This window comes from Amycolatopsis pithecellobii, from assembly GCF_009707865.1.
Lineage (GTDB): Bacteria > Actinomycetota > Actinomycetes > Mycobacteriales > Pseudonocardiaceae > Amycolatopsis_E > Amycolatopsis_E pithecellobii.
In genome coordinates this window covers 1-54,067 of sequence record NZ_WMBA01000053.1, presented here as the reverse complement: position 1 = coordinate 54,067, position 54,067 = coordinate 1, and the positions used below count along the sequence as shown (strand labels likewise).

At 66.8% G+C, this 54,067-nt stretch carries 68 protein-coding genes (1 of these 68 cut by a window edge); 59 read left to right on the top strand and 9 right to left on the bottom strand.

Translation table 11 applies throughout. From position 1 onward, the window contains the following. The 3 genes from nusG to rplA all read left to right on the top strand — a co-directional run. On the top strand, window positions 1–365 hold the final stretch of the coding sequence (gene nusG, locus GKO32_RS27885) for a transcription termination/antitermination protein NusG (RefSeq protein WP_312868644.1). Its footprint begins 430 nt before the window's first position; 365 of the gene's 795 nt are visible here — the last part of the coding sequence; its start codon lies off the left edge, out of view; its stop codon occupies window positions 363–365. Window positions 366–440: 75 nt separating this feature from the next. After that, window positions 441–872, top strand: a complete 432-nt coding sequence (gene rplK, locus GKO32_RS27880) for a 50S ribosomal protein L11 (RefSeq protein WP_139095431.1) — start codon at window positions 441–443, stop codon at window positions 870–872. Window positions 873–940: 68 nt separating this feature from the next. After that, window positions 941–1,660, top strand: coding sequence for a 50S ribosomal protein L1 (gene rplA, locus GKO32_RS27875; RefSeq protein WP_154759872.1), 720 nt, complete (start codon window positions 941–943; stop codon window positions 1,658–1,660). A gap of 51 nt (window positions 1,661–1,711) precedes the next feature. Here the strand turns inward: rplA and GKO32_RS27870 are convergent, their stop codons facing one another. After that, entirely contained in the window at window positions 1,712–2,497 is a 786-nt protein-coding gene (locus tag GKO32_RS27870) for a hypothetical protein (RefSeq protein WP_312868643.1), read from the bottom strand. Between the two features lie 259 nt (window positions 2,498–2,756). Between GKO32_RS27870 and rplJ the strand changes: the two genes are divergently transcribed. The 18 genes from rplJ (at window position 2,757) to GKO32_RS38185 (ending at window position 24,002) form a co-directional block, all read left to right on the top strand. Continuing rightward, entirely contained in the window at window positions 2,757–3,299 is a 543-nt protein-coding gene (gene rplJ / locus GKO32_RS27865; RefSeq protein ID WP_154759871.1) for a 50S ribosomal protein L10, read from the top strand. 42 nt (window positions 3,300–3,341) lie between these two features. Further along, complete coding sequence (gene rplL, locus GKO32_RS27860; RefSeq protein ID WP_154759870.1) at window positions 3,342–3,728, top strand: 50S ribosomal protein L7/L12; 387 nt, start codon at window positions 3,342–3,344, stop codon at window positions 3,726–3,728. A gap of 98 nt (window positions 3,729–3,826) precedes the next feature. Further along, a complete protein-coding gene (locus GKO32_RS27855) occupies window positions 3,827–4,051 on the top strand; it encodes a hypothetical protein (RefSeq protein WP_154759869.1) in 225 nt (74 codons plus the stop codon). Beyond that, window positions 4,048–4,383, top strand: coding sequence for a type II toxin-antitoxin system PemK/MazF family toxin (locus GKO32_RS27850; protein WP_208024565.1), 336 nt, complete (start codon window positions 4,048–4,050; stop codon window positions 4,381–4,383). The genes GKO32_RS27855 and GKO32_RS27850 overlap by 4 nt, the downstream gene beginning before the upstream one ends. Before the next feature lie 215 nt (window positions 4,384–4,598). Continuing rightward, window positions 4,599–5,741, top strand: a complete 1,143-nt coding sequence (locus tag GKO32_RS27845) for an ABC transporter ATP-binding protein (protein WP_154759868.1) — start codon at window positions 4,599–4,601, stop codon at window positions 5,739–5,741. Next, the gene (locus GKO32_RS27840) at window positions 5,738–6,532 is read left to right on the top strand and encodes an MlaE family ABC transporter permease (protein WP_166459757.1); all 795 of its coding nucleotides are present in this window, start codon (window positions 5,738–5,740) and stop codon (window positions 6,530–6,532) included. Before GKO32_RS27845 ends, GKO32_RS27840 begins: the two co-directional genes overlap by 4 nt. Window positions 6,533–6,534: 2 nt before the next feature. Then, complete coding sequence (locus GKO32_RS27835) at window positions 6,535–7,374, top strand: MlaE family ABC transporter permease (protein ID WP_154759867.1); 840 nt, start codon at window positions 6,535–6,537, stop codon at window positions 7,372–7,374. Then, window positions 7,371–8,705 (top strand): MCE family protein, encoded by a 1,335-nt coding sequence (locus tag GKO32_RS27830; protein WP_154759866.1) that lies wholly within the window; start codon window positions 7,371–7,373, stop codon window positions 8,703–8,705. The genes GKO32_RS27835 and GKO32_RS27830 overlap by 4 nt, the downstream gene beginning before the upstream one ends. Beyond that, a complete protein-coding gene (locus GKO32_RS27825; RefSeq protein ID WP_154759865.1) occupies window positions 8,702–9,730 on the top strand; it encodes an MCE family protein in 1,029 nt (342 codons plus the stop codon). Before GKO32_RS27830 ends, GKO32_RS27825 begins: the two co-directional genes overlap by 4 nt. After that, a complete protein-coding gene (locus GKO32_RS27820; RefSeq protein WP_154759864.1) occupies window positions 9,727–10,713 on the top strand; it encodes an MCE family protein in 987 nt (328 codons plus the stop codon). The genes GKO32_RS27825 and GKO32_RS27820 overlap by 4 nt, the downstream gene beginning before the upstream one ends. After that, window positions 10,710–11,888 (top strand): MCE family protein, encoded by a 1,179-nt coding sequence (locus tag GKO32_RS27815; protein WP_154759863.1) that lies wholly within the window; start codon window positions 10,710–10,712, stop codon window positions 11,886–11,888. Before GKO32_RS27820 ends, GKO32_RS27815 begins: the two co-directional genes overlap by 4 nt. Then, window positions 11,885–13,072 (top strand): MCE family protein, encoded by a 1,188-nt coding sequence (locus tag GKO32_RS27810; protein WP_312868641.1) that lies wholly within the window; start codon window positions 11,885–11,887, stop codon window positions 13,070–13,072. Before GKO32_RS27815 ends, GKO32_RS27810 begins: the two co-directional genes overlap by 4 nt. Beyond that, window positions 13,072–14,331 (top strand): MlaD family protein, encoded by a 1,260-nt coding sequence (locus GKO32_RS27805; protein WP_154759862.1) that lies wholly within the window; start codon window positions 13,072–13,074, stop codon window positions 14,329–14,331. The genes GKO32_RS27810 and GKO32_RS27805 overlap by 1 nt, the downstream gene beginning before the upstream one ends. A gap of 37 nt (window positions 14,332–14,368) precedes the next feature. Beyond that, window positions 14,369–14,911: an Rv1363c family protein gene (locus tag GKO32_RS27800; protein ID WP_154759861.1), complete on the top strand. Its 543-nt coding sequence runs from the start codon at window positions 14,369–14,371 to the stop codon at window positions 14,909–14,911. 19 nt (window positions 14,912–14,930) lie between these two features. After that, complete coding sequence (locus tag GKO32_RS27795; RefSeq protein WP_312868640.1) at window positions 14,931–15,752, top strand: hypothetical protein; 822 nt, start codon at window positions 14,931–14,933, stop codon at window positions 15,750–15,752. 481 nt (window positions 15,753–16,233) lie between these two features. Continuing rightward, window positions 16,234–19,734: a DNA-directed RNA polymerase subunit beta gene (rpoB, locus tag GKO32_RS27790; RefSeq protein WP_154759885.1), complete on the top strand. Its 3,501-nt coding sequence runs from the start codon at window positions 16,234–16,236 to the stop codon at window positions 19,732–19,734. A gap of 91 nt (window positions 19,735–19,825) precedes the next feature. Then, window positions 19,826–23,737 (top strand): DNA-directed RNA polymerase subunit beta', encoded by a 3,912-nt coding sequence (locus tag GKO32_RS27785; RefSeq protein WP_312868639.1) that lies wholly within the window; start codon window positions 19,826–19,828, stop codon window positions 23,735–23,737. A gap of 115 nt (window positions 23,738–23,852) precedes the next feature. Continuing rightward, the gene (locus tag GKO32_RS38185) at window positions 23,853–24,002 is read left to right on the top strand and encodes a hypothetical protein (RefSeq protein WP_166459756.1); all 150 of its coding nucleotides are present in this window, start codon (window positions 23,853–23,855) and stop codon (window positions 24,000–24,002) included. Here GKO32_RS38185 and GKO32_RS27780 read toward each other — a convergent pair whose 3' ends face one another. The 5 genes from GKO32_RS27780 to GKO32_RS27760 are packed head-to-tail and all read right to left on the bottom strand — an operon-like array spanning window position 24,003 to window position 27,480. Further along, window positions 24,003–24,743 carry a hypothetical protein gene (locus GKO32_RS27780; protein ID WP_154759860.1) on the bottom strand — a complete coding sequence of 247 codons (741 nt, stop codon included), beginning with the start codon at window positions 24,741–24,743 and terminating at the stop codon, window positions 24,003–24,005. It lies immediately after the preceding gene. Beyond that, a complete protein-coding gene (locus GKO32_RS27775) occupies window positions 24,740–25,324 on the bottom strand; it encodes a hypothetical protein (RefSeq protein ID WP_154759859.1) in 585 nt (194 codons plus the stop codon). Before GKO32_RS27775 ends, GKO32_RS27780 begins: the two co-directional genes overlap by 4 nt. A gap of 7 nt (window positions 25,325–25,331) precedes the next feature. Continuing rightward, a complete protein-coding gene (locus GKO32_RS27770) occupies window positions 25,332–26,555 on the bottom strand; it encodes a hypothetical protein (protein WP_154759858.1) in 1,224 nt (407 codons plus the stop codon). A 2-nt stretch (window positions 26,556–26,557) separates the two neighbouring features. Further along, window positions 26,558–26,926 (bottom strand): hypothetical protein, encoded by a 369-nt coding sequence (locus GKO32_RS27765; protein WP_154759857.1) that lies wholly within the window; start codon window positions 26,924–26,926, stop codon window positions 26,558–26,560. Further along, window positions 26,926–27,480, bottom strand: coding sequence for a YbaB/EbfC family nucleoid-associated protein (locus tag GKO32_RS27760; protein ID WP_312868638.1), 555 nt, complete (start codon window positions 27,478–27,480; stop codon window positions 26,926–26,928). The genes GKO32_RS27765 and GKO32_RS27760 overlap by 1 nt, the downstream gene beginning before the upstream one ends. Window positions 27,481–27,972: 492 nt before the next feature. Here GKO32_RS27760 and rpsL point away from each other — a divergent pair, with 492 nt between their 5' ends. The 38 genes from rpsL to truA all read left to right on the top strand — a co-directional run bounded on the left by rpsL (window position 27,973) and on the right by truA (window position 50,856). Next, window positions 27,973–28,347, top strand: a complete 375-nt coding sequence (rpsL, locus tag GKO32_RS27755; protein ID WP_154759856.1) for a 30S ribosomal protein S12 — start codon at window positions 27,973–27,975, stop codon at window positions 28,345–28,347. Further along, a complete protein-coding gene (rpsG, locus tag GKO32_RS27750; protein ID WP_154759855.1) occupies window positions 28,347–28,817 on the top strand; it encodes a 30S ribosomal protein S7 in 471 nt (156 codons plus the stop codon). The genes rpsL and rpsG overlap by 1 nt, the downstream gene beginning before the upstream one ends. Window positions 28,818–28,890: 73 nt before the next feature. Then, a complete protein-coding gene (gene fusA, locus GKO32_RS27745) occupies window positions 28,891–30,990 on the top strand; it encodes an elongation factor G (protein ID WP_312868636.1) in 2,100 nt (699 codons plus the stop codon). Window positions 30,991–31,115: 125 nt separating this feature from the next. Continuing rightward, a complete protein-coding gene (gene tuf / locus GKO32_RS27740; protein WP_312868635.1) occupies window positions 31,116–32,309 on the top strand; it encodes an elongation factor Tu in 1,194 nt (397 codons plus the stop codon). A 297-nt stretch (window positions 32,310–32,606) separates the two neighbouring features. Then, the gene (gene rpsJ, locus GKO32_RS27735) at window positions 32,607–32,912 is read left to right on the top strand and encodes a 30S ribosomal protein S10 (protein ID WP_003883485.1); all 306 of its coding nucleotides are present in this window, start codon (window positions 32,607–32,609) and stop codon (window positions 32,910–32,912) included. 31 nt (window positions 32,913–32,943) lie between these two features. Continuing rightward, a complete protein-coding gene (gene rplC / locus GKO32_RS27730) occupies window positions 32,944–33,600 on the top strand; it encodes a 50S ribosomal protein L3 (RefSeq protein ID WP_154759854.1) in 657 nt (218 codons plus the stop codon). After that, window positions 33,597–34,280, top strand: coding sequence for a 50S ribosomal protein L4 (gene rplD, locus GKO32_RS27725; RefSeq protein WP_154759853.1), 684 nt, complete (start codon window positions 33,597–33,599; stop codon window positions 34,278–34,280). The genes rplC and rplD overlap by 4 nt, the downstream gene beginning before the upstream one ends. Continuing rightward, window positions 34,277–34,588: a 50S ribosomal protein L23 gene (gene rplW / locus GKO32_RS27720; protein ID WP_312868634.1), complete on the top strand. Its 312-nt coding sequence runs from the start codon at window positions 34,277–34,279 to the stop codon at window positions 34,586–34,588. Before rplD ends, rplW begins: the two co-directional genes overlap by 4 nt. A gap of 16 nt (window positions 34,589–34,604) precedes the next feature. Continuing rightward, window positions 34,605–35,438, top strand: coding sequence for a 50S ribosomal protein L2 (gene rplB, locus GKO32_RS27715; RefSeq protein WP_154759852.1), 834 nt, complete (start codon window positions 34,605–34,607; stop codon window positions 35,436–35,438). A gap of 18 nt (window positions 35,439–35,456) precedes the next feature. Further along, window positions 35,457–35,738, top strand: a complete 282-nt coding sequence (gene rpsS, locus GKO32_RS27710) for a 30S ribosomal protein S19 (protein ID WP_027940998.1) — start codon at window positions 35,457–35,459, stop codon at window positions 35,736–35,738. 28 nt (window positions 35,739–35,766) lie between these two features. Continuing rightward, entirely contained in the window at window positions 35,767–36,183 is a 417-nt protein-coding gene (gene rplV / locus GKO32_RS27705) for a 50S ribosomal protein L22 (protein WP_154759851.1), read from the top strand. 2 nt (window positions 36,184–36,185) lie between these two features. After that, complete coding sequence (gene rpsC / locus GKO32_RS27700; RefSeq protein WP_312868632.1) at window positions 36,186–37,037, top strand: 30S ribosomal protein S3; 852 nt, start codon at window positions 36,186–36,188, stop codon at window positions 37,035–37,037. A gap of 3 nt (window positions 37,038–37,040) precedes the next feature. Continuing rightward, window positions 37,041–37,460 carry a 50S ribosomal protein L16 gene (gene rplP, locus GKO32_RS27695; protein WP_312868631.1) on the top strand — a complete coding sequence of 140 codons (420 nt, stop codon included), beginning with the start codon at window positions 37,041–37,043 and terminating at the stop codon, window positions 37,458–37,460. Continuing rightward, complete coding sequence (gene rpmC / locus GKO32_RS27690; protein WP_154759850.1) at window positions 37,460–37,708, top strand: 50S ribosomal protein L29; 249 nt, start codon at window positions 37,460–37,462, stop codon at window positions 37,706–37,708. The genes rplP and rpmC overlap by 1 nt, the downstream gene beginning before the upstream one ends. Beyond that, window positions 37,705–38,016 (top strand): 30S ribosomal protein S17, encoded by a 312-nt coding sequence (gene rpsQ / locus GKO32_RS27685; protein WP_154759849.1) that lies wholly within the window; start codon window positions 37,705–37,707, stop codon window positions 38,014–38,016. Before rpmC ends, rpsQ begins: the two co-directional genes overlap by 4 nt. Before the next feature lie 86 nt (window positions 38,017–38,102). Further along, the gene (gene rplN / locus GKO32_RS27680; protein WP_091505022.1) at window positions 38,103–38,471 is read left to right on the top strand and encodes a 50S ribosomal protein L14; all 369 of its coding nucleotides are present in this window, start codon (window positions 38,103–38,105) and stop codon (window positions 38,469–38,471) included. Between the two features lie 2 nt (window positions 38,472–38,473). Beyond that, a complete protein-coding gene (gene rplX, locus GKO32_RS27675; RefSeq protein ID WP_091505021.1) occupies window positions 38,474–38,788 on the top strand; it encodes a 50S ribosomal protein L24 in 315 nt (104 codons plus the stop codon). Then, window positions 38,788–39,351: a 50S ribosomal protein L5 gene (gene rplE, locus GKO32_RS27670; protein ID WP_154759848.1), complete on the top strand. Its 564-nt coding sequence runs from the start codon at window positions 38,788–38,790 to the stop codon at window positions 39,349–39,351. Before rplX ends, rplE begins: the two co-directional genes overlap by 1 nt. After that, the gene (locus GKO32_RS27665) at window positions 39,351–39,536 is read left to right on the top strand and encodes a type Z 30S ribosomal protein S14 (protein WP_091505019.1); all 186 of its coding nucleotides are present in this window, start codon (window positions 39,351–39,353) and stop codon (window positions 39,534–39,536) included. Before rplE ends, GKO32_RS27665 begins: the two co-directional genes overlap by 1 nt. 79 nt (window positions 39,537–39,615) lie before the next feature. Continuing rightward, on the top strand, window positions 39,616–40,014 hold the full coding sequence (rpsH, locus tag GKO32_RS27660; protein WP_154759847.1) for a 30S ribosomal protein S8: 399 nt from the start codon (window positions 39,616–39,618) through the stop codon (window positions 40,012–40,014). Between the two features lie 16 nt (window positions 40,015–40,030). After that, entirely contained in the window at window positions 40,031–40,570 is a 540-nt protein-coding gene (gene rplF / locus GKO32_RS27655; protein ID WP_154759846.1) for a 50S ribosomal protein L6, read from the top strand. Between the two features lie 2 nt (window positions 40,571–40,572). After that, a complete protein-coding gene (gene rplR / locus GKO32_RS27650) occupies window positions 40,573–40,974 on the top strand; it encodes a 50S ribosomal protein L18 (protein WP_154759845.1) in 402 nt (133 codons plus the stop codon). Window positions 40,975–41,005: 31 nt separating this feature from the next. Then, complete coding sequence (gene rpsE, locus GKO32_RS27645; RefSeq protein WP_154759844.1) at window positions 41,006–41,650, top strand: 30S ribosomal protein S5; 645 nt, start codon at window positions 41,006–41,008, stop codon at window positions 41,648–41,650. A 1-nt stretch (window position 41,651) separates the two neighbouring features. Next, window positions 41,652–41,837 (top strand): 50S ribosomal protein L30, encoded by a 186-nt coding sequence (rpmD, locus tag GKO32_RS27640; RefSeq protein WP_020417566.1) that lies wholly within the window; start codon window positions 41,652–41,654, stop codon window positions 41,835–41,837. Continuing rightward, complete coding sequence (rplO, locus tag GKO32_RS27635) at window positions 41,834–42,277, top strand: 50S ribosomal protein L15 (protein WP_154759843.1); 444 nt, start codon at window positions 41,834–41,836, stop codon at window positions 42,275–42,277. Before rpmD ends, rplO begins: the two co-directional genes overlap by 4 nt. A gap of 84 nt (window positions 42,278–42,361) precedes the next feature. Further along, complete coding sequence (locus GKO32_RS27630) at window positions 42,362–42,931, top strand: hypothetical protein (protein ID WP_154759842.1); 570 nt, start codon at window positions 42,362–42,364, stop codon at window positions 42,929–42,931. A 182-nt stretch (window positions 42,932–43,113) separates the two neighbouring features. Beyond that, the gene (gene secY, locus GKO32_RS27625; protein ID WP_312868647.1) at window positions 43,114–44,421 is read left to right on the top strand and encodes a preprotein translocase subunit SecY; all 1,308 of its coding nucleotides are present in this window, start codon (window positions 43,114–43,116) and stop codon (window positions 44,419–44,421) included. Next, window positions 44,418–44,972, top strand: a complete 555-nt coding sequence (locus tag GKO32_RS27620; protein ID WP_154759841.1) for an adenylate kinase — start codon at window positions 44,418–44,420, stop codon at window positions 44,970–44,972. Before secY ends, GKO32_RS27620 begins: the two co-directional genes overlap by 4 nt. Window positions 44,973–44,988: 16 nt before the next feature. Then, complete coding sequence (gene map / locus GKO32_RS27615) at window positions 44,989–45,783, top strand: type I methionyl aminopeptidase (RefSeq protein ID WP_154759878.1); 795 nt, start codon at window positions 44,989–44,991, stop codon at window positions 45,781–45,783. A gap of 202 nt (window positions 45,784–45,985) precedes the next feature. Continuing rightward, entirely contained in the window at window positions 45,986–46,207 is a 222-nt protein-coding gene (gene infA, locus GKO32_RS27610) for a translation initiation factor IF-1 (protein WP_004558881.1), read from the top strand. Window positions 46,208–46,240: 33 nt separating this feature from the next. After that, window positions 46,241–46,354, top strand: coding sequence for a 50S ribosomal protein L36 (rpmJ, locus tag GKO32_RS27605; RefSeq protein WP_004558882.1), 114 nt, complete (start codon window positions 46,241–46,243; stop codon window positions 46,352–46,354). Window positions 46,355–46,559: 205 nt separating this feature from the next. Beyond that, window positions 46,560–46,940: a 30S ribosomal protein S13 gene (gene rpsM / locus GKO32_RS27600; RefSeq protein ID WP_139095481.1), complete on the top strand. Its 381-nt coding sequence runs from the start codon at window positions 46,560–46,562 to the stop codon at window positions 46,938–46,940. Next, window positions 46,937–47,134 (top strand): hypothetical protein, encoded by a 198-nt coding sequence (locus tag GKO32_RS27595; protein WP_154759840.1) that lies wholly within the window; start codon window positions 46,937–46,939, stop codon window positions 47,132–47,134. The genes rpsM and GKO32_RS27595 overlap by 4 nt, the downstream gene beginning before the upstream one ends. A 19-nt stretch (window positions 47,135–47,153) precedes the next feature. Next, window positions 47,154–47,558 (top strand): 30S ribosomal protein S11, encoded by a 405-nt coding sequence (gene rpsK / locus GKO32_RS27590; protein WP_154759839.1) that lies wholly within the window; start codon window positions 47,154–47,156, stop codon window positions 47,556–47,558. Window positions 47,559–47,581: 23 nt separating this feature from the next. Beyond that, window positions 47,582–48,187 carry a 30S ribosomal protein S4 gene (gene rpsD, locus GKO32_RS27585; RefSeq protein WP_154759838.1) on the top strand — a complete coding sequence of 202 codons (606 nt, stop codon included), beginning with the start codon at window positions 47,582–47,584 and terminating at the stop codon, window positions 48,185–48,187. 91 nt (window positions 48,188–48,278) lie between these two features. Beyond that, a complete protein-coding gene (locus tag GKO32_RS27580; RefSeq protein ID WP_312868630.1) occupies window positions 48,279–49,340 on the top strand; it encodes a DNA-directed RNA polymerase subunit alpha in 1,062 nt (353 codons plus the stop codon). A gap of 47 nt (window positions 49,341–49,387) precedes the next feature. After that, window positions 49,388–49,960 carry a 50S ribosomal protein L17 gene (rplQ, locus tag GKO32_RS27575; RefSeq protein ID WP_154759836.1) on the top strand — a complete coding sequence of 191 codons (573 nt, stop codon included), beginning with the start codon at window positions 49,388–49,390 and terminating at the stop codon, window positions 49,958–49,960. Between the two features lie 38 nt (window positions 49,961–49,998). Then, complete coding sequence (gene truA, locus GKO32_RS27570; protein ID WP_312868628.1) at window positions 49,999–50,856, top strand: tRNA pseudouridine(38-40) synthase TruA; 858 nt, start codon at window positions 49,999–50,001, stop codon at window positions 50,854–50,856. A gap of 89 nt (window positions 50,857–50,945) precedes the next feature. Here truA and GKO32_RS27565 read toward each other — a convergent pair whose 3' ends face one another. The 3 genes from GKO32_RS27565 to eccE all read right to left on the bottom strand — a co-directional run bounded on the left by GKO32_RS27565 (window position 50,946) and on the right by eccE (window position 53,978). Further along, the gene (locus tag GKO32_RS27565) at window positions 50,946–51,845 is read right to left on the bottom strand and encodes a DUF559 domain-containing protein (protein WP_154759834.1); all 900 of its coding nucleotides are present in this window, start codon (window positions 51,843–51,845) and stop codon (window positions 50,946–50,948) included. Window positions 51,846–52,095: 250 nt separating this feature from the next. After that, a complete protein-coding gene (locus GKO32_RS27560; RefSeq protein WP_154759833.1) occupies window positions 52,096–52,818 on the bottom strand; it encodes a hypothetical protein in 723 nt (240 codons plus the stop codon). Next, the gene (eccE, locus tag GKO32_RS27555; protein WP_312868646.1) at window positions 52,815–53,978 is read right to left on the bottom strand and encodes a type VII secretion protein EccE; all 1,164 of its coding nucleotides are present in this window, start codon (window positions 53,976–53,978) and stop codon (window positions 52,815–52,817) included. The genes GKO32_RS27560 and eccE overlap by 4 nt, the downstream gene beginning before the upstream one ends. Window positions 53,979–54,067: the final 89 nt, after the last annotated feature.

Genomic DNA, 54,067 nt, shown 5'->3' with positions numbered 1-54,067 from the left:
ACGACGCGTCGTGGAGCGCGGTGCGCAACACCCCGGGTGTCACCGGGTTCGTCGGCGCCACCAACAAGCCCTCCCCGCTGACCATCGACGATGTGCTGAAGTTCCTGGCGCCGAAGGTCGAGAAGCCCGCCCCGGCGAAGGCCAAGGGCGAGGCCGCTGCCGCCGAGACCGGTCTCGGCAGCGCGCCCGTCGAGGTGGATTTCGAGGTCGGCGAGTCGGTCACCGTCATGGACGGCCCGTTCGCGACGCTGCCCGCCACGATCAGCGAAGTCAATGCCGACGGGCAGAAGCTGAAAGTCCTGGTGTCGATCTTCGGCCGGGAGACGCCGGTCGAGCTCTCGTTCAACCAGGTCTCCAAGATCTGACGGTCCGTACACTGGATCGTCGGCGTCCGCGTGCAGGCAGGCGCGCGGGGAAGCCAGTAGTGAAGAGGAACAGGAATGCCACCCAAGAAGAAGAAGCTTGCAGCGATCATCAAGCTGCAGATTCAGGCGGGTGCCGCGAACCCGGCCCCGCCGGTCGGCCCCGCGCTGGGTCAGCACGGCGTCAACATCATGGAGTTCTGCAAGGCCTACAACGCCGCCACCGAGTCGCAGCGCGGCAACGTGGTGCCGGTCGAGATCTCCGTGTACGAAGACCGGTCGTTCGACTTCAAGCTCAAGACCCCGCCGGCCGCGAAGCTGCTGCTCAAGGCCGCCGGTGTGGAGAAGGGCTCCGGTGAGCCGCACAAGACCAAGGTCGCGAAGGTGACCTGGGACCAGGTGCGCGAGATCGCCGAGACCAAGAAGAGCGACCTCAACGCCCACGACATCGACCAGGCAGCCAAGATCATCGCAGGTACGGCGCGGTCGATGGGCATCACGGTCGAATAATCCCTACCGAAACATCTGTGGGAGGGCCAAGCGCTGGCCCGGCACCACACTGATCCAAAGGACAGAGCATGACCAAGCGCAGCAAGGCCTATCGTCAGGCCGCCGAGCTGATCGACCGCGACCGGCTGTACGCCCCGCTCGACGCGGCGAAGCTCGCGAAGGAAACCTCCAAGGTCAAGATGGACGCCACCGTCGAGGTGGCGGTACGTCTCGGCGTGGACCCGCGCAAGGCCGACCAGATGGTCCGCGGCACCGTGAACCTGCCGCACGGTACGGGCAAGACCGCCCGCGTGATCGTCTTCGCCGTCGGTGACAAGGCCGCCGAGGCCGAGTCCGCCGGCGCGGACGCGGTCGGCAGCGACGAGCTGATCGAGCGTATCCAGGGTGGCTGGCTCGACTTCGACGCCGCGATCGCGACACCGGACCAGATGGCGAAGGTCGGGCGCATCGCCCGCATCCTCGGCCCGCGTGGTCTGATGCCGAACCCCAAGACCGGCACCGTGACCCCCGCGGTCGCCAAGGCCATCACCGACATCAAGGGTGGCAAGATCAACTTCCGGGTGGACAAGCAGGCCAACCTGCACCTGGTGATCGGCAAGGCTTCGTTCGACGCCGAGAAGCTCGTGGAGAACTACGCCGCCGCGCTCGACGAGATCCTGCGGGCCAAGCCGTCCGCCGCGAAGGGCCGGTACCTCAAGAAGATCACCTTCTCCACCACTATGGGCCCGGGCATCCCGGTCGACCCGGCGCGCACCCGCAACCTCCTCTCCGAGGACGCGAACGCCTGATCGTGCAACGAAAAGAGCCGGTTCCCCGAGCGGGAACCGGCTCTTTTTTGGTTATGACGTCGGGGCGGGGCAGGTCGCGGGCCCGGGGGTGTGGCCCGTGATGAGCCACTGTCCTTTGTCGACCTTCGTGACGGTGAACGTGCCGAGCGCGGGACCGCCGGTGATGGGGAAATCGCACGAGTTGATGGTGAACGTGGTGGCATTGAGGTCGTACTGCCGCGGCGAGATCGACTCGGCGTAGTCGTTGACGTTGCGCACCTGCCCTTTCAGCGTCACCACTGCCTGCCGGCAGTCGGCTGCGTTGACGTCGCGGGCGAACCGGTCCTGCACCGGGATGTCGAAGTAGCCGCAGGCCAGATCCGGCCTGTTCTGCGCGATCTGCTGGTACACCTTCCGCACCGCCTCGTACGGCTCGGTCGAAAGGATCTTGTTCGCGTGATACGTCCCGCCGCCGGTCTCCGACGCGGGCTTGGTGTCGTCCTGCGGCGGGAAGAAGTGGTCGTACAGCAGTTTGCCCGCGATCCCCAGCACCGCAAGGAAAATCAGCGCTGAAAGCACCGACGCGAGGGCCCGCTTGACGAACCGGGGCATCGGGAGCCGGGGCCGCGGCGCCTGCACCACAGCGCCCGGCGGCGGTGGCGGCACCGGAGGTCCGCCCGGCTGCGCTGATACCACCTGCCCGCTCTGTTTCTGGGCCTCGGTGAACTTCAAATAGTCCTGGAACTGCTGGAATTGCTGAAATTGACGTAACTGCTCGGGATCCAGCGACGGCTGGGCCGGCTCCGCGGCCCGTGCGCGCTCCAGTTCACCGCGGTCTTCGGACTCGTCTCCAGCCACCCGCCCATGATGGCAGGCCCCGGGAAAATCCCGCGTGACACCCGGGTACACTGAATGACGGTTCTACCGAAGACCGCTGGTTTTCCGCACACCGTGCGGAACGAAGGCCCCGCAACGCGGGCGACCCGCGCAGGAGGAACGAGGTTCGGTGTGCGTATGCGCGCACCGGTTTGACGCCCCGCGCCTGCTGCGCTGGGGCGTTTCGTCGTTTCAGGCTCCTTCACCGGCCGGCGGTCACAGCCAAGAGAGGAGGCGAGGAATGGCGAAGCCCGACAAGGTGGCAGCCGTCGCCGAGATCGCGGACCGGTTCCGCAGCAGCTCGGCCACCGTGGTCACCGAGTACACCGGTCTGACGGTGACCCAGCTCAGCCAGCTGCGCCGCGCTCTCGGCACCAGTGCCAAGTACCGGGTCGCGAAGAACACCCTCGTCAAGCGTGCCGCCGAGGACGCCGGGGTCGAGGGTCTCGAAGCGCTGTTCGTCGGTCCGACCGCCATCGCCTTCGTCGAAGGTGAGCCGGTTGACGCCGCCAAGGCGCTTCGTGACTTCGCCAAGGACAACAACGCGCTCGTGATCAAGGGCGGCTACATGGATGGCCGTTCGCTCACGGTGGACGAGATCAACCAGCTCGCCGATCTCGACAGCCGTGAGGTCCTGCTCGCCAAGGCAGCGGGCGCGTTCAAGGCGAAGCTGTCCCAGGCCGCCGCGCTGTTCCAGGCGCCGGCGTCCCAGGTGGCCCGCCTTGCCGCCGCGCTGCAGGAAAAGCAGCAGCAGGAAAGCGGCGACGCACCGGCCGAGAGCTGACCGTAATCACCCCCCGAACCTGAAAAAGAAAGGAACGCCATCATGGCGAAGCTGAGCACCGACGAACTGCTCGACGCGTTCAAGGAGCTGACCCTGCTCGAGCTCTCGGACTTCGTGAAGAAGTTCGAGGACACCTTCGACGTCACCGCCGCCGCCCCGGTCGCCGTCGCGGCCGCCGCCCCGGGTGCCGCTGCCGCCCCGGCCGAGGAGGAGAAGGACGAGTTCGACGTCATCCTCGAGGGTGCCGGCGACAAGAAGATCCAGGTCATCAAGGTTGTCCGCGAGGTCGTCTCGGGCCTGGGCCTGAAGGAAGCCAAGGACCTCGTCGAGGGTGCCCCGAAGGCGCTGCTGGAGAAGGTCGACAAGGAAGCGGCCGACGCCGCCAAGGAGAAGCTCGAAGCTGCCGGCGCGAAGGTCAGCGTCAAGTAGTTTCCACGCTTTACGGGCGGGCATCCGGTTTTCCGGGTGCCCGCCCTTTTCGTTTGCCGGGTCGGCGGAATGCGGCATTCATCGTGCATACTGGCCGAATGCAGACAAGTATGCGGGTGGATCAAGCGAATCGCGATCGGCTCGCCCGGATTGCCGAGACCGAGCTTGGCGGCGCCACGCTCGACGATGCGCTCGGTGTGCTGCTTTTCGAACACGAGTCACGACGCGCCTTGGCCAGGCTGGCCGCCGATCCGGAAATGGCGGACGACTACCTGCGGGAAAGCAGCGAACTTGCCGACGTGGACACCGAGGTCACTGAGTGATCCGGACGGCCTGGCCGTGGCAGGTGTGGTGGGTTGACTTCGACCCGCAGATCGGCCGAGAGCAGGCGGGCCGGCGGCCTGCCGTGGTCGTGGGTTCGGCGTTCGCCTGCGAGTTGCCCAACGATCTTGTGTTCGTGGTGCCTTGTACGTCAAAAGACAGAGGGCTGCCCTTCCAGCCGCGGCTCGACTCGCTCGGCAAGCCGAGCTTCGCTATGTGTGATCAGCTCAAGTCGATCAGCCGCCGGCGTTTGGTCAAGCAGCACAGTGCGCGTCTCGACAAGTCGGAGATCGAGGCGATCCGGTTTGTGCTGCGGCGGTTGATCGAGGTCTAGCGCGTACCGCGAGGCCACCGGCGAAGCCCTCCGCAAGCACCGCGTGACAAGGTGAACATTCCCCGTCTTTTTCCTTCACCTGGTTTGTGGATTGCCAAACTCGTGAGTAACCTGCACCGCGCCCTGCTCGTTGGAAAACATGACGCGGACGCGCTCACCGTGCGCAACCTGTCTAGGGTGTGTGAGCCGTCACCGTAGGAGCTCCGGGAGGTGCGATGGGTGCCGAGGTGGTCATCGAGGGTCTGACGAAGTCCTTCGGCAGACAGACCATCTGGCGGGACGTGACGCTTACCCTGCCGCCCGGTGAGGTGTCGGTCATGCTGGGGCCGTCGGGGACCGGTAAGTCCGTCTTCTTGAAGTCCATGATCGGTCTGCTCAAGCCGGACCGTGGCAAGTGCGTGATCAACGGCGTCGACATCGTCCGCTGCAGTGAGCACAAGCTGTACGAGACGCGCAAACTCTTCGGGGTCCTGTTCCAGGACGGCGCGCTGTTCGGCTCGATGAACCTGTATGACAACGTGGCTTTCCCACTGCGCGAGCACACCAAGAAGTCCGAGACCGAGATCCGCCGCATCGTGCTGGAAAAGCTGGAGATGACGGGTCTGGCCGGCGCGGACAAGAAGCTGCCCGGCGAGATTTCCGGTGGTATGCGCAAACGTGCCGGGCTCGCGCGGGCGCTGGTGCTGGACCCGGAGATCATCCTCGTCGACGAGCCGGACTCTGGTCTGGACCCAGTCCGCACCACGTACATCTCGCAGCTGTTCCTCGACGTGAACGCGCAGATCGACGCCACGTTCCTGATCGTCACCCACAACATCAACCTGGCCCGCACGGTGCCGGACAACCTCGGCATGCTGTTCCGCAAGGAGCTCGTCATGTTCGGGCCGCGCGAAGTGCTGCTCACCAGTGAGGAGCCGGTCGTCAAGCAGTTCCTCAACGGCCGGATGGACGGGCCGATCGGGATGTCCGAGGAAAAGGACTCGGCGACGATCGCGGCGGAGCGGGCGATGTTCGAGGCGGGGCATCACGCCGGTGGTGTCGAGGAGGTCGTCGGCATCCCGCCGCAGATGCAGCCCGCGCCAGGATTGCCGACGCGGCAAGGCGCGATCCGCCGCAAGGACCGCGTCATGAAGATCCTGCACAAGCTTCCGGACGCCGCGCAGGAAGGGATCATCGCGTCCCTCAGTCCAGAGGAGCAGCGGCGTTACGGCGTCTACCCGCGCACCACCACACCCACCTGGGAGCAGACCGTCGAGACGCAACCGGTGCCGAGCCATCACCAGGGTCAGCTGCCCACCGGCGAGGTGGCGCGGCTGCCCCGGTCCGGCCGGCCTGAACAGGGGCCGGGGGCACGATGAGCCAGACGGCCTCTCCAGCCAAGATCCCGGGCGCCGGGATGCTGCGGGAGACCGGGAAGCTGTTCGCCCTCGGGCTGGACATCATCCGCGGGTTCTTCCAGCGGCCGTTCCAGTTCCGGGAGTTCATCCAGCAGTCCTGGTTCATCGCGAGCGTCACGATCCTGCCCACCGCGCTCGTCGCGATCCCGTTCGGCGCCGTCATTTCGTTGCAGTTCGGATCGCTGGCCCGCCAGCTCGGCGCGCAGTCCTACACCGGCGCCGGCAGCGTGCTCGCCACCGTGCAGCAGGCGAGCCCGCTGGTCACCGCGCTGCTGGTGGCGGGCGCGGGCGGTAGCGCGATCTGCGCGGACATCGGTGCCCGCACGATCCGCGAGGAGATCGACGCGATGGAGGTGCTCGGCGTCTCCCCGGTGCAGCGGCTGATCGTGCCGAGGGTGCTCGCGTCGATGCTGGTCGCGTTGCTGCTCAACGGCATGGTCAGCGTGATCGGGGTGCTCGGCGGCTACTTCTTCAACGTGGTGTTGCAGGGCGGGACGCCTGGCGCGTATCTGGCGAGTTTCTCCGCGCTGGCACAGCTTCCGGACCTGTGGGTCGGTGAGTTCAAGGCGCTGATCTTCGGGTTCATCGCCGCCGTCGTCGCGGCCTACCGCGGGCTGCACCCCGCCGGTGGGCCGAAGGGGGTCGGTGACGCGGTCAACCAGTCGGTCGTCATCACGTTCCTGCTGCTGTTCGTCGTGAACTTCGTGATCACCCTGGTCTACCTCCAGATCGTGCCCGGAAAGTTGAGCTGATCATGGCGACGTTCGGCCAAAACGCGAAACGCATCGCGAACCGGCCCCTCGAGGTCCTCGACACCTTCGGCGACCAGATGTCCTTCTACCTCAGGGCATTGGCGTGGACGCCGCGCACGATTCGTCGCTACAGCAAGGAAGTCCTGCGGCTGCTGGCCGAGGTGAGCTTCGGTTCCGGGTCGCTCGCCGTGATCGGCGGCACGGTCGGCGTGATGGTCGGGCTGACCCTGTTCACCGGTGTGCTCGTGGGTCTGCAGGGCTATTCGGCGCTGAATTCGATCGGCACCTCGGCGTTCACCGGGTTCCTGACTGCGTTCTTCAACACCCGCGAGATCGCGCCGCTCGTGGCCGGGTTGGCGTTGTCGGCGACGGTGGGCGCGGGGTTCACCGCGCAGCTGGGCGCGATGCGGATCTCTGAGGAGATCGACGCGCTCGAGGTGATGGCGGTGCCGAGCCTGCCTTATCTGGTGACGACCCGGATCATCGCCGGCTTCGTCGCGGTCATCCCGCTCTACATCATCGGTTTGCTGTCGTCGTACCTGGCATCGCGGCTGGTGGTCGTCTACATCTACGGCCAGTCCGCCGGAACCTATGATCATTACTTCGATCTTTTCCTGCCACCACAGGATGTTTTCTATTCGTTCGTCAAGGTGCTGATCTTCAGTGTCGTGATCATCCTGACCCACTGCTACTTCGGTTACCGCGCCTCCGGCGGCCCCGCGGGGGTCGGTGTCGCGGTGGGCCGTGCGGTCCGGCTCTCCATCGTCACCGTCGCGATCATCAACTTCTTCATCGGCTTCGCCATCTGGGGCACGACGACGACGGTGAGGATCGCGGGATGAAGACGCTGCGCCGCAGGCTGCTCGGGCTGCTGCTGATCGTCGTGATGGCGGCCGGGGTGACGCTGAGCATCGCCTTGTACAACAAGGCTTTCACGAAGTACGTCGACGTGAAACTGGAAGCGGGCGACATCGGCAACCAGCTGCTGGACCAGTCCGACGTCAAGGTGCGCGGGCTCATCGTCGGTTCGGTGAAGTCGATCGCCGCGACCCGGGAGGGAGCGGAGCTGACACTCGCGCTCGACCCGGCGTCGGCGACCATGATCCCGTCGAACGTGTCCGCCCGGTTCCTGCCGAAGACATTGTTCGGCGAACGGTATGTGTCGCTGGAAATCCCGCAGCAGCCGGCCGGAACCACGCTGCGCAGCGGCGATGTGATTCCCGAGGACCGCTCACAGGCCGCGGTGCAGCTGTCGAAGGCGCTCGACGACCTGATGCCGGTGCTACAGGCCGTGCAGCCACAGAAGCTGTCCGCGACGCTGACCGCGATTTCCACGGCGCTGCAGGGCCGGGGTGACCAGCTCGGCCAGACGTTGTCGGAGCTGGGGACCTATTTGGACGGTCTGAACCCGCATCTGCCGGAGTTGCAACACAATCTCCAGTCACTGGCGAAGTTCTCCGACAACCTCAACAGGAGCGCGCCGGATCTGGTGCAGACGCTGGAAAACTTCTCGACGACCAGTAAGACCATTGTGGACCAGCAGCAGAACCTGCGGCGGCTCTACGGTGATGTGACACAGACGTCGCAGACCGTGGAATCCTTTCTGCGCGCCAACGCGAGCAACCTGATCAGCCTCAGCGACAGCGCGCGCCCGACGGCGGAGCTGCTCGCTAAGTACGCGCCCGAGTACCCGTGTTTCCTCGGTGGCATGAAAGAGCTGGTGCCGCTGCTGGATCAGGCGTTCGGCAAGGGCACGAACCAGCCGGGGCTGCACGCGACGCTCGAGGTCGTGGTCAACCGGGGCAAGTACGTGGCTGGGCGCGACGAGCCACGGTTCGACGACAAGCGTGGCCCGCGCTGCTATGACATCAAGGACTTCCCCCAGCCGTTCCCGCAGTATCCGCCGGACGGCCCGATCAAAGACGGCACCAAGCCGGGACCGGGGTCGAAAACCGCCGGCGACGGGCTGGTGCCGGCCAACAGCACGGCCACCGCGGGCGGCTACAACGGTGGCGCGTCCACCGCGGGCAACCCCGCGAACACCCCGGCCGAGCAGGACTTGCTGGCCCAGCTGGTCGGCCCGCAGGTCGGGCTGACACCCGAGCAGATGCCCGGCTGGAGCGGGCTGCTCGTCGGGCCGCTGTACCGCGGGACGGAGGTGACCGTGCAATGAGGGGACTGGCCGCACCGCTGATCAAGTTGACCATCTTCATCGTGGTCACCGTGTTGTTCACCGCGATACTCGGGATCAGTATCGCCAACATCAACACCGGGTCCACAAAGGACTACAGCGCCCGCTTCACCGACGCGACACTGGTGCTGCCCGGCGACGACGTGCGCATCGCGGGCGTCAAGGTCGGACAGGTCACCGAGGTCAAGATCGTCGACCGCAGGCAGGCGCAGATCGACTTCGAGGTCGACTCGGGCCGCACGCTGCCCGCGGACGTGACCGCGACGATCAAGTACCGGAACCTGGTGGGGCAGCGGTACATCTCGCTCGCACAGGGCGTCGGTGACGACCGGACCCAGCTCAAGCCGGGCTCGACGATCCCGCTCGAGCACACCACGCCAGCACTCGATCTCGACGAACTTTTCAACGGGTTCAAACCGCTGTTCGCGGCGCTGAACCCGGACGACGTGAACAAGCTGTCCTACGAGATAATCCAGGTGCTGCAAGGAGAAGGTGGCACGATTGACAGCCTGCTCGCGCATACCGCGACGCTGACCACCACGATCGCGCAGAAGGATCAGGTGATCGGCCAGGTCATCGACAATCTCAATAGCGTGCTCGACACGGTCAACGCACACACCCCGCAGCTGAACACGCTCATCGTCAACCTGCAGCAGCTGGTGAGCGGACTCGCGCGGGACCGCAAACCCATCGGCGACGCGATCGACGCGCTCGGTGGGCTCGCCGACTCCACGGCCGGTTTGCTCGACAAGGCACGGGATCCGCTCAAGAACGACATCGCCGCACTCGGGGTGCTGAGCGACAACCTCAACGACAACCAGGCACTGGTGGAGCATTTCATCCAGTACCTGCCGCAGAAGGTGACCAAGTTGACGAGCACCGCCGACTACGGCTCCTGGTTCAACTTCTTCCTTTGCCAGACACACGGGACGGTCGCGCTGCCACCCGTGGTCCCGGCCATCGAGATCCCGTTGCAGCCGTCGACCCAGCCGCGGTGCCAGTCATGAAAAGCTTCCAGTCGCGCAATCCCGTGCCCATCGCGGTCGTCGGCCTCGTGTTGATGGTGCTGGGCCTTGTCGTCGCGCTCAACGCCGACAACCTGCCGATCATCGGCGCCGGCACGACGTACTCCGCGGACTTCACCGAGGCGGCCGGGCTCAAGCCGGACGACGAGGTACGGGTCGCCGGGGTCAAGGTCGGCAAGGTGACCGACGTGTCCCTCGACGGCGCGCAGGTCAAGGTGTCGTTCAAGGTCAAGGACGCGTGGCTGGGCGATCGGACCAGCGCTGCCATCAAGATCAAGACCTTGCTGGGGCAGAAGTACCTGGCGCTGGACCCGCAGGGCAGCGGCACGCTGAACCCGAGCACGACGATCCCGAAGGAGCGCACGCTCTCCCCCTACGACGTGCTCGACGCCTTCCGGGACCTTTCGTCCACAGTGGACCAGATCGACACCCAGCAGCTCGCACGCAGCTTCGACACGTTGTCACAGACGCTGTCCGGCACACCGGCCGAGCTCAAGGGAGCCCTCTCCGGGCTGCAACAGCTGTCGGACACGGTCGCCAAGCGCGACACCCAGCTGTCGCAGCTGCTGGCGAACACCAAGCAGATCAGCCAGACACTGGCCGACCGCGATCAGGAGCTGACCAGGCTGCTGACCGACGGCAACCAGCTGCTCGACGAGATTTCCCAACGGGAGCAAGCGATTTCAACGCTGCTGACCGGGTCGCAGGAGCTGTCGAAGCAGTTGCAGGGGCTGATCAACGACAACGACGCGCAGCTGACCCCGGTACTGAACTCGCTGGACCAGCTGACCTCGATGCTGCAGCGCAACCAGAACTCGCTCGCGCAGGGCATCGCGAAGTTCGCGCCCTACATCCGGGTGTTCACCAACACCGTGGGCAACGGGCACTGGTTCGACAACTACATCTGCGGGTTGCTGCTGCCTTCGGTCGGCCCGTTGAACCAGGAGGGGTGTAACCAGAAATGACGGACACCCGCTTGGGACAGTCGCTTGCGCGTGGCGTCGCGATCGCGTGTGTGCTGGGCCTCGTTGTCGCAGGAGTGCTGTGGTGGGCGCTCAAAGACGCCAACAAGAAACACGTCACGGCGTACTTCCCGAGCGCGATCGGGCTGTATGTCGGCAACAGCGTCCGGGTGCTCGGCGTCGACATGGGCACCATCACCGGGGTCCAGCCCATGGGCAACCAGGTGCGGGTCGACATGGAGTACGACCGCACCATCGCGCTCCCGGCGGATGCGCAGGCCGCGATCGTCGCACCGTCGTTGGTCAGCGACCGCTACGTGCAACTCGCTCCGGCGTACACCGGCGGCAAGATCATCGCCGACGGCGCGACGATTCCGCTCAACCGCACCGCGGTGCCGATCGAGGTGGACGATCTGTACTCGAGCCTCGACAAGATCAGCCAGTCGCTCGGACCCAACGGGGTCAACAAGAACGGCTCGCTGTCGGACCTGCTGACCACGCTGTCGAACAATTTCGACGGCAACGGCCAGTCGTTGCACGACACGATCACGAAGCTGTCCCAGCTGTCGACCACGTTGTCGGGCAACAAGAACGACCTGTTCGCGACCGTCGGCAATCTCGCGAACTTCTCGCAGACCCTGGCCGACAGCGACAAGCAGGTGCGGCAGTTCGAGTCGCAGCTGGCCGACGTGAGCGGCTATCTGGCGGGGGAGAAGGACAATCTCGCCGCCACCGTGCGGCAGCTGGGCACGACGCTGGCGATGGTGCAGCAGTTCATCGATTCCCATCACGACCAACTGCGGTCCAATGTGGACAACCTGGCGAGCGTGACGAAGGTGCTCGTCGATCAGCGCAGTGCGCTCGCCCAGATCCTCGACATCGCGCCGGTCGGTCTCGGCAACGTGGCCAACGCCTACAACGGTTCCGCGGGCACGCTCGATGCGCGGCCGAACCTCAACGAGCTGACCCAGCCGCCGATCGTGATGGTGTGCGGACTGCTCAAGGAACAGAAACAGCTCGCCGCGGTGGGCAACCTGTGTGACAAGGTCGAGCCGATCCTCGACGGTACGGCGAAACTGCCTTCGCTGGCCCAGACCGCGTACGCGCTGCAACACGGCCAGCTGCCACCGCTGCCCTTGCCGTTCGTGGACCTGACCGGATCGGGGGCGTCGAAGTGAACCGCCTCGCGCTCAGCGGCGTTACTGCTGTCGTCACCGCGGCCGCGCTGACACTGGCCGGGTGCGGGTTCGGCGGAATCTACAGCGTCCCGCTGCCCGGCGGCGCCGACGTCGGTGCTCACCCGTACACGGTGAAGGCCCAGTTCTCCGACGTGCTCGACCTCGTGCCGAAGTCCGGGGTCAAGGTCAACGAGGTGCCGGTCGGCCGCGTCGAATCCATCGGCCTCACCCCGGACGGCTGGCATGCCGAGGTGACGATGCAGATCAACGGTGACGTGAAGCTGCCGGCCAACGCACTCGCGAACATCCGCCAGTCGAGCCTCCTCGGGGAGAAATACGTCGAGCTGGCCTCGCCCGGCGATGATCTCGCCCAGGGCGCGCTCGCGAACAACGCCGACATCCCGCTCGAGCGGACCAACCGCAGCGTCGACGTGGAGGAGGTGCTCGGCTCGCTGTCGATGCTGCTCAACGGCGGCGGGGTGGAGCAGCTCAACACGATCACCAAGGAGCTGAACTCGGCGACCTCGGGCCGGGAACCCGACATCCGGAACCTGCTGGACAACGCCAACCAGCTGGTGTCCACATTGGACAAACAGTCGGGCGACATCACCAGGGCGCTCGACGGCCTCAACCGCCTTTCGTCCACATTGGTCACACAGAAGGACCAGCTCGCGGGCGCGATCGACAATCTCGGCCCCGGTCTCGGTGTGCTCGAACAGCAGCGCACCCAGCTGGTCACGATGTTGCAGGCGCTGCAGCGGCTGTCCGGCGTCACCGTCGACACCATCACCAAGAGCCAGGCGGATCTCGTCGCGGACCTGCGGGCGCTGTTGCCGACGCTGCAGAAGCTCGGTCAGGCCGGCTCGGATCTGCCGAAGTCGCTCGAGCTGCTGCTCACCTACCCGTTCACCGACGCGGCGCTGGCCGGCGCGAAGGGCGACTACTTCAACCTGTACGCGAACATCGATCTGAACCTGCAGACCGTGTTGCAGAACCTCGGTCGCAGCCGGGACAACCCGTTGTCGGGCATCCTGCCGGACGGTCTCGCCGGTGGCACGCCATCGGGCAACGGGTTGCCGCTGCCGTTGAACACCGGGCCGAAGAACACCGCGCCGAACCCCGGTCAGCCGCAGCCGCAGTCCGGGCTCGGCAGCCTGTTCGGCCTGCTCGGGGGAGGCGCCTGATGCTGATACGCAGGACCCGGATCCAGCTCATCGCGTTCGTGGTGATCTCGGTCGTCGCGATCGTCTACGCGCTCATCCGGTTCGCCGGCCTCGGGCAGATGTTCGGGCAGAACGGCTACACCGTCAAACTCGAGCTGAGCCAGTCCGGTGGCATCTTCACCGGGGCCGAAGTCACCTACCGTGGCTACAACATCGGGCGCGTCGGTCCGCTGCGGCTCACCGCGAGCGGGCTCGAGGCCGAGCTGAATATCGACCCCGGCACCCCCAAGGTGCCCGCCGACCTGCAGGCGGTGATCGCCGACCGGTCCGCCGTCGGCGAGCAGTTCGTCGACCTGCGCCCGTCCGGCGATGCCGGCCCGTACTTGCAGGCCGGCACGGTCATCCCGGCGGAGAAGGCGAAAACGCCGATCGCGACCGAGCAAGTGGTCAGCGACCTGGACGGGCTGGCGAAATCCGTGCCCACCGACGCCCTGCGCACCGTCGTCGACGAGTCGTACAACGCCTTCAACGGCACCGGCAACGATCTGCAGGTCCTGATGGACACCCTGCGCGATTTCACCAGGTCAGCGCAGCAGAACCTGCCGCAGACCGTGCAACTGCTCGACGCCGGCGGCAAGGTGCTCGACACGCAGAACGCCGAAGCGTCGAACCTGGCCGAGTTCAGCCGGAACCTCAAGGATCTCTCGGCGACACTGAAAAGCTCCGATCCCGACCTGCGCCGGCTGATCCAGACCGCGCCGGGTGCCGCGCGGTCGATCAACCAGCTGGTCAGCGACACCGGGCCGGGGCTCGCCGAGTTGTTCGCGAACCTGCTGACCACCTCGAACCTGCTGCTGACCCGGCAAAGCGGCATCGAGCAGGTGATGGTGACCTACCCGGCACTCTCGGCAGGGGCCCGCAGCGTCGTGCCTGGCGACGGCACCGCGCACCTCGGCCTCGTGCTCAACCTGTTCGACCCGCCGCCGTGCACCAAGGGCTACCAGAACCCGGGCAACTACCGCACCGGTGCCGACACGACCGAACGCACACCGGACTTCAAGGCCTACTGTGCCGAGCCGACGGGCAGCCCGATCGACGTCCGCGGCTCTCAGAACGCGCCGTACAACGGGGTGCCGACGGCGCCGGACCAGCAGCAGCTCGACCAGAACGCGAACCGGCCGCAGCAACAGCTCGCCGAGCAGGCAGCGACGCCCGGTGTCGCGGGTTCGCCCGCGGTGTCCCTCAACAGCCTCGCGGCGCTGCTCGCGTTGCCCGGCTGACGGGCGCCCGATCTTGGCTCTCTACCCTGGAGTGGATATGAGTTCCGACGACCCCGAGCGCGCCTCGACCAGCCGCTATCTCGTGCTCGGCACGGCCGCGCTCGTCACCGCCGCGTTCATCCTCGCGGCCTTCTTCGGCATCCGGTGGTGGTCGGCCTCGGGCAACGACGACCTCGCGCTCGCCCAGGCCCGCGACGACGTCGTCAAGCAGGGCTCGGTCGCGGTCAAGGCGTACACGGAGGTGGACTACACCAATCCGGACGCGTTCTTCCAGCGGGTCAGCGACATCTCCACCAGTGAGATGCAGACGCTGATGAAGAATTCCGAGGCCAACTTCCGCCAGTCGGTGACGCAGGCCAAGACGAAGGTCACCACGACGGTCCAGGACATCGGCGTCGAGGAGCTCGACGACCACGCGGGCAAGGCCAGCTTCCTCGCCGCGATCAGCACGCTGGTCACGCAGGAGGGGCAGCAGCCGGTCCCGAAGCCGCTGCGGCTGGAGGTCGAGATGACCAGGGTCGGGACGGACTGGAAGGTGTCCCGGATTGGTTCGGTGCCGCTCGTGAGCAGCGGTCAGTAAGCGCGGAACGGAGTTCGTTGTGCCATCCAGCAACCGGCCGCAGCATTCGGTACGGCGGCCCCGGGTAGCGGGCCTGCGCCGGCCGTCGCCGAGCCCCCGCCCGCGCGAGGACGAGATCGAGACACCGGAGGAGCTTTCCCCGGCCGGCAAGCCGAGCCCGCGGCCCAAGAGCCGGGACGCGGGCGAGCCGAAGCCGTCGGACTTCGCCGAAGCCGAGGCGGCGGTGGCCGAGCCGGCCGAGCGCCAGACCACCGAGCGTGTCCCGCGGAACCCGTTCATCATCGCCGGCGTGCTGTTCGGGCTCGCACTCGTGCTGACCGGGCTCGCGGTGTTCTTCATGATCAAGGGCCGCCAGCTCAGCGACGCCACGGAGAACACCGCCCTGCTGGACGTTGCGCGCACGTCACAGGTCAACCAGGCCGCCACCAGCGCCGCCGAGACGTTGTTCTCCTACGACTTCAACAACATCCCCAAGACCCAGAACGCGGCCAAGGACCTGCTGCTCAACGACGAGGTCAAGGCGCGCTACGACAGCCTCATGGGCGAGGTCGAGCGGCTCGCGCCGCAGCAGAAGATCGTGGTCACGGTCAAGGCGAGCCGCAGCGCGGTGGTCCGGCTCGAAGGCGACCGGGCGCGGGTGATGGTGTTCGTCGACCAGACCGCGACGCGCACCGATCAGAACCAGACCTCGAGCGGCAGCGCACAGCTGTGGCTGAACATGCAGCAGGTGGACGGCAAGTGGAAGGTGTCCGCGCTCGACACCTACAACTCGGAGAACCCGGCGAGCGCCGCACCGAGCCAGGCGCCGGCGAACCCGCCGTCCGCGCAGCCCAGTCGTTGACCTTCGCGGGGGCACGCCGCAGTGCTCCGCGGGGCAGCGCGGCGGGCTTCGTGAGGGATCTTGGCGCCGTTCCACCCGAACCAGCGGCCGGGTAAACCCGCTGGTGGGAGGTGTCGAGTCACGTCATGTACACCCCGCGACCACATTGCGCCAACCGGCGGGTTGAGGGCGTGGCATCTTGACTCAGAAGGCTGGGAGGGTCACGCTTACCCGTGACGGCGACGCCCTGCGGGAGGGCGAAGCCGCCGGAAGATGAGGCGTGGAGGTGTACCTGAAGGCGGTGTGATCGAGATCTGGGCCCCATCGGGAGCGCCCCTCGACAAGACCCGTCATTCGGGCTAGACTGCTTCTTTGCGCTGCCCTCTTTTAGGCTGCCCGGGCACGGCAGCTACACTAGTGGGCACCACGGCACCCCTTGACAGTCGCATTAGTAGTTGCTAACGCGGCTGCTCACCGCTCATTGTCCCCGGAAGGACGCATCTTGGCAGTCTCTCCCGCGAACCAGGCCACTGCTGCGACCACCTCGGCTGTACCCGACTCGAACAACACGGGAATCCCCGGAGCCCCCAAGCGGGTCTCCTTCGCGAAGATCCGCGAACCGCTCGCCACACCCAATCTGCTGGACGTGCAGATCCGGTCGTTTGAATGGTTCACCGGTGACGAGAAGTGGTTCGAGCGCCGCGTTGAAGAAGGTGAAGAAAACCCGACAGGCGGTCTCGAAGAGGTTCTCAACGAGATCTCGCCCATCGAAGACTTCCAGGGGTCGATGTCCCTGTCCTTCTCCGACCCTCGATTCGACGAGGTGAAGGCCTCCGTCGAGGAGTGCAAGGACAAGGACATGACCTACGCGGCTCCGCTGTTCGTCACGGCGGAGTTCGTCAACAACAACACCGGCGAGATCAAGAGCCAGACGGTGTTCATGGGTGACTTCCCCGTGATGACCGACAAGGGCACCTTCATCATCAACGGCACCGAGCGTGTCGTGGTGTCCCAGCTGGTCCGCTCGCCCGGTGTGTACTTCGACCAGGCGATCGACAAGACCACCGACAAGGACGTGTTCAGCGTCAAGATCATCCCGAGCCGCGGCGCGTGGCTCGAGTTCGACGTGGACAAGCGCGACACCGTCGGCGTGCGCATCGACCGCAAGCGCCGCCAGCCGGTCACCGTGCTGTTGAAGGCGCTGGGCTGGACGACCGAGCAGATCCGGGAGCGCTTCGCCTTCTCCGAGACGCTGCTGGCGACGCTCGAGAAGGACCACACCGCGGGCACCGACGAGGCGCTGCTGGACATCTACCGCAAGCTGCGTCCCGGCGAGCCGCCCACGAAGGAGAGCGCGCAGACCCTGCTGGAGAACCTGTTCTTCAAGGACAAGCGCTACGACCTGGCCAAGGTCGGCCGCTACAAGGTCAACAAGAAGCTGGGCCTCGAGCTGTCGTACGACACCGGCACGCTCACCGAAGAGGACATCGTCACCACCATCGAGTACCTCGTCCGGCTGCACGCCGGTGAAGAGAAGATGGGGCAAGATGACAAATACATCCCGGTCGAGGTGGACGACATCGACCACTTCGGCAACCGGCGCCTGCGCACCGTCGGCGAGCTGATCCAGAATCAGATCCGGGTCGGCCTCTCCCGCATGGAGCGCGTGGTCAAGGAGCGGATGACCACGCAGGACGTCGAGGCGATCACGCCGCAGACCCTGATCAACATCCGGCCGGTGGTCGCCGCGATCAAGGAGTTCTTCGGCACCTCGCAGCTGTCGCAGTTCATGGACCAGAACAACCCGCTGTCGGGCCTGACCCACAAGCGCCGCCTCTCGGCGCTCGGCCCCGGCGGTCTGTCCCGTGAGCGCGCCGGCATGGAGGTCCGCGACGTGCACCCGAGCCACTACGGCCGGATGTGCCCGATCGAGACCCCTGAAGGCCCGAACATCGGCCTGATCGGCTCGCTGTGTTCGTACGCGCGGGTCAACCCGTTCGGTTTCATCGAGACCCCGTACCGGAAGGTCGTCGAGGGCCAGGTCACCGACCAGGTCGACTACCTGACCGCCGACGAGGAGGACCGGTTCGTCAAGGCGCAGGCCAACGCCCCGCTGACCGACGACGGGTACTTCGCCGAGGACCGCGTGCTGGTCCGCCGGAAGGGCGGCGAGGTCGAGCTGATCGACCCGATGGACGTGGACTACATGGACGTGTCGCCGCGCCAGATGGTGTCGGTCGCCACGGCGATGATCCCGTTCCTCGAGCACGACGACGCCAACCGCGCGCTGATGGGCGCAAACATGCAGCGCCAGGCCGTGCCGCTGCTGCGCAACCAGGCGCCGCTGGTCGGCACCGGGGTGGAGCTGCGGGCCGCGGTCGACGCTGGTGACGTGCTCGTCGCCGAGCAGGCCGGTGTGGTGGAGGAGCTGTCGGCGGACCTGATCACGGTCATGCACGACGACGGCACCCGCAAGAGCTACGGGCTCTACAAGTTCCGCCGCACCAACCACGGCACCTGCTTCAACCACCGGCCGATCGTGAACGAGGGCGACCGGGTGGAGAAGGGCCAGGTCATCGCGGACGGGCCGTCCACGGAGAACGGCGAGATGGCGCTGGGCAAGAACCTGCTTGTCGCGGTCATGCCGTGGGAAGGCCACAACTACGAGGACGCGATCATCCTCTCCGAGCGGCTCGTGCAGGACGACGTGCTGACCTCGATCCACATCGAGGAGCACGAGATCGACGCACGGGACACCAAGCTCGGTGCCGAGGAGATCACCCGGGACATCCCGAACGTCTCCGAAGAGGTGCTGGCCGACCTGGACGAGCGCGGCATCATCCGGATCGGTGCCGAGGTCCGTGACGGCGACATCCTGGTCGGCAAGGTCACGCCCAAGGGCGAGACGGAGCTGACCCCGGAGGAGCGCCTGCTCCGCGCGATCTTCGGCGAGAAGGCCCGCGAGGTCCGTGACACCTCGCTGAAGGTGCCGCACGGTGAGACCGGCAAGGTCATCGGCATCCGGGTGTTCTCCCGCGAGGACGACGACGAGCTGCCCCCGGGCGTCAATGAGCTGGTCCGGGTCTACGTGGCCCAGAAGCGGAAGATCCAGCCGGGTGACAAGCTCGCCGGCCGGCACGGCAACAAGGGCGTCATCGGCAAGATCCTGGCGGTCGAGGACATGCCGTTCATGGAGGACGGCACCCCGGTCGACATCGTGCTGAACACCCACGGTGTGCCGCGACGGATGAACATCGGCCAGATCCTCGAGCTGCACCTTGGCTGGCTGGCCTCGCAGGGCTGGCAGGTCGAAGGCAGTCCGGACTGGGCGAAGAACCTGCCCGAGGAGCTCTTCGACGTCGAGCCCGGCACGAACACCGCGACCCCGGTGTTCGACGGCGCGAAGGAAGAGGAGCTCACCGGCCTGCTGTCCTCGACCAAGCCGAACCGCGACGGCGAGCGGCTGGTCCAGCCGGACGGCAAGGCGGTGCTACTCGACGGCCGCTCCGGTGAGCCGTTCCCGTACCCGGTGGCCGTCGGCTACATGTACATCCTCAAGCTGCACCACCTGGTGGACGACAAGATCCACGCTCGCTCCACCGGTCCGTACTCGATGATCACCCAGCAGCCGCTGGGCGGTAAGGCGCAGTTCGGTGGTCAGCGCTTCGGTGAGATGGAGTGCTGGGCGATGCAGGCCTACGGCGCGGCCTACACGCTGCAGGAGCTGTTGACGATCAAGTCGGACGACGTGGTCGGCCGGGTGAAGGTGTACGAGGCCATCGTCAAGGGCGAGAACATCCCGGACCCGGGCATCCCGGAGTCGTTCAAGGTGCTGCTCAAGGAGCTGCAGTCGCTGTGCCTCAACGTGGAGGTCCTGTCCTCCGACGGTGCGGCGATCGAGATGCGTGACACCGACGACGAGGACCTCGAACGCGCCGCGGCCAACCTCGGCATCAACCTGTCCCGCAACGAGTCGCCCTCGGTGGACGACGTCGTGCAATGACCTGCCGCTGGGTGGGGGGCACACCTCCCGCGTGCCCCCCACCCGGTAGCCGACTCCTCTAGCCGAATCAACCCCAAGGGGATGCAACGACGTGCTGGACGTCAATTACTTCGATGAGCTCCGGATCGGCCTGGCCACCGCGGACGACATCCGTCAGTGGTCCTTCGGTGAGGTGAAGAAGCCGGAGACCATCAACTACCGCACGCTCAAGCCCGAGAAGGACGGCCTCTTCTGCGAGAAGATCTTCGGTCCTACCCGGGACTGGGAGTGCTACTGCGGCAAGTACAAGCGAGTCCGCTTCAAGGGCATCATCTGCGAGCGCTGTGGTGTCGAGGTGACCCGCGCCAAGGTGCGGCGTGAGCGGATGGGCCACATCGAGCTGGCCGCCCCGGTCACTCACATCTGGTACTTCAAGGGCGTGCCGTCGCGGCTGGGTTACCTACTCGACCTTGCCCCGAAGGACCTCGAGAAGATCATCTACTTCGCGGCGTACGTGATCACCGGGGTGAACACCGAGCTGCGGCACAACGACCTGCCGACGCTGGAGAACGAGATCGGCGTCGAGCGCAAGAACATCGAGACCAAGCGTGACGCCGACATCGAGGCGCGGGCGCAGAAGCTCGAGCAGGACATCGCGCAGCTCGAGGCCGAGGGCGCCAAGTCCGACGTGCGCCGCAAGGTCAAGGAGGGCGGCGAGCGTGAGATGCGCCAGCTCCGTGACCGGGCGCAGCGCGAGCTGGACCGGCTCGAGGAGATCTGGACGACGTTCACCAAGCTCGAGCCGCGGCAGCTGATCGCGGACGAGATGCTCTATCGCGAGCTGTTCGACCGCTACGGCGAGTACTTCACCGGCGGCATGGGCGCGGAGGCCATCCAGAAGCTGGCCACCGAGTTCGACGTCGCCGCGGAGGCGGAGAGCCTGCGCGACACCATCCGCAACGGCAAGGGGCAGAAGAAGCTCCGCGCGCTCAAGCGGCTCAAGGTGGTTGCGGCGTTCCAGGCCACCGGCAACGACCCGCGTGGCATGGTGCTCGACGCCGTCCCGGTCATCCCGCCGGACCTGCGCCCGATGGTGCAGCTCGACGGTGGCCGGTTCGCGACGTCGGACCTCAACGACCTCTACCGCCGGGTGATCAACCGGAACAACCGGTTGAAGCGGCTGATCGACCTCGGCGCGCCCGAGATCATTGTCAACAACGAGAAGCGGATGCTGCAGGAGGCCGTCGACGCGCTGTTCGACAACGGCCGCCGCGGGCGTCCGGTCACCGGCCCCGGTAACCGGCCGTTGAAGTCGCTGTCCGACCTGCTCAAGGGCAAGCAGGGCCGGTTCCGCCAGAACCTGCTCGGCAAGCGTGTCGACTACTCGGGCCGTTCGGTCATCATCGTCGGCCCGCAGCTGAAACTGCACCAGTGCGGTCTGCCGAAGGACATGGCGCTGGAGCTGTTCAAGCCGTTCGTGATGAAGCGGCTGGTCGACCTCAACCATGCGCAGAACATCAAGTCCGCCAAGCGGATGGTCGAGCGGGCTCGCCCGGCAGTGTGGGACGTGCTGGAAGAGGTCATCACCGGGCACCCGGTGCTGCTCAACCGCGCGCCGACGCTGCACCGCCTCGGTATCCAGGCCTTCGAGCCGCAGCTGGTGGAAGGCAAGGCCATCCAGCTGCACCCGCTGGTCTGCGAGGCGTTCAACGCGGACTTCGACGGTGACCAGATGGCGGTGCACCTGCCCCTGTCGGCCGAGGCGCAGGCCGAGGCGCGGATCCTGATGCTGTCGGCGAACAACATCCTCTCGCCGGCCTCGGGTCGCCCGCTGGCGATGCCGCGACTGGACATGGTCACGGGCCTGTTCCACCTGACCCGGCTCGACGAGAACGGGACCGGCGCCGGACAGGCGTACTCGTCGCCCGCCGAGGCGATCATGGCCTTCGACCGCAAGGCGCTGAGCCTGCACGCCCCGATCAAGATCCGGATCAACGACCGGCAGCCCGGCAAGGCCGATGTGCCGCGCCTGACCGAAGCCGGCTGGGAGCCGGGTCAGCCGTGGCTGGCCGAGACCAGCCTCGGCCGGGTGATGTTCAACGAGCTGCTGCCGCCGGACTACCCGTTCGTGAACGAGCCGATGCCGAAGAAGCGGCAGGCCGCGATCGTGAACGACCTGGCGGAGCGGTACTCGATGACGCAGGTCGCGCAGACCCTGGACCGGCTCAAGGACGCCGGCTTCTACTGGGCGACCCGGTCGGGCGTCACGGTGTCGATCACCGACGTGGTCGTGCCGGAGGAGAAGAAGGCGATCCTCGACCAGTACGAGGCGAAGGCCGACCAGGTCGAGAAGCGCTACCAGCGTGGTCAGCTCTCGCACGCCGAGCGCAACAACGAGCTGGTCAAGGTGTGGAGCCAGGCGACGGACGACGTCGCCAAGGTCATGGAGGACGCCTTCCCCGAGACCAACCCGATCTCCGTGATCGTGAAGTCCGGGGCGGCGGGCAACATGACGCAGGTCCGGTCGCTCGCCGGGATGCGTGGTCTGGTGTCAAACCCGAAGGGTGAGTACATCCCGCGCCCGATCAAGGCGAACTTCCGCGAGGGCCTGTCGGTGGCTGAGTACTTCATCGCCACCCACGGTGCCCGTAAGGGTCTGGCCGACACCGCGCTGCGTACCGCCGACTCGGGTTACCTGACCCGGCGTCTGGTGGACGTGTCGCAGGACGTCATCGTCCGCGAGACCGACTGTGGCACCAGCCGTGGTATCAACATGCCGATCGGTGAGGACCTCGGCGACGGCCGCATCGTGCGTGCCCAGCACGTCGAGACCAGCGCCTACGCCCGCACCCTCGCCACGGACGCCACGGACGCCCAGGGCAACGTGGTGCTCAACGCCAGTGACGACCTCGGCGACCCCGCGATCGAGAAGCTGATCTCCAGCGGGATCACCAAGGTCAAGGTGCGCAGCGTGCTGACCTGCGAGTCGGCGGTCGGGGTGTGTGCGACCTGCTACGGCCGCTCGATGGCGACCGGCAAACTGGTGGACGTCGGTGAGGCCGTCGGTATCGTCGCCGCCCAGTCGATCGGTGAGCCGGGTACCCAGCTGACGATGCGTACGTTCCACCAGGGTGGTGTCGCCGGTGACGACATCACCACGGGTCTTCCCCGTGTCACCGAGCTGTTCGAGGCCCGGGTGCCGAAGGGCAAGGCGCCGATCGCCGACGTCGATGGCCGGGTGCGCATCGAGGAGAGCGAGCGGTTCTGGAAGATCACGCTGATCCCGGACGACGGTGGCGAGGAGATCATCTTCGACAAGCTGTCGAAGCGGCAGCGCCTGGCGAACACGCCGACCGGGCCGCTGGCGGACGGTGACCACGTCGCGGTCGGCCAGCCGCTGCTCGAAGGCACGCCCGACCCGCACGAGGTGCTGCGTGTGATGGGCCCGCGTGAGGCGCAGATGCACCTGGTGGACGAGGTCCAGAAGGTGTACCGGGCGCAGGGTGTGTCGATCCACGACAAGCACATCGAGGTGATCGTCCGGCAGATGCTGCGCCGGGTCACGATCATCGACTCCGGTTCGACCGACTTCCTGCCTGGTGAGCTCCCCGAGCGCACCAAGTTCGAGGCGACGAACCGGGCGTCGGTCGCCGAGGGCGGCGAGCCCGCCTCGGGTCGTCCGGTGCTGATGGGTATCACGAAGGCCTCGCTGACCACGGACTCGTGGCTGTCGGCGGCGTCGTTCCAGGAGACCACACGTGTCCTGACCGACGCGGCGATCAACGGCCGCAGCGACAAGCTGGTCGGCCTCAAGGAGAACGTGATCATCGGCAAGCTGATCCCGGCCGGTACGGGCATCAACCGGTACCGCAACATCCAGGTGCAGCCGACCGAGGAGGCCAGGGTGGCGGCGTACGCCATCCCGTCCTACGACGACGGCTACTACACCCCGGATGTGTTCGGCACCGGCACCGGTGCGGCCGTCCCGCTGGACGACTACGACTTCGGCCGCGACTTCCGCTGACCGTAGTCCGGAAAGCCCCCGGTTCCCGTTGTGGAGCCGGGGGCTTTTTCGTACTCGGGCGGGCGTGGGTTAGCGTGTCGCACGGGAGGAGTACGCGAGATTCAGGAGGGGTGTCATGACCGCCGACGAAGAGGTGAACCAGGAAGAGACGCCGCGCTCGGGGCGTCATGCCGCGCCGGAGGGGGCGCCGCGCCATCCGGCCATCGACCTGTCCCGGGACCCGAATCCGGGTAAACCGGACCATGCGAAACCGGACGACGACTGATCATCGGGAAGATCCCCGGGCCTTGCCGCCCGGGGATCTTTTCTTTTCGCGGACGAAGGCCGAGCGAACGAAGTAGCCGCCCAGCGCCGAGCAGCCGAGGCCAAAGCCGAGAAACACCAGTGCCGTCTCGGTGCTTTCGATCATCGCGGTCGGCCACAGCAGGGAAATGGTCACCGGGTAGACCTGGCCCGGCACGGGGTCGGGCCCGAACTTGAGCCATTCCGAGTCGTCGAGATGCCGCACCTGCCCGCCGAGCCGGTAATCCCCGGACACCGCGGTGCTGGGCAGGCTGACCCCGCGCCTGTGGTCCGTGGAGTTGACGACGTCGGTGATGGTCAGGTCGACGTGATGGGCCAGACCGACCAGGTGCAGGGCGCCATCGGCCGTTGAAACCAGGCCCGGCACCAACATCGCGAGTCCGCCGATACCGGCCACCAGGTACGGCCACAGCGGCTCCTCGCCCTTTCGCAACGGGCGCAGGCGCTGGGCCGCGTACGTGAGCACGAACGGCACGAACACGAACAGCAGCAGGAACATGAACAGGCCGCCGACCGGTCCACCGGATGTCGCCGCCGGCCCGAGCCAGGACAACGTCGTCGTGGTGGCCACCAGCCCAGCCAGCACCCGAAGCACCACGCTGGCCCGGCTTGCCGTGGCTTTCCACCGGATTCCCGCCACCAGCAAGGCGATCGCCAGCAGGTAACCGACGCCCGCGACCAGAAGATGCTCGCCGGCGCTCATGCGTCCGCGGTCAGCTCGTCGAGCGCGCGCAGGATCCGCTTGCGCCGGAAACCGCCGCGCCAGCTGATGGACCGGAAGCCGTACCCGTCCTGCCGCACGTTCTTGTTGTGTTCGGGCTTGCGGTTTCGCGCCCAGTCGGCGAAATCGGGGTACAGCGCCATGGGGTCCCCGTTGAGCGCCGCGACCCGGTTGCGGTCATGGAACCCGTCGAACGGCCTGTCCGACATCGCCACCGTGACGACGGAGTAGTGCGTGACCGATTCCCACGATTCGGAGACCGGGCTGTATTCGGTCTTTCGACTGACACGGACCTCGACCCCGTGCACCGGGCGTCCTCGGTAGCGCCCGAGAAACTCGTGCACGGTGTCCGGGAGGGGAACTTCCCAGCTTTGTGTGCCGTCGCCCGGCAGGTCGCGAGGAGCCCGCCGTCGGCTCTTCCGAACCAGCCACCCGTTCTCGCGTGCCAGTGCGGGCAGCAGGATGTACCGGAACATCGGCTGGTGGAGGAGGCTCACGATGATCCACACGAACGTGGGCAGCAGAATGATCAGGCCGATGAGGCCGCCGACACTGAACGTCACCGTGGCCTCAGAAGTCCAGATCCTTGCTGGTCTCCTCGGTCGACTGATCCTCGCCGGGTTCGCCGTAGTCCGCGATCTTGCCACCTTCGGAGGCGTATTTCGTGCCTTTCCCGGTGACCTTCAACCCGATCTTGGTCCAGCCCGTGGCATCCGTGGGGAGCTTGATCTTGCCTTCCTTGGCCAGGCCGCCGAGACCGACGTTGTCGAGGCCGCTCTTCAGGGCTTCGTTGCCGAAAGACTTGGCCCCGCCCTGATAAACGCGCTCGCCGATCATGCCGCCTTCGGCGCTCATCAGGCGAGTGCGCTTGGCCACCGTTTCCCCGGCCTCCTTGGCGCTTTCCTTCTCGAGTTTCGCGAGGCTGCTGCGCATGGCCTTGTTGCCCATGTTCTTCTGGAATTCCTTGCCCAGCGTGCTGAAGAATTCCTTCATCTTCGTCAGGAACTGCCGGATCCGGTCGAGGAGTTCCCTGAGTTTCTGGACATAGCGGCCGACCTTCGAAGTGGTCTGGACCCCGCGCACGGTCGAGGCGGTGCCAGCCGAAGCGACCGAAGCCCCCGCGGTCGGGACGGCCGCCGCCAGCGCCGGAATCCAGATCATGATGAGCCAGGTGATCAATTCGGTGAGGATCGCTTTGATGAATTCCTCGATCACGGTCATCACCATGCTGGAAATCTGCAGCAGCTGCGCGATGTCCCCGGCCTGAGCCGCGATTCCGTTGATGCCGTGGGAAAACTCGCCGAGTTTCGTGCCGGCGGTTTCCGCCGCCTGCCCGCTCCATTGCGTGAGCGAAGCCTGCGCGTCCTGGGCGAATTTCTGGCTGTAGGCCGCCAACCCCTGGGCAATCGAACCGAAGTTGCCCGCCGCGTTGGACAGCGCCGGGCCGTCACCGCTGACGAGATGGATGGCGTCCTGGATCGGCGTCACCACGCTCATCAGGAAGTTCAGGCCCTGTCCGACCAGCCAGCCGATCGGGTCGGTGGCGATGCTCGAGACATCCATGCAGGAACTCACGAAACCCGCACCGGCTGACGCGAGCCCCGCTATCTCGCCGCCCGTCACTTTGCCGTCGGACAACGCTTTCTGCGTACTGTCGAAAGCACTGAACCCGCTGCCCAGCGGGCCGGGAGCAGCCGATGCGAGCTTCCGCCAGTCGGTTTCGATTAACCCGGGATCGCTCTCCTTGGAGATCGTGATGTTGCTGGCCTGCCCGGTCACCTTGTCGTCACCCATGATCAAGATCCCTTCGGCATCGGGCCGGCCTTCGGTATGCGCGAGGGCGCCTGCTCGGTCAGCGCCTTGAGCACCTCGCCGAGTAGCTGCTTGCTGTCGTCCTCGTGCCCGTCGTAGGCGTTCGCCGCGGCGTCGAACTTCTCACTCGCGGCCTGCAGCCCGTTCGCCATCTCGATCAGCAGGTCGTTCAGGTCACCCAGCATCTCGGTGTACTTGCTCTTGACGACCAAACCGACGACGCCCCATGACTTGTCGCCGACATCGGAGGCGCCGACGAGCCCCGAGACCTCCTTCGGCACCGCGATATCGCCGCTCAGCTTGCCCGAATAGTCGCGCAGCGCCTTGACCAGGACTTCGTGCCCGCCCGACATCAGCGGTCCTCCTCGTTGTAGAGGCTCAGGAAACGGTCCCCGGACGGATCGTTACCGCCGGACGGCGGGGTAGGCCGGGGCTGTGGCTCCTCACGCCGGAGCACGTCCTGTTGCGAGTAGTCCTCCGGTTCGGCCGCCGGCCGCGGTGACTGCGCCATCGACGCCCGCAGCTCCTCCGGCGTGGTGCCGAACAGCTGCGCCTGGGTCTCGAGCACCTGGTCCAGCACGTGCAGGTCCCCGCCGGCGTGCTCCTCGACGATGCCGGCCTGCGCGCGGGCGGCCTCGGCGACGGCCTGGCGCAGCGTCGCCAGGAGCGCGCTCGACAACGCCTGCGGTGACTGTTTGAGGGCCGCGTCGGTGAATCTGATGTCCTTGATCGACCCGCCCGGCCCGGCCACCACGGTGACGGACCGGTCCGGCGACATGGCCGTCGCCTCCAGCCCGGCGATCTCGGCCTGCATCTGGCCGATCCCGGACATCTGCTCGTCCACGTGCCGCAGCTTCGCTTGGAACTGCTCGAACTGGGCCACGAGCTGGTCGAACTCCGCCGACACGAATCCTCCCCGACTACTTCTGGTTACCAAGTCAACGCGCCACCATGATGAACCAAACCGGGGCACACCGGGCCGGAACGGGTGAAATACCCACTGCCGTCACTCAGCCGAGGGGCGGAATGAACGGAACAGGCCCGACGTTGCAAAAACCGGCGGAACCGCACCGATCCGGGCGTGAAAATCCGCTAGGCTGGATAGTCAAACAACTCGGCCCGTGTTGTGGTGCCCTAAACCCACCCCGATGTGATAGGCCCCAAAACGGGCGGGTATCTTTGACGACTGTGCCCGGCACATGTCGGGCCGCTCTGCGCGCCGTTCGGCTTGCGTGAGCTGCTTTCGCAGCTCGGGCGGTCGTTCTGGTGCGGCGGGGCTCCGCGGAAATCCGAGGGAACGTTAACTGGCCGCAAGGCTTGGACGCGGGCCGACACGCCCGACCTCGGGGGCCGGGGACGAATACCGAACACAAGCAGTACGCGACAGAAAGCTGGTCCATTGCCCACGATCCAGCAGCTGGTCCGCAAGGGCCGCCAGGACAAGGCTGCCAAGCAGAAGACCGCGGCGCTCAAGGGGAGCCCGCAGCGGCGTGGCGTGTGCACTCGCGTGTACACCACGACCCCCAAGAAGCCGAACTCGGCGCTGCGCAAGGTCGCGCGTGTGCGGCTGACCAGCGGCATCGAGGTCACCGCCTACATTCCCGGCGAGGGCCACAACCTGCAGGAGCACTCGATGGTGCTCGTGCGTGGTGGTCGCGTCAAGGACCTCCCCGGCGTCCGCTACAAGATCATCCGCGGTTCCCTGGACACCCAGGGGGTCAAGAACCGCAAGCAGGCGCGCAGCCGGTACGGCGCGAAGAAGGAGAAGAGCTGATGCCCCGCAAGGGACCGGCCCCGAAGCGGCCACTGATCTCCGACCCCGTCTACGCCTCGCCGCTGGTCACCCAGCTGGTGAACAAGGTGCTCAAGGACGGCAAGCGATCCCTCGCCGAGCGCATCGTCTACGGCGCGCTCGAAGGCGCCAAGGAGAAGACGGGCACCGACCCGGTCGTCACGCTCAAGCGTGCGCTGGACAACGTGAAGCCCGCCATCGAGGTGAAGAGCCGCCGTGTCGGTGGTGCCACCTACCAGGTGCCGATCGAGGTCAAGCCCGGTCGCTCGACCACCCTTGCTCTTCGCTGGATCGTCGCCTTCTCCCGGCAGCGTCGTGAGAAGACCATGATCGAGCGTCTGCAGAACGAGCTGCTCGATGCGAGCAACGGCCTCGGGGCCAGCGTGAAGCGCCGCGAGGACACCCACAAGATGGCCGAATCGAACAAGGCTTTCGCCCACTACCGTTGGTGAGTAGCCCGGTCGTCGTTCCAGCGCCGGCACCGCGGAGCTGGTGAGGATCGCAACCAGACAGGGGAACATCGCAGTGGCACGCGAAGTGCTGACCGACCTGAACAAGGTCCGCAACATCGGCATCATGGCGCACATCGACGCCGGCAAGACGACGACGACCGAGCGGGTCCTGTTCTACACCGGGATCAACTACAAGATCGGCGAGGTGCACGACGGCGCCGCGACGATGGACTGGATGGAGGAGGAGCAGAAGCGAGGTATCACCATCACCTCGGCTGCCACCACCACCTTCTGGGCCGACCATCAGATCAACATCATCGACACCCCCGGCCACGTCGACTTCACCGTCGAGGTGGAGCGTTCGCTGCGGGTGCTCGACGGTGCGGTCGCGGTGTTCGACGGCAAAGAGGGCGTCGAGCCCCAGTCCGAGCAGGTCTGGCGCCAGGCCGACAAGTACGAGGTCCCGCGCATCTGCTTCGTCAACAAGATGGACAAGCTGGGTGCGGACTTCTACTTCACCGTGAAGACCATCGAGGACCGGCTCGGTGCCAGGCCGCTGGTCATCCAGTTGCCGATCGGCGCGGAGAACGAATTCGAGGGCGTCATCGACCTGGTCCGCATGAAGGCGCTGACCTGGCGTGGTGACGTCAAGAAGGGCGAGGACTACGAGGTCGAGGAGATCCCGGCCGATCTCGCCGACCGCGCCGCCGAGTACCGCGAGAAGCTGGTCGAGACGGTCGCCGAGGCCGACGACGAGCTGATGGAGAAGTTCCTCGAGGGCGAGGAGCTGTCCGAGGCGCAGATCAAGTCCGGCATCCGCAAGCTCACGATCGCGCGTGAGGCGTACCCGGTGCTGTGCGGTTCGGCGTTCAAGAACAAGGGCGTGCAGCCCATGCTCGACGCCGTGATCGACTACCTGCCTTCGCCGCTGGACGTCCCGGCTGTCGAGGGCACGCTGCCCGACGGCGAGACCAAGGCCAGCCGCAAGGCGGCGGTCGACGAGCCGTTCTCCGCGCTTGCGTTCAAGATCGCCGCGCACCCGTTCTTCGGCAAGCTGACCTACGTCCGGGTGTACTCGGGCAAGGTCGCGGCCGGCGCGCAGGTCATCAACGCGACCAAGGACCGCAAGGAGCGCATCGGCAAGCTCTTCCAGATGCACTCCAACAAGGAGAACCCGGTCGATGAGGCCCAGGCGGGTCACATCTACGCGGTCATCGGTCTGAAGGACACCACGACCGGCGACACGCTGGCCGACTCGCAGCACCCCATCGTGCTCGAGTCGATGACCTTCCCCGAGCCGGTCATCCGGGTCGCCATCGAGCCGAAGACGAAGGCCGACCAGGAGAAGCTGTCGATCGCGATCCAGAAGCTGGCCGAAGAGGACCCGACGTTCCAGGTCAACCTGGACGAGGAGACCGGCCAGACGATCATCGCGGGCATGGGCGAGCTGCACCTCGAGGTGCTGGTGAACCGGATGAAGTCCGACTACAAGGTCGAGGCGAACATCGGTAAGCCGCAGGTCGCCTACCGCGAGACGATCCGCAAGACGGTCGAGAAGCTCGACTACACGCACAAGAAGCAGACCGGTGGCTCTGGTCAGTTCGCCAAGGTGATCATCAAGCTGGAGCCGTTGGCGACGACGGACGGTGCACTCTACGAGTTCGACAACAAGGTCACGGGTGGCCGCATCCCCCGGGAGTACATCCCCTCGGTGGACGCGGGCGCGCAGGACGCCATGCAGTACGGCGTGCTGGCCGGCTACCCGCTCGTCGGGTTGAAGGTCACCTTGTTGGATGGTGCGTACCACGAGGTCGACTCTTCGGAGATGGCATTCAAGATCGCCGGTTCGATGGCGCTCAAGGAAGCCGCGAAGAAGGCCAGCCCGGCACTGCTGGAGCCGATGATGGCGGTCGAGGTGACCACGCCCGAGGATTACATGGGTGACGTCATCGGCGACCTCAACTCCCGCCGTGGCCAGATCCAGGCCATGGAGGAGCGGGCGGGCACCCGTGTCGTGAAGGCACTGGTTCCGCTCTCGGAGATGTTCGGGTACGTGGGCGACCTGCGGTCTCGCACCCAGGGTCGTGCGAACTACTCCATGACATTCGACTCCTACGCCGAGGTTCCGGCGAACGTCGCGAAGGAGATCATCGCGAAGGCGACGGGGGAGTAATCCCGTAGCACCCAACGCGGGCGCGAAAGGGGCCTCCCCTAAGGTCCGCACAACCGACCAGTACGAGTCGCTGTCCGACTAGCCACGTCGGCCGGTGAAAAGCAACAGTCCAGGAGGACATTCCAGTGGCGAAGGCGAAGTTCGAGCGGAGCAAGCCGCACGTCAACATCGGAACCATCGGTCACGTCGACCACGGGAAGACCACTCTGACCGCGGCGATCACCAAGGTTCTGCACGACAAGTACCCGGAGCTCAACGAGTCCCGCGCGTTCGACCAGATCGACAACGCGCCGGAGGAGAAGCAGCGCGGTATCACGATCAACATCTCGCACGTCGAGTACCAGACCGAGAAGCGTCACTACGCCCACGTGGACGCCCCCGGTCACGCGGACTACATCAAGAACATGATCACCGGTGCCGCCCAGATGGACGGCGCGATCCTGGTGGTCGCCGCGACCGACGGCCCGATGCCGCAGACCCGCGAGCACGTGCTGCTCGCCCGTCAGGTCGGTGTGCCCTACATCGTCGTGGCGCTGAACAAGGCCGACATGGTCGACGACGAGGAGATCCTGGAGCTCGTCGAGCTCGAGGTCCGCGAGCTGCTGTCCTCGCAGGAGTTCCCCGGCGACGACGCCCCGGTGGTCAAGGTCTCGGGCCTCAAGGCGCTCGAGGGTGACGAGAAGTGGGCTGAGTCGGTGCTCGAGCTCATGCAGGCCGTGGACGACAACGTGCCGGACCCGGTGCGTGACCTCGACCGCCCCTTCCTGATGCCGATCGAGGACGTCTTCACGATCACCGGCCGCGGCACCGTTGTGACCGGTCGTGTGGAGCGCGGCCAGGTCAACGTCAACGAAGAGGTCGAGATCGTCGGCATCAAGGAGAAGTCGCAGAAGACGACTGTCACCGGTGTCGAGATGTTCCGCAAGCTGCTCGACTCGGGCCAGGCCGGTGACAACGTCGGTCTGCTGCTGCGTGGTATCAAGCGTGAAGACGTCGAGCGCGGCCAGGTCGTCGTAAAGCCCGGCACCACCACTCCGCACACGGAGTTCGAGGGTTCGGTCTACATCCTGTCCAAGGACGAGGGTGGCCGGCACACGCCGTTCTTCAACAACTACCGCCCGCAGTTCTACTTCCGTACCACGGACGTGACCGGCGTGGTGACCCTTCCCGAGGGCACCGAGATGGTCATGCCGGGCGACAACACCAACATCAGTGTCTCGCTGATCCAGCCGGTCGCCATGGACGAGGGTCTGCGGTTCGCCATCCGTGAGGGTGGCCGGACTGTCGGCGCGGGCCAGGTCACGAAGATCATCAAGTGATTTCCACCCAGCCTCGGGGCCTATACACCCCCGAGGCTGGGTTGTGAAAGAGCGTGTGCGACACTAATTGGGTTGCTCGTCGCAGGGCGGCCGATTCTCGATGAGGATTCGGCCGCCCTGGCGCGAGTGGCCTGGGCCGGGCCTTCCCGGCGCGAAACCAGACCAACCGGCACGTCAACGATTCCGCCAAGGGATCAGTCTGCGGCCCCACGCCGACACGCCCGACCGCGTGGACCGGGTGAAAGCCAGCTGACGTGCGGAAATAGCGGCACAAGACGGTAAGGACGAGCTGCAACCATGGCGGGACAGAAGATCCGCATCAGGCTCAAGGCCTACGACCACGAGGCGATCGACGCCAGCGCGCGCAAGATCGTGGAGACGGTGACGCGCACCGGCGCCTCGGTCGTCGGACCTGTGCCGCTGCCCACCGAGAAGAACGTTTACTGCGTCATCCGCTCGCCGCACAAGTACAAGGACTCGCGCGAGCACTTCGAGATGCGCACGCACAAGCGTCTGATCGACATCCTCGACCCGACGCCGAAGACGGTCGACGCGCTGATGCGCATCGACCTTCCGGCGAGCGTCGACGTCAACATCCAGTAAGCGTTGGGCGAGCGGCGGAGATAAGAGACTCATGTCTGACAGGGAAGTGAAGGGCATCCTGGGCACCAAGCTCGGCATGACCCAGGTCTTCGGCGAGGGCAACCGGATCATCCCGGTGACCGTCGTGCAGGCCGGGCCGAATGTCGTCACCCAGGTGCGCACCAAGGACAACGACGGCTACGAGGCCGTGCAGCTGGCGTTCGGCGCCATCGACCCGCGCAAGGTCAACAAGCCGCGCACCGGGCACTTCGACAAGGCCGGGGTCACCCCGCGCCGTCACGTCGCGGAGCTGCGCACCGCCGACGCGGGCAGCTACGAGGTCGGCCAGGAGATCACCGCTGAGGTGTTCCCCGCCGGTTCGCGCGTCGACGTCACCGGCACCAGCAAGGGCAAGGGCTACGCCGGTGTCATGAAGCGCCACGGTTTCAAGGGCCAGGGCGCGAGCCACGGTAACCAGGCCAAGCACCGCGCCCCCGGCTCGATCGGTGGCTGCGCCACCCCGGGCCGTGTGTTCAAGGGTCTGCGGATGGCCGGCCGGATGGGGCACGTCAAGGTCACCACGCAGGGCCTGACCGTGCACGACGTGCGCGCCGACGACGGCCTGCTGCTGATCAAGGGCGCCGTCCCCGGCCCCAACGGCAGCCTCGTGTTCGTCCGGACCGCCGCGAAGGGTGGTGCGACCGCATGACCAGCGTGGAAATCAAGACCCCGGCCGGTGCCGCGGAAGGCACCGTCGAGCTCCCCGCGGAGATCTTCGACGTGCAGGCCAACATCCCGCTGATGCACCAGGTCGTGGTGGGCCAGCTGGCCGCCGCCCGCCAGGGCACGCACGACACCAAGACCCGCGGTGAGGTCTCCGGTGGCGGCAAGAAGCCGTACCGGCAGAAGGGCACCGGCCGCGCCCGTCAGGGTTCGACCCGCGCGCCGCAGTTCACCGGCGGTGGTGTCGTGCACGGCCCCACACCGCGCGACTACAGCCAGCGCACCCCGAAGAAGATGAAGGCCGCCGCCCTGCGTGGCGCCCTCTCCGACCGGGTGCGCAACGGTCAGCTGCACGTCGTGACCGAGCTGGTCAACGGCGAGCAGCCGTCCACGAAGGCGGCCAAGGCCGCGATCGCCGCGATCACTCAGGCCAAGCGGGTGCTGGTGGTGCTGAGCCGGGACGAGCAGCTGTCGTGGCTGTCGGCACGGAACCTCAGCTACGTGCACCTGATCCACCCCGACCAGCTCAACACCTACGACGTGCTGGTCAACGACGACGTCGTGTTCACCAAGGCGGCCTACGACGCGTTCGTCGCCGGCCCCGCCAAGGGCAAGGGCGTCAAGGCGTCGGCCACCTCCGGTGAGCTGGAAGGGAGTGACCAGTGAGCAGCGTGGCGATTCCCGACCCGCGTGACATCCTGCTCGCGCCGGTGATCTCCGAGAAGTCCTACGGGCTGCTCGAGGACCACAAGTACACGTTCATCGTGCGCCCGGATGCCAACAAGACCCAGATCAAGATCGCCGTCGAGCAGGTCTTCGGGGTCAAAGTCACCAGCGTGAACACGCTGAACCGGCCGGGCAAGCGCAAGCGGACCCGCTACGGCTTTGGCAAGCGCAAGGACACCAAGCGCGCCATCGTGACGCTGTCCGCCGAGAGCAAGCCGATCGAGATCTTCGGCGGACCCGCCGCGTAAGGGACGGAAGCTGACAATGGGTATTCGCAAGTACAAGCCGACGACCCCGGGCCGTCGTGGCTCGAGCGTGTCGGACTTCGCCGAGATCACCCGGTCGACGCCGGAGAAGTCGCTGCTGCGCCCGCTGAGCAAGACCGGTGGCCGCAACGCGTCCGGCAAGATCACCACGCGGCACAAGGGTGGCGGCCACAAGCGGGCCTACCGGCTCATCGACTTCCGCCGCCACGACAAGGACGGCATCCCGGCCAAGGTCGCGCACATCGAGTACGACCCGAACCGGTCCGCTCGCATCGCGCTGCTGCACTACGCCGACGGCGAGAAGCGCTACATCATCGCCCCGAACAACCTCAAGCAGGGCGACAAGGTCGAAGCCGGCCCGCGCGCCGACATCAAGCCGGGCAACAACCTGCCGCTGCGCAACATCCCGGTCGGCACCGTGGTGCACGCGATCGAGCTCCGCCCCGGTGGCGGCGCGAAGATCGCCCGCTCCGCCGGCGCCAAGGTGCAGCTGGTCGCCAAGGACGGGCCGTACGCCCAGCTGCGGATGCCCTCGGGCGAGATCCGCAACGTGGACGTGCGCAACCGCGCCACCGTCGGCGAGGTCGGCAACTCCGAGCACCAGAACATCAACTGGGGCAAGGCGGGCCGTAACCGCTGGCGTGGCAAGCGCCCGACCGTCCGTGGTGTCGTGATGAACCCGGTCGACCACCCGCACGGTGGTGGTGAAGGCAAGACGTCCGGTGGTCGCCACCCGGTGAACCCGAACGGTAAGCCCGAGGGCCGCACGCGCCGCCGCAAGCCGTCCGACAAACTGATCGTCCGCCGCCGGCGTACCGGCAAGAAGCGCTGAGCAGGGAGGTAGAAGAACATGCCGCGCAGCCTGAAAAAGGGCCCGTTCGTGGACGACCACCTGCTCAAGAAGGTGGACGCACTCAACGAGTCCGGCAAGAAGACGGTGATCAAGACGTGGTCCCGCCGGTCCACGATCATCCCCGACATGCTGGGGCACACGATCGCCGTGCACGACGGCCGCAAGCACGTCCCGGTGTTCGTCACCGAGGCGATGGTGGGTCACAAGCTGGGCGAGTTCGCCCCGACGCGGACCTTCAAGGGCCACATCAAGGACGACCGCAAGTCGCGCCGCCGCTGACGCGCGCACCGAGAAGAGGAACTAACGAATGAGTGCCCAGTCAAACGCTACGGCCGAGGAGCTTCCCACGGCCTACGCGCGGGCTCGCTTCGTCCGGGACTCGCCGATGAAGGTGCGCCGGGTGATCGAGCTGATCAAGGGTAAGAACGCCCAGGAGGCGCTGGCCATCCTGCGGTTCGCGCCGTTCGCGGCGAGCCAGCCGGTCGCGAAGGTGCTCGCCAGCGCCGTCGCGAACGCGGAGAACAACCTGGACCTGGACCCGGAAACGCTGTGGGTGAAGAACGCCTACGCCGACGAGGGCCCGACGCTCAAGCGCATCCGTCCGCGTGCCCAGGGGCGCGCGTACCGGATCCGCAAGCGCACCAGCCACATCACGGTTGAAGTGGAGTCCCGGCCGGACTCTTCGAAGGCCAAGAAGAGCGGTAAGAGGAAGGGTGGCCGGTAGTAGTGGGCCAGAAGATCAACCCGCACGGCTTCCGGCTCGGGATCACCACGGACTGGAAGTCCCGCTGGTACGCCGACAAGCAGTACGCGGAGTACGTGGCCGAGGACGTCAAGATCCGCAAGCTGCTCTCCACCGGTATGGAGCGCGCCGGGATTTCCAAGGTCGAGATCGAACGGACCCGTGACAGGGTTCGTGTGGATATCCACACCGCCCGGCCGGGCATCGTCATCGGCCGCCGCGGTGCGGAGGCCGACCGGATCCGTGGCGCGCTGGAGAAGCTGACCAAAAAGCAGGTGCAGCTGAACATCCTCGAGGTGAAGAACCCCGAGGCCGACGCCCAGCTCGTCGCGCAGGGTGTCGCGGAGCAGCTGTCCAACCGCGTGGCGTTCCGTCGCGCGATGCGCAAGGCGATCCAGACCTCCATGCGCTCGCCGCAGGTCAAGGGCATCCGCGTGCAGTGCGGTGGCCGCCTCGGCGGTGCCGAGATGTCGCGGTCGGAGCACTACCGCGACGGCCGGGTCCCGCTGCACACGCTGCGTGCCGACATCGACTACGGCTTCTTCGAGGCCCGCACGACGTTCGGCCGCATCGGCGTCAAGGTGTGGATCTACAAGGGTGACATCGTCGGTGGCCTCAAGGCCAAGGCGGAGCGGGACAACGCGGCGGCCGCCGAGCGCGCCCCGCGCCGCGACCGTCCGTCGCGCCCGCGCCGGTCCGGTGCCTCGGGCACCACGCCGACCTCCACCGAGGCCGGGCGCGCCGCCGCTGCCGCCGCGAAGAACGACAGCGACGTCGCGACCAGCGAAGCCCCCGCGCAGGGGCAGCCGGCCGCGGCAGAGAAGACGGAGGGCTGAGGCGTGCTCGTCCCACGCAAGGTCAAGCACCGCAAGCAGCACCACCCGAAGCGCACCGGCGCCGCCAGTGGCGGCACGAAGGTGACCTTCGGCGAGTACGGCATTCAGGCGCTTGAACACGCTTACGTGACCAACCGGCAGATCGAGTCCGCTCGTATCGCCATGACCCGGCACATCAAGCGTGGCGGCAAGATCTGGATCAACATCTTCCCGGACCGCCCGCTGACCAAGAAGCCGGCGGAAACCCGCATGGGTTCCGGTAAGGGTTCGCCGGAATGGTGGATCGCCAACGTCAAGCCGGGCCGCGTCATGTTCGAGATGAGCTTCCCGAACGAGGCGACCGCCCGTGAGGCGCTGCGCCGCGCGATCCACAAGCTGCCCATGAAGTGCCGCATCGTGACCCGTGAAGGCGGTGAGTTCTGATGGCGAAGGCCGGAGTCGCTCCGTCGGAGCTGCGTGAGCTCACCCAAGAGGAGCTCGTGCTGCGCTTGAAGGAAGCCAAGGAGGAGCTGTTCAACCTCCGTTTCCAGATGGCCACCGGGCAGTTGGACAACAACCGTCGGCTGCGCACCGTGCGCACCGACATCGCGCGGATCTACACGATCATGCGTGAGCGGGAGCTGGGCCTGTCGGTCGCTCCCGATGGTGAGAACGAGGAAGGTGCGGCATGAGCGACGCCGAACAGCTTGCAGACGAGCAAGCGCAGAAGCCGGTGCGTTCTCAGTCGGGTCGTAACTACCGCAAGGTCCGTGAGGGCTACGTCGTCTCGGACAAGATGGACAAGACGATCGTGGTCGAGCTCGAGGACCGCAAGAAGCACCCGAAGTATCCGAAGGTCGTCCGCACCACCAGCAAGGTGAAGGCGCACGACGAGGAGAACAGCGCCGGCGAAGGCGACCGCGTGATTCTCATGGAGACCCGCCCGCTGTCGGCCACCAAGCGGTGGCGGCTGGTGCGGATCGTGGAGAAGGCCAAGTAAGCGGGGCTCCGCCCCATCCGTTCCGCCAGGCTCGCGCACTGAGACATTCAAAAGCATGAGAACCGGCGAGACATACAGGAGTTGACGTGATCCAGCAGGAGTCGCGACTGCGAGTCGCCGACAACACGGGTGCCAAGGAGATTCTGTGCATCCGCGTGCTCGGCGGTTCGGGGCGGCGCTACGCGGGTATCGGCGACATCATCGTCGCCACCGTTAAGGACGCCATCCCGGCTGCCGGGGTGAAGAAGGGTGACGTGGTCAAGGCCGTCGTCGTCCGCACGGTGAAGGAGCGGCGTCGCCCGGACGGCTCCTACATCCGGTTCGACGAGAACGCCGCGGTGCTCATCAAGAACGACAACGAGCCGCGTGGAACCCGCATTTTCGGGCCGGTCGGCCGTGAACTGCGCGACCGGAAGTTCATGAAGATCATCTCGCTGGCTCCGGAGGTGCTCTGACCATGAAGGTCAAAAAGGGTGACACGGTCGTCGTCATCTCGGGCAAGGACAAGGGCGCCAAGGGCAAGGTCATCCAGGCCTACCCGGACCGCCAGCGGGTCCTGGTCGAGGGCGTGAACCGGATCAAGAAGCACACTCGGATCACGCAGACGCAGCGCGGCGCGCAGTCCGGCGGCATCGTGACACAGGAGGCGCCGATCCACGTGTCGAACGTGATGGTCGTCGACTCCGACGGCAAGCCGACCCGCGTCGGCTACCGCATCGGCGAGGACGGCAAGAAGGTTCGCATCTCGCGCCGGACCGGTAAGGACATCTGATGACGACAGCGGAGAAAATCGTGCCGCGGTTGAAGACCCGGTACCGCGAGCAGATCAAGCCCGAGCTGCAGAAGGAGTTCTCCTACTCCAACGTGCACCTCATCCCGGGCGTGGTGAAGATCGTCGTCAACATGGGTGTCGGCGACGCCGCGCGGGACAGCAAGCTGATCGAGGGCGCCATCAAGGACCTGACGGCCATCACCGGCCAGAAGCCCGAGGTGCGCAAGGCTCGCAAGTCCATCGCGCAGTTCAAGCTGCGTGAGGGCCAGCCCATCGGTGCCCGCGTCACGCTGCGCGGGGACCGGATGTGGGAGTTCCTGGACCGGCTGCTGAGCATCGCGCTGCCGCGTATCCGTGACTTCCGCGGGCTTTCGCCCAAGCAGTTCGACGGCAACGGCAACTACACGTTCGGTCTCAACGAGCAGTCGATGTTCCACGAGATCGACCCGGACGCCATCGACCGCCCCCGCGGTATGGACGTCACCGTTGTCACCACCGCTACCACCGATGACGAGGGCCGCGCGCTGCTTCGCAAGCTCGGCTTCCCGTTCAAGGAGAACTGATGGCCAAGAAGGCTCTCATCGCCAAGGCGGCCCGCAAGCCCAAGTTCAAGGTGCGTGCGTACACCCGCTGCAACCGCTGCGGCAGGCCGCACTCGGTGTTCCGCAAGTTCGGGCTGTGCCGGGTGTGCCTGCGCGAGATGGCGCACGCGGGCGAGCTGCCGGGCGTGTCCAAGTCCAGCTGGTAATCCAAGAACTTCTCAAGGCTCCCACTTCGCCACAGGCCCCCGGGCGGGGGAACCAGGCGAGAAAGGTTGACAGGTCACCATGACGATGACCGACCCGATCGCAGACTTCTTGACTCGTCTGCGCAACGCCAACTCGGCGTATCACGACGAGGTCGTGCTGCCCCACTCGAAGCTCAAGCAGAACATCGCGGACATCCTCAAGCGTGAGGGTTACATCGCGGGCTTCCGCTCGGAGCCGGGTGAGAAGCACAAGAACCTCGTGGTCGAACTGAAGTACGGCCGTAACCGCGAGCGCAGCATCGCGGGCCTGCGCCGGGTGTCCAAGCCCGGTCTGCGGGTCTACGCCAAGTCGACCGAGCTGCCCAGCGTGCTCGGCGGCCTCGGCATCGCGATCATCTCGACGTCGGGCGGTCTGCAGACCGACCGGCAGGCCAAGCGCAACGGAGTGGGCGGGGAAGTCCTCGCCTACGTCTGGTGAGGAAGGGAGTCCAGGCATGTCACGCATCGGAAAGCTGCCGATTCCCGTCCCTTCCGGGGTCGAGGTGAACATCGACGGCCAGAGCATCTCGGTCAAGGGCCCCAAGGGCACCTTGTCGCACACCATCGCCGTGCCGATCACCGTCGAGCGGGACGAGGACGGCACCCTGCAGGTCAAGCGGCCGAACGACGAGCGGGATAGCAAGGCCCTGCACGGCCTCACCCGGACCCTGGTGAACAACCTGGTCGTGGGTGTGACCGAGGGCTACGAGAAGAAGCTCGAGATCCACGGCGTCGGTTACCGCGTCCAGGCCAAGGGCAGCAACCTCGAGTTCGCCCTCGGCTACAGCCACCCGGTGCTCATCGAGGCGCCGGAGGGCATCACCTTCAAGGTGGAGAGCCCGACCCGGTTCTCGGTCTCCGGTATCGACAAGCAGAAGGTCGGCCAGACGGCCGCGGTGATCCGCAAGCTGCGCCGCCCCGACCCGTACAAGGGCAAGGGGCTGCGTTACGAGGGCGAGCGCATCCGTCGCAAGGTCGGAAAGACGGGTAAGTGATCATGAGCGACACTGCAACCACCAAGCGGAAGCCGGTCGGCAAGGACGCCTCGACCCGGCGCCGCGTCGCGAAGGCGCGCCGTCACTTCCGGCTCCGCAAGAAGATCAATGGCACCGACCAGCGGCCCCGGCTGTCGGTCAAGCGGTCCTCGCGCCACATCTATGTCCAGCTGATCGACGACCTCGCCGGCCACACGCTGGCAGCGGCGTCGACGATGGAGGCGGACGTGCGTGCCGTCGAGGGCGACAAGAAGGCCAAGGCCGCCAAGGTCGGCGAACTGGTCGCGGCCCGTGCGAAGAACGCGGGCATCACGAATGTCGTGTTCGACCACGGTGGCAACGGCTACCACGGTCGCATCGCGGCGCTGGCCGACGCCGCCCGCGAGGGCGGGTTGGAGTTCTAGAGATGCACATCGAGAACGGAAGGAACGCCTGATGCCGGGACGTACACGGCAATTCGGCGGCGGGCAGGGCGGTCCGGGCGGCCAGGGCGGTAACGACCGCGGCGACCGCCGGGACCGCAGGGACCGTCGCGACAGTGGCCGTGGCGGGGCCGGCCAGGACAAGACCCCGCACCTCGAGCGCGTAGTCGCGATCAACCGTGTCGCCAAGGTCGTCAAGGGTGGTCGCCGGTTCAGCTTCACCGCGCTGGTGGTCGTCGGTGACGGCGACGGCCAGGTCGGTGTCGGCTACGGCAAGGCCAAGGAGGTGCCCGCGGCGATCGCCAAGGGTGTCGAGGAGGCGAAGAAGAACTTCTTCCGCGTGCCTCGGATCGGCGGCACCATTCCGCACCCCATCCAGGGTGAGGACGCCGCCGGTGTCGTGCTGCTCCGCCCGGCCAGCGCCGGTACCGGTGTCATCGCCGGTGGCCCGGTGCGTGCGGTGCTGGAGTGCGCGGGTGTGCACGACGTGCTCTCGAAGTCGCTCGGCAGCGACAACGCGATCAACATCGTGCACGCGACCGTGGCGGCGTTGAAGGGCCTGCAGCGTCCGGAGGAGGTGGCGGCCCGTCGTGGCCTGCCGCTCGAGGACGTCGCCCCGGCGCGCATGCTGCGCCAGCGGGCGGGACAGGGGGTCTGACATGGCTCAGCTCAAGGTCACCCAGGTCAAGAGCAAGATCGGGACGAAGCACAACCACCGGGAATCGCTGCGGACCCTCGGCCTGCGCAAGATCCGCCAGTCCGTCGTCCGGGAGGACACTCCCGAGGTTCGCGGCCTGATCCACACGGTGCGGCACCTCGTAACCGTTGAGGAGGTCAAGGCATGACCGCCATCAAGATCCACGACCTGCGGCCCGCCCCCGGCGCCAAGCGCGACAAGATCCGGGTCGGCCGTGGTGAGGGCTCGAAGGGCAAGACCGCCGGCCGCGGTACCAAGGGCACCAAGGCACGCAAGAACGTGCCTGCCGGGTTCGAGGGTGGGCAGATGCCCATCCACATGCGGCTGCCGAAGCTGCGTGGCTTCAAGAACCGGTTCCGTACGGAGTACCAGCCGGTGAACGTGGGCGACATCGCCCGGGTGTTCGCCGAGGGCGGCACCGTGTCCAAGGAGGAGCTGGCCGCTCGCGGCCTCGTCCGCAAGGGCAAGCTGGTGAAGGTGCTGGGCAACGGCGACGTCAGCGTCAAGCTGGACGTCACCGCCGACGCCTTCTCCGCCTCCGCCAAGGAGAAGCTCGAAGCCGCCGGTGGCTCTGTCACCGTGGCCTGACGTTTCACATCGGACGGCCCGCCGGGAATCCCCGGCGGGCCGTTTCGTTTTGTCCGGACTCGGCCGGGGTGCCACGATCGACCTATGACGGAGGGGGAGCCGGGAGAGGAGCCCAGGCAGCCATCGTGGTACGGCAGGCGGCTGCTGGGTGCGCTCGCGGCCACTGCGGCCGCGGCGCTCGCCATCACGGGTTCGTTCCTGCCCCTGGTGTCGGGGGAGCTGGATGTGCCGGGCCGCGCGGTCGTGACGGTGTCGATCACCGGCTGGAAGCTCACCACCAGCGGCGGCCTCGCGACGGTGGCCGGCGCGGCGCAGAACGGTTACCCGCTGGCGGTCTCCGGTGCCTTCCTGATCATCGCCGCGGTGCTCGGGCTCGTCGCGGCGGTGCGGAACATGCCGGGTGGCGCGAGGGCACTGGCCGTGGTGTCCGGAGCGGTCGCGGCGGCGTTCCTCGCCGGGGTCGTGGCCACCATCGCCGTCGAGGCGGCGAACCTGCTCGCCAGTTTCCAGCCGGCAGGTGTCGCCGGTTTCGGCGTGCACGCCGAACTGGGCGTGGGCTTCTGGCTCGAGCTCGCCGCGGTGGCGCTGGCGATCGCCGCGGTGGTGCTCGCGGCACTGCCGGTGCGCGCCGATCCTGGGCTTTTCCGCGGGTAAAGGCCACCTGCGGTGAGGCGGGCCCGCCGTCGCTGTTAGAGTCGGCAGCACGCTGCCGGACAAGTCTGTCCTGTAGCGTTCCTGGCTTGCCCGCCAGGCAGTTGTGTCCTGCCGACCACCCCGCGGTCGGCCAAGCCGATCACTGGCGATACCCCGCCGGTGACGCCGAGGAGGTCCCCCGCGTGCTCAGCGCCTTCCGCTCGGCTCTCGCTACGCCGGACCTGCGCAAGAAGATCCTGTTCACGTTGATGATCGTGGCCGTCTACCGGATCGGTGCGGTCACGCCGGCGCCCGGGATCTCCTACCCCAACGTGCAGGCCTGCGGAGCGCAGGCCGACTCATCGGGCATCTACTCGTTGCTGAACCTGTTCAGCGGTGGCGCGCTCCTGCAGCTGTCGATTTTCTCGACGGGCATCATGCCGTACATCACGGCGAGCATCATCGTCCAGCTGCTGACCGTCGTCATCCCGCGGTTCGAGGAGCTGAAAAAGGAAGGCCAGGCCGGGCAGAACAAGCTCACCCAGTACACCCGGTACCTGACGATCGCACTGGCGATCCTCCAGGCCACCGGTGTGGTCGCGCTCGCCGACCGCGGTCAGCTGTTCCCGAACTGCACCCAGTCGATCATCCCCGACAACAGCGTCTGGGCACTGGCGATGATCGTCGTGACGATGACCGCCGGCACCGCGGTGATGATGTGGCTGGGTGAGCTGATCACCGAGCGCGGTGTCGGCAACGGCATGTCGGTGCTGATCTTCCTGAACATCGCGGCCCGCATCCCGGCCGAGGGCATCAACATCCTCAACAGCCAGGGCGGCATCGTCTTCGCTCTCGTCTGTGTGTTCGGCCTGGTCATCATCGCCAGCGTCATCTTCGTCGAGCAGGGGCAGCGCCGGATCCCGGTGCAGTACGCCAAGCGCATGATCGGCCGCCGGATGTACGGCGGGACCTCGACCTACCTGCCGATCAAGGTCAACCAGGCCGGTGTCATCCCGGTCATCTTCGCGTCCTCGCTGCTGTACCTGCCGGACCTGATCAGCAGGCTCGTCGGCAACCCCACCAGCGCATCGGGCTGGCAGGCGTTCCTGCAGAACTATGTGGTCAACCAGGGCAACTGGGTCCACATCGTGCTGTACTTCGCGTTGATCATCTTCTTCACGTACTTCTACATCACGATCACGTTCAACGTGGACGAGCGTGCGGAGGAGATGAAGAAGTTCGGTGGCTTCATCCCGGGCATTCGCCCCGGCCGCCCGACCGCTGAGTACCTGAGCTTCGTGCTGGGCCGGATCACCCTGCCAGGGTCGATCTACCTCGGCATCATCGCGATCCTGCCGAACTTCTTCCTTTCGATGACCCAGCAGGGCAACAACCAGAGTTTCCCGTTCGGCGGGACGGCTGTGCTGATCATGGTCGGTGTCGGCCTCGACACCGTGAAGCAGATCGAAAGCCAGCTGATGCAGCGCAACTACGAAGGGTTTCTGCGATGACGCGTCTGGTTCTTGTCGGCCCGCCCGGAGCGGGGAAGGGCACCCAGGCGGACGCGCTTTCCCAGCGGCTGTCGATCCCGCACATCTCGACCGGCGATCTGTTCCGCAGGCACGTGTCCGAGGGGACGCCGCTGGGCGAGGAGACCAAGCGCTACCTGGACTCGGGCGAACTGGTTCCCGACGCGGTGACCAACGAGATGGTGCGCGAGCGGCTGGCCGAGCCCGACGCGGCGGAAGGTTTCCTGCTCGACGGGTTCCCCCGCAACACTGCGCAGGCCGAGGTCCTCGGCAAGCTGCTGGCCGAAAGCGGCCTCGAGCTCGACGCCGTGATCCAGCTCGAGGTGCCTGAGGACGTCGTGGTGAACCGGCTGCTCTCGCGTGGCCGCTCGGATGACACGGAGGACGTCATCCGCCGTCGCCAGCAGGTGTACTGGTCGGAGACCGCGCCGCTGCTGGACTACTACCAGGACATCCTGATCAAGGTCGACGGCGTCGGTGACATCGACGAGATCTCCTCGCGAGTGCTGGACGCGCTGCGCGTCCGCCGGTGAACACCAGGTGTTGAGACTGCTGCGAAGGCGCAACGCGATCGAGGTCAAGACCCCGGCCCAGCTCGAGGCGATGCGGGCCGCGGGTCTGGTCGTGCGGCGCGCGCTGACGCTGGTGACCGAGGCAGCGAAGCCCGGCGTCAGCACGGCCGAACTCGACGAGCTCGCCGAGCAGACCATCAGGGACGCCGGTGCGGTGCCCTCGTTCAAGGGCTACCACGGTTTCCCCGCTTCGATCTGCGCCTCGGTGAATGAGCAGATCGTGCACGGCATCCCGGCGAAGACAACAGTGCTGGCTGACGGTGACCTGATCTCGGTCGACTGCGGCGCCATCCTCGACGGCTGGCACGGCGACTCCGCGGTCACGCTCGCCATCGGTTCGGTGTCCGCGGCCGACGTGGCGCTGTCCGCGGCCACCGAGGCCGCCATGTGGGCCGGGATCAGTGCCGCGGTACCCGGGGCGAAGCTCACCGACATCTCCTACGCCGTGCAGAGCTCGGCCGATGCCGCCTCGGCGGCCAGCGGGCTCGGCTACGGCCAGATCGTCGAGTACGGCGGCCACGGCATCGGTCGCGAAATGCACATGGACCCGTTCCTGCCGAACGTCGGCAAGCCGGGGAAGGGCCCGCGCCTCGAAGTCGGCGTGACACTGGCGATCGAGCCGATGCTCACCGCCGGCACGAACGAGACGATCGAGCTGGACGACGGCTGGACCGTGGTCACCGCGGATGGTTCCCGCGCCGCCCACTGGGAACACACCGTCGCCGTCACGGCCGACGGTCCCTGGGTTCTCACCGCCGCGGAACAAGACTGAGCAAACGCTCGTTTAACACACGTCACCCCGCCTCGCACGGTGCGACACGGGGTGCGTAAACTGTCTAGCTGGCGTACTCAGCACGCCGGGTCCAGCGCGCTCGTGAAAATATTTGCGGCTTTGGGGTCGGGGTGTCGTGTGTGCCGGCACCATTCAGGCAGGCAAAAACGGTGCTCAGCCATTATCACGAAACGCGGAGGACATGGCTAAGAAAGACGGGGCCATCGAGGTCGAGGGTCGCGTGGTCGAGCCACTCCCCAACGCGATGTTTCGAGTCGAGTTGGAGAACGGCCACAAGGTCCTGGCCCACATCAGTGGCAAGATGCGGCAGCACTACATCCGCATCCTGCCGGAGGACCGGGTCGTCGTGGAGCTTTCGCCCTACGACTTGTCCCGTGGTCGCATCGTCTACCGCTACAAGTGATGACGGTGAGCAACGCATAAGGAAGCAGGAGACGTGAAGGTTCAGCCGAGCGTCAAGAAGATCTGCGACAAGTGCAAGGTGATCCGCCGTCACGGCCGGATCATGGTGATCTGCGAGAACCTGCGTCACAAGCAGCGTCAGGGCTGATCGCGCACTCCGCGGAGCGGATTGACAGCGAAGACAACCTCCCCGTACCTGCCGGGCCGCACCAGCGGCACGGCACACCCCCGGACTCCAGGCCGGGGCCGGGACACCACCCGCGAAAGCGGTTGGCACGACAGCGAGTCGGTCCCGGGACCGGACGGGGAGCACACCTGGAGCGAGAAGACACCACGAAGGAGTAACAGCCGACATGGCACGACTCGCCGGCGTAGACCTCCCCCGCGAGAAGCGGTTGGAGATCGCGCTGACCTACATCTACGGCATCGGCCGTACCCGCTCGAAGGAGCTCATCGCGGCTTCGGCCCTGAACCCGGACACCCGGGTGCGGGACCTGTCCGACGACGACCTCGTCAAGCTGCGTGACTACATCGAAGAGAACTTCAAGGTCGAGGGTGACCTCCGCCGCGAGGTGAACGCCGACATCCGGCGCAAGATCGAGATCGGCACCTACCAGGGGCTGCGGTGGCGGCGCGGGCTTCCCGTCCGCGGTCAGCGCACCAAGACCAACGCCCGTACCCGCAAGGGGCCGAAGAAGACGGTCGCCGGCAAGAAGAAGGCTGGCAAGAAGTGAGCGTCCAGGGCAAGAAGGTCGTGCGGCTCGGCGGTCAGCGCCTTTCCCGCACGTCGTGCGTATCGCCGAAGGCTCTCTACGCCCGCCCGATGGCGCTGCGTGACCTGTACACCGACGCCGGTTCCGTGATCCGGCGCGGCCAGCAGGAAGCGCGCATCGCCGCTGCTGCCGAGCGAACCGACAACTCGCGCTAACGAGGAGAAGCACCCCCACATGCCACCCAAGGCTCGTACCGCCGGGGCCAAGAAGGTCCGGCGGAAGGAAAAGAAGAACGTGGCCCACGGCCACGCGCACATCAAGAGCACGTTCAACAACACCATCGTGTCGATCACCGACCCGACCGGTGCGGTGATCGCGTGGGCCTCCTCCGGCCACGTCGGGTTCAAGGGCTCGCGTAAGTCCACCCCGTTCGCCGCGCAGATGGCGGCCGAGAACGCCGCCCGCAAGGCAGCCGAGCACGGCATGAAGAAGGTCGACGTGTTCGTCAAGGGTCCCGGTTCCGGCCGGGAGACGGCGATCCGCTCGCTGCAGGCCGCCGGTCTCGAGGTCGGCACCATCCAGGACGTGACCCCGCAGCCGCACAACGGTTGCCGCCCGCCCAAGCGGCGCCGGGTCTGAGGAACGGGGAGGAGTAAGAACACATGGCTCGCTACACCGGCCCCGCGACTCGTATCTCGCGGCGTCTCAAGGTCGATCTCATCGGCGGCGACCAGGCTTTCGAGCGTCGCCCCTACCCGCCCGGCCAGCACGGCCGCGGCCGGGTCAAGGAGAGCGAATACCTGCTGCAGTTGCAGGAGAAGCAGAAGGCCCGGCACACCTACGGCATCCTGGAGCGGCAGTTCAGCCGCTACTACAAAGAAGCCGCGCGCCGCACCGGCAAGACCGGTGAGAACCTGCTGCAGATCCTCGAGTCCCGGTTGGACAACGTGATCTACCGGGCAGGTATCGCACGCACCCGCCGGCAGGCCCGGCAGCTGGTCAGCCACGGCCACTTCCTGGTCAACGGCGTCAAGGTGAATATCCCCAGCTACCAGGTCGAGAAGTGGGACATCATCGACGTGCGGCCCAAGTCGCTGCAGTCGCTGCCCTTCGTCGCCGCCAAGGAAGCCTTCGGCGACCGGCCGATCCCGGCCTGGCTGCAGGTCGTGCCGTCCAACCTCCGTGTCCTGGTGCACCAGCTCCCCGAGCGCGCCCAGATCGAGGTTCCGGTGCAGGAACAGCTGATCGTCGAGTTCTACTCGAAGTGATCAATGGCGGCGGCGCGTCCCATGCGCGCCGTCGCTTCGCCACCCCTTTCGGCGTCATATGGCGGGCGCCGGCAGGAAAGGAAACAAGAAAGTGCTGATTTCACAGCGACCGGCCCTCGGCGAGGAGCCGATCAACGAGACCAGGTCCCGGTTCACCATCGAGCCGCTGGAGCCGGGCTTCGGCTACACCCTCGGCAACTCGTTGCGGCGCACGCTGCTGTCGTCCATCCCGGGCGCGGCGGTCACGAGCATCCGCATCGACGGGGTGCTGCACGAGTTCACCACCGTCCCCGGGGTGAAGGAAGACGTCACCGACATCATCCTGAACCTCAAGGAACTGGTCGTCTCCTCCGAGGAAGACGAGCCGGTCACCATGTACCTGCGCAAGCAGGGCCCCGGTGAGGTCACCGCGGCGGACATCGTGCCGCCGGCGGGTGTCACGGTGCACAACCCGGATCTGCACATCGCCTCGCTGAACGGCAAGGGCAAGCTCGAGATCGAGCTCGTGGTCGAGCGCGGCCGCGGGTACGTGCCTGCCCTGCAGAACAAGCAGGCCGGTGCCGAGATCGGCCGGATCCCGGTGGACTCGATCTACTCGCCGGTGCTCAAGGTGACGTACAAGGTCGAGGCGACCCGTGTCGAGCAGCGCACCGACTTCGACAAGCTGATCCTGGACGTGGAGACCAAGCCGTCGATCACGCCCCGGGACGCGGTGGCGTCGGCCGGTAAGACGTTGGTGGAGCTGTTCGGTCTCGCCCGCGAGCTGAACGTCGACGCCGAGGGCATCGAGATCGGCCCGTCGCCGCAGGAGGCGGACACCATCGCCGCCTACGCGATGCCGATCGAGGACCTGGACCTGACGGTCCGGTCGTACAACTGCCTCAAGCGCGAAGGTATCCACACGGTGGGCGAGCTCGTCTCGCGCAGCGAGGCGGACCTGCTCGACATCCGCAACTTCGGCGCCAAGTCGATCGACGAGGTCAAGCTGAAGCTGGTGGGTCTGGGCCTGTCGCTCAAGGACAGCCCGCCCGGGTTCGACCCGACGGCCGCCGCCGCCAGTTACGACGGCGAAGGCTGGTCCGACAGCGTCGACGGGATTTCCGATGCTGGCCACGACGACGGCCAGGACTACGCAGAGACGGAGCAGCTGTAGGCGGCTCCTGAGCTGCCGTCAGCTGTGAAGCTGAACGAGGAGAAGCAATGCCCACCCCCACGAAGGGCCCCCGTCTCGGTGGATCGCCTGCGCACGAGCGGTTGATTCTGGCGAACCTGGCCACATCGCTGTTCGAGCACGGCAAGATCACCACCACCGAGGCCAAGGCCCGCCGGGTCCGTCCGCTCGCCGAGAAGCTGATCACCAAGGCGAAGCGGGGCGACCTGCACAACCGGCGCCAGATCCAGCGGGTCATCCGCGACAAGGACGTGGTGCACAAGCTGATCGCGGAGATCGGCCCGTTCTTCGAGGACCGTCCGGGCGGGTACGTCCGGATCACCAAGACGATCCCGCGCAAGGGCGACAACGCCCCCATGGCGGTCATCGAGCTGGTGTCCGAGAAGACCGTGACCGCGGAGGCCGAGAAGGCGCGCAACACCCGGTTCGCCAAGGACGAGGCGAAGGCTGAGGTTACCGAGGCTCCCGAGGCTCCCGCCGAGGAGACCCCGGATCAGGACGCGGAGGCTCCGGTCTCGGCGACCACCGAAGCCACCGCGGAGCCCGCTGAGGGTGCCGCTGAGGAAACCCCTGCCACTGAGTCCAAAAAGGACGAATCCTGACGGCGGATTCCGGTCCAGGCAACGAGCCCGCTTCTCCCGTGAGGGAGGGCGGGCTCGTTCGTCTGCGCCTTGACCTCAGCTACGACGGCACAGATTTCTCCGGCTGGGCCCGGCAGCCCGGGCGCCGCACGGTGCAGGGACTGCTCGAAGAGGCGCTGGCCAAGCAGCCGCCGGGGGAGTCGGTGCCGCGGTCTGTCGTGGTGGCGGGCCGGACCGATGCCGGGGTGCACGCGTCCGGCCAGGTCGTGCATGTCGACGTGGTGCCGTTGCGGACGGCCACCGGGCGGCTCGCGGTGGACGAGCACGGGATTCCCGATCTGGCGCGCATGTGTCACCGGTGGAACCGGTACCTGCCGGGGGATGTGCGGGTGTTGTCGGCACGCGTGGCGCCCTCGGGTTTCGATGCACGATTTTCCGCTGTGCGGCGCCACTACCGGTACCGCGTTTCGGACGCGCCGTGGGGCGTGGATCCGTTGCTACGACGGGACACTCTCGCATGGGGCCGGACGCTGTCGGTGGACGCGCTGAACGAGGCGTCCGGGATGTTGCTGGGGCTGCGGGATTTCGCGGCGTTCTGCAAGCAACGTGAGGGCAGCACGACGATCCGCGAGCTGCAGCGGTTCACCTGGCGCCGGTTGGACACGCATCTCGTCGAGGCGCAGGTTTCCGCCGACGCCTTCTGCCATTCGATGGTCCGCAGCCTCGTCGGGGCCGTGCTCATGGTCGGCGACGGCCGCCGTCCACCCGATTGGCCCGTTTCGGTGTTGCGCAGCCGGATCCGGGACAGCGCTGTCGCACCGCCGCACGCCTTGACTCTCGTGGCCGTCGACTACCCCCCGGACGAAGAACTCGCGTCCCGCGCCGACCAAACCCGCGCCATCCGCAACCCCCCCTAACCGCGAGTCGCACGTTCCGCGTGGCCGAGTCGCGCGTTCCGTGTGGCCGAGTTGCGCGTTGCGTGTGGCCGAGTTGCGCGTTGCGTGTGTCACGCCGGAAGCCCGCGGTGCCGAAATGCCGCCCTGATGTCCGCGATGAGCCGGCTCGGATCTTTCAGATCATCGACGTCGGCACGAATGATCAGCCAGCCGCGTCGACGCAGATCTTCGTCTCGGGCGGCGTCGCGCGTTTTCCGGTTCTTGTGTGCCTCGTAGCCGTCGTACTCTCCACCGATCCGCAGCTCATGCCATGCGAAGTCGAGCCGGTAGACGTCGCGACCGTCCAGATCGGTGATCACATACTGCGGTATGGGAGCCGGCAGGCCGGCATCGACGATCGCCAGCAGTATCGAGCTCTCCATCGGCGACTCGGCGAGTCCCGTCGCGAGGTCCAGCAACGCCAAGCCTTGTTGCCGTCCTCGAGGATCTCGCCGGTTGCGGATCCGTTCCTCGGTCCAAGCGCGGCACTCGGCCCGCTCGATGGCCGGCAGCAGCGCCAGAGCTTGGTCCGCACAGGCGATTGCCGTGCGGCGATCGGCCCGGCACAGCACCTGGGCGAGCGCCATGTCGAGCGCGTGTACTCGCAGCCCGTGGAGCTCGGTGATGTCCTGTGCGTCCACGGATCCGTGATGGATCAGCACTCCGGTGTGATCACGGCCTCGGCGGAAGTACGGCAGGGTCACGTGGATAGGTGCGGTGCGGGCCGCCGAGCACCCGTGTAGCGCCAGCGCACTCTCGCCGCTGAGAACCGCGTGCGGCCCCGCGAAGAGCAGGGCGGCCGCAGCTCGGGTATGAAACTCCGCGAGCCGTTTCGAGTCGATCACGATGTCCTTCGAGAACACGGTGAGCCGACGATTCGCGAGGGCGACGCGAAGCGCGTGCGGGCTGAGCACGCGACGTATTTCGGTGCGGGTGTAGGCGCCGTGCAGCCCTTCGGGTAACGCGACCATGCCTCCGACTTTGGTGGCCGGACGCACGGCATGCACGTGACATCCGCGAATCTGTGGACAACCAACACCGATGTGGATAAACCGCGCGACCGGAACGCTCAACTCGCGCGACCGGACCGCTCAACTCGCGCGACGGGAACGCTCAACTCGCGCGACGGGAACGCTCAACTCGCGCGACGGGAACGCGCAACTCGCGCGACGGGAACGCGCAACTCGCGAGGGCCCAACGCTCAACTCGCGCGGGTGGGGGTTAGTCGCCGCGGCGGACGGGGCCGAGTAGGTGTTGTTCCTGTTGGGTGGTGACCAGGCGGAGCGGGCGCCACAGGTTGGCGCCCAGCGCCACGACCTGATCGTCCTTGAGGGTGGTCAGCTGGCGCATCATCTGCGGTGGCAGCCGCCAGATCCGCGCCGCCAGCTCGGACTGGCCGACCGGCAGCCGCTGCATCAGGACGATGTCCGCGGCGTTCGCGATGGTGGCTGCCTGCGGGTGCAGGTACGGCAGCACGTACACCGTCGTCTGCCACGGCGAGCGCGGCGGGAACAGGTCCTGCGGGGTCGGCCCGCCATCGGTCACCACGAGCAGCGGCGCGTCCTCCGATGGCCGGGGCAGTTCGACCGGTGCCAGCCGGCGGATCTGCACCAGGGGCGACGGTCCTCCGTTCGATCCGCTGCCCGCGGCCTGTGGCAGTACCTGCCACGCTGCCGGCCGACCGGTCGCGATGACCACCCAGGCGCCGACCGCCATGGCACGCAGCGACACCTGCCGGGCAAGGTATAGACCACCGACGAGCACGATCCGCGTTGGCGTCGCCCGCAGTGCCGAGATCGTCAACGGTTCGCCGTTCAGCCCGGAGCCCACGACGATGCCGCCGCGATCGCCGGACGGGCTGATCGCGTCGAGCAGTTTCGGGTCCACAGTGAACTCCGGCGCGACACCGTTGTTCCGTCCCGGATCACGCAGCCTGAGGCTCATGCCGTGCCTCCCATCGGGAGAGTCGCGGCCAGACCCTCGATTTGCAGGCCCCGCAACGGAATCAGCGACACGCCGACCCGTCCGGCCAAAGTGGACAGACGGCTGTCGGCGGCGTCGAGCTCGCGCGGATTGCGTGCGCTCATCCGGACCACACCGCGCAGCCCGATCTGCCCCTCGTCGTCGGACGGCGAGATCGACAGCGCCACGGTCGCCGACAACGCCCGTACGCTGGTGAGCGCGTTGAGGCTGTTCGTGATCTTGCCCTTCGGCCAGCCGGTGATCGCGTAGCTGGCGTGGCCGATCCCCGCCGCCGTCGCGCTCGTCCAGTGCTCGCGCAACGCGATCCGGCCCTCGCTGCCGGCGACCGCGGTCAACTCGGCCGCGGAAATCCCGGCGCGCAACAGCTCGTCAGGATCCAGCGGGCGGGTCGGCACCCCGCGTGATTCCAGCGCATTGCGCACCCGGGAGAGCGCGCCGATCAACGCCCGGTGTGCGCCGACGACGCCGCCACCACGTTCCCGCACCGCCGCGGGGCAGCGCCGCGGGTCGAGCCGGATCGCCACCCAGGTCGTGCGCCGGGCGGCCGCGGGCAGCGGGCCCAGCACCTCCATGTACGAGGTGAGTGCGGGCGATTCCGACGGCAGCGCCGCGCTGCCGGGGTAGGTGTGCCAGATCGCCTGAATGGAGTCGAGCACCACGCCGCGGTCTTCGAGGCACGGCGCGAGCGCGGACAGCGGCAGGCTCGGCGCGCCACCCGCCTGGGTGATCAGCGCCGGGGCCGGCTCGACCAGCAGCACGGCCGTCCAGGTGCCGTCATGCCAGGCCAGGCCCACCTGCTGGCGCTCGTGATCGGTGCCGTGCGCCACCACCAGATCCGGCACCACCAGGCGCAGCAGGCTGACCCGCGCGTCCTCCGGCCCGGTGACCGACTCGTCCTGGTTCGGCTCGACGTTCGGCGGCGGTGGGGTCGCGGTGTGGTCGTGCGAGCGGAACAGGTAGCGCAGGGTCAGCCCGAACCACTCGGTGAACCACTTGCCACGCCAGCGAAGGAGCGCGATCACCAGCGCCGCGGCGGTGATCCCGATGCCCACGTACAGCAAGGACTTGTCGATCGCGAGCAGGATCAGGCCGATCGCGAGCCCGACTTCGAGCACGACCACACCGCGACCCCACCGCCGCCGAACGTCGAGCCGAACCAGGACGAGTCGGTCACCGGGCCGGAGGACGCGCGGGTCAGCCTGCTGCGCCT

Excerpts from the sequence above, each read along its gene's own strand:
- GKO32_RS27855 (WP_154759869.1), top strand. The coding sequence starts at position 3,827 with ATGCAGACAAGTATGCGGGTGGATCAAGCGAATCGCGATCGGCTCGCC.
- rpsJ (WP_003883485.1), top strand. The coding sequence starts at position 32,607 with ATGGCGGGACAGAAGATCCGCATCAGGCTCAAGGCCTACGACCACGAG.
- rpsD (WP_154759838.1), top strand. The coding sequence starts at position 47,582 with ATGGCTCGCTACACCGGCCCCGCGACTCGTATCTCGCGGCGTCTCAAG.
- GKO32_RS27815 (WP_154759863.1), top strand. The coding sequence starts at position 10,710 with ATGACGGACACCCGCTTGGGACAGTCGCTTGCGCGTGGCGTCGCGATC.
- GKO32_RS27620 (WP_154759841.1), top strand. The coding sequence starts at position 44,418 with ATGACGCGTCTGGTTCTTGTCGGCCCGCCCGGAGCGGGGAAGGGCACC.
- rplJ (WP_154759871.1), top strand. The coding sequence starts at position 2,757 with ATGGCGAAGCCCGACAAGGTGGCAGCCGTCGCCGAGATCGCGGACCGG.
- rplQ (WP_154759836.1), top strand. The coding sequence starts at position 49,388 with ATGCCCACCCCCACGAAGGGCCCCCGTCTCGGTGGATCGCCTGCGCAC.
- rpmD (WP_020417566.1), top strand. The coding sequence starts at position 41,652 with ATGGCTCAGCTCAAGGTCACCCAGGTCAAGAGCAAGATCGGGACGAAG.
- rplO (WP_154759843.1), top strand. The coding sequence starts at position 41,834 with ATGACCGCCATCAAGATCCACGACCTGCGGCCCGCCCCCGGCGCCAAG.
- rpsQ (WP_154759849.1), top strand. The coding sequence starts at position 37,705 with ATGAGCGACGCCGAACAGCTTGCAGACGAGCAAGCGCAGAAGCCGGTG.
- rplB (WP_154759852.1), top strand. The coding sequence starts at position 34,605 with ATGGGTATTCGCAAGTACAAGCCGACGACCCCGGGCCGTCGTGGCTCG.
- rpsH (WP_154759847.1), top strand. The coding sequence starts at position 39,616 with ATGACGATGACCGACCCGATCGCAGACTTCTTGACTCGTCTGCGCAAC.
- GKO32_RS38185 (WP_166459756.1), top strand. The coding sequence starts at position 23,853 with ATGACCGCCGACGAAGAGGTGAACCAGGAAGAGACGCCGCGCTCGGGG.
- rplE (WP_154759848.1), top strand. The coding sequence starts at position 38,788 with ATGACGACAGCGGAGAAAATCGTGCCGCGGTTGAAGACCCGGTACCGC.
- rpsS (WP_027940998.1), top strand. The coding sequence starts at position 35,457 with ATGCCGCGCAGCCTGAAAAAGGGCCCGTTCGTGGACGACCACCTGCTC.
- infA (WP_004558881.1), top strand. The coding sequence starts at position 45,986 with ATGGCTAAGAAAGACGGGGCCATCGAGGTCGAGGGTCGCGTGGTCGAG.
- rplL (WP_154759870.1), top strand. The coding sequence starts at position 3,342 with ATGGCGAAGCTGAGCACCGACGAACTGCTCGACGCGTTCAAGGAGCTG.
- GKO32_RS27560 (WP_154759833.1), bottom strand. The coding sequence starts at position 52,818 with ATGAGCCTCAGGCTGCGTGATCCGGGACGGAACAACGGTGTCGCGCCG.
- rplA (WP_154759872.1), top strand. The coding sequence starts at position 941 with ATGACCAAGCGCAGCAAGGCCTATCGTCAGGCCGCCGAGCTGATCGAC.
- GKO32_RS27830 (WP_154759866.1), top strand. The coding sequence starts at position 7,371 with ATGAAGACGCTGCGCCGCAGGCTGCTCGGGCTGCTGCTGATCGTCGTG.
- rpsG (WP_154759855.1), top strand. The coding sequence starts at position 28,347 with ATGCCCCGCAAGGGACCGGCCCCGAAGCGGCCACTGATCTCCGACCCC.
- GKO32_RS27770 (WP_154759858.1), bottom strand. The coding sequence starts at position 26,555 with ATGGGTGACGACAAGGTGACCGGGCAGGCCAGCAACATCACGATCTCC.
- rplC (WP_154759854.1), top strand. The coding sequence starts at position 32,944 with ATGTCTGACAGGGAAGTGAAGGGCATCCTGGGCACCAAGCTCGGCATG.
- GKO32_RS27805 (WP_154759862.1), top strand. The coding sequence starts at position 13,072 with ATGCTGATACGCAGGACCCGGATCCAGCTCATCGCGTTCGTGGTGATC.
- rpsE (WP_154759844.1), top strand. The coding sequence starts at position 41,006 with ATGCCGGGACGTACACGGCAATTCGGCGGCGGGCAGGGCGGTCCGGGC.
- rplX (WP_091505021.1), top strand. The coding sequence starts at position 38,474 with ATGAAGGTCAAAAAGGGTGACACGGTCGTCGTCATCTCGGGCAAGGAC.
- GKO32_RS27630 (WP_154759842.1), top strand. The coding sequence starts at position 42,362 with ATGACGGAGGGGGAGCCGGGAGAGGAGCCCAGGCAGCCATCGTGGTAC.
- GKO32_RS27665 (WP_091505019.1), top strand. The coding sequence starts at position 39,351 with ATGGCCAAGAAGGCTCTCATCGCCAAGGCGGCCCGCAAGCCCAAGTTC.
- GKO32_RS27840 (WP_166459757.1), top strand. The coding sequence starts at position 5,738 with ATGAGCCAGACGGCCTCTCCAGCCAAGATCCCGGGCGCCGGGATGCTG.
- GKO32_RS27565 (WP_154759834.1), bottom strand. The coding sequence starts at position 51,845 with ATGGTCGCGTTACCCGAAGGGCTGCACGGCGCCTACACCCGCACCGAA.
- rplD (WP_154759853.1), top strand. The coding sequence starts at position 33,597 with ATGACCAGCGTGGAAATCAAGACCCCGGCCGGTGCCGCGGAAGGCACC.
- rpsM (WP_139095481.1), top strand. The coding sequence starts at position 46,560 with ATGGCACGACTCGCCGGCGTAGACCTCCCCCGCGAGAAGCGGTTGGAG.
- GKO32_RS27780 (WP_154759860.1), bottom strand. The coding sequence starts at position 24,743 with ATGAGCGCCGGCGAGCATCTTCTGGTCGCGGGCGTCGGTTACCTGCTG.
- GKO32_RS27825 (WP_154759865.1), top strand. The coding sequence starts at position 8,702 with ATGAGGGGACTGGCCGCACCGCTGATCAAGTTGACCATCTTCATCGTG.
- GKO32_RS27845 (WP_154759868.1), top strand. The coding sequence starts at position 4,599 with ATGGGTGCCGAGGTGGTCATCGAGGGTCTGACGAAGTCCTTCGGCAGA.
- rpmC (WP_154759850.1), top strand. The coding sequence starts at position 37,460 with ATGGCGAAGGCCGGAGTCGCTCCGTCGGAGCTGCGTGAGCTCACCCAA.
- rplK (WP_139095431.1), top strand. The coding sequence starts at position 441 with ATGCCACCCAAGAAGAAGAAGCTTGCAGCGATCATCAAGCTGCAGATT.
- GKO32_RS27835 (WP_154759867.1), top strand. The coding sequence starts at position 6,535 with ATGGCGACGTTCGGCCAAAACGCGAAACGCATCGCGAACCGGCCCCTC.
- rplV (WP_154759851.1), top strand. The coding sequence starts at position 35,767 with ATGAGTGCCCAGTCAAACGCTACGGCCGAGGAGCTTCCCACGGCCTAC.
- rpsK (WP_154759839.1), top strand. The coding sequence starts at position 47,154 with ATGCCACCCAAGGCTCGTACCGCCGGGGCCAAGAAGGTCCGGCGGAAG.
- GKO32_RS27820 (WP_154759864.1), top strand. The coding sequence starts at position 9,727 with ATGAAAAGCTTCCAGTCGCGCAATCCCGTGCCCATCGCGGTCGTCGGC.
- GKO32_RS27800 (WP_154759861.1), top strand. The coding sequence starts at position 14,369 with ATGAGTTCCGACGACCCCGAGCGCGCCTCGACCAGCCGCTATCTCGTG.
- rplR (WP_154759845.1), top strand. The coding sequence starts at position 40,573 with ATGAGCGACACTGCAACCACCAAGCGGAAGCCGGTCGGCAAGGACGCC.
- GKO32_RS27765 (WP_154759857.1), bottom strand. The coding sequence starts at position 26,926 with ATGTCGGGCGGGCACGAAGTCCTGGTCAAGGCGCTGCGCGACTATTCG.
- rplF (WP_154759846.1), top strand. The coding sequence starts at position 40,031 with ATGTCACGCATCGGAAAGCTGCCGATTCCCGTCCCTTCCGGGGTCGAG.